General features: G+C 67.4%; 52 protein-coding genes (1 of these 52 running past the window's edge). 17 read left to right on the top strand and 35 right to left on the bottom strand.

What is annotated here, in order from left to right; genetic code table 11:
* The 5 genes from pks2 to mutA all read right to left on the bottom strand — a co-directional run.
* On the bottom strand, nucleotides 1-2,193 hold the beginning of the coding sequence (gene pks2 / locus HPC46_RS21010; RefSeq protein WP_179473477.1) for a sulfolipid-1 biosynthesis phthioceranic/hydroxyphthioceranic acid synthase. Its footprint begins 4,089 nt before the window's first position; 2,193 of the gene's 6,282 nt are visible here — the first part of the coding sequence; the start codon lies at nucleotides 2,191-2,193; its stop codon lies beyond the left edge, outside the window.
* Between the two features lie 981 nt (nucleotides 2,194-3,174).
* Nucleotides 3,175-4,431, bottom strand: coding sequence for an esterase/beta-lactamase LipL (gene lipL / locus HPC46_RS21005; protein ID WP_179473524.1), 1,257 nt, complete (start codon nucleotides 4,429-4,431; stop codon nucleotides 3,175-3,177).
* A gap of 85 nt (nucleotides 4,432-4,516) precedes the next feature.
* On the bottom strand, nucleotides 4,517-5,500 hold the full coding sequence (gene meaB / locus HPC46_RS21000; protein ID WP_179473475.1) for a methylmalonyl Co-A mutase-associated GTPase MeaB: 984 nt from the start codon (nucleotides 5,498-5,500) through the stop codon (nucleotides 4,517-4,519).
* Nucleotides 5,500-7,752 (bottom strand): methylmalonyl-CoA mutase, encoded by a 2,253-nt coding sequence (gene scpA, locus HPC46_RS20995; RefSeq protein ID WP_179473473.1) that lies wholly within the window; start codon nucleotides 7,750-7,752, stop codon nucleotides 5,500-5,502. Before scpA ends, meaB begins: the two co-directional genes overlap by 1 nt.
* Before the next feature lies 1 nt (nucleotide 7,753).
* Nucleotides 7,754-9,583, bottom strand: coding sequence for a methylmalonyl-CoA mutase small subunit (mutA, locus tag HPC46_RS20990; protein ID WP_179473471.1), 1,830 nt, complete (start codon nucleotides 9,581-9,583; stop codon nucleotides 7,754-7,756).
* A 122-nt stretch (nucleotides 9,584-9,705) separates the two neighbouring features.
* Here mutA and HPC46_RS20985 point away from each other — a divergent pair, with 122 nt between their 5' ends.
* Entirely contained in the window at nucleotides 9,706-10,428 is a 723-nt protein-coding gene (locus HPC46_RS20985) for a TVP38/TMEM64 family protein (protein WP_179473469.1), read from the top strand.
* Nucleotides 10,429-10,432: 4 nt separating this feature from the next.
* Here the strand turns inward: HPC46_RS20985 and HPC46_RS20980 are convergent, their stop codons facing one another.
* Nucleotides 10,433-11,641: an SPFH domain-containing protein gene (locus tag HPC46_RS20980; RefSeq protein WP_179473466.1), complete on the bottom strand. Its 1,209-nt coding sequence runs from the start codon at nucleotides 11,639-11,641 to the stop codon at nucleotides 10,433-10,435.
* Between the two features lie 12 nt (nucleotides 11,642-11,653).
* Complete coding sequence (locus tag HPC46_RS20975; RefSeq protein WP_005146367.1) at nucleotides 11,654-12,088, bottom strand: NfeD family protein; 435 nt, start codon at nucleotides 12,086-12,088, stop codon at nucleotides 11,654-11,656.
* 78 nt (nucleotides 12,089-12,166) lie between these two features.
* Here HPC46_RS20975 and HPC46_RS20970 point away from each other — a divergent pair, with 78 nt between their 5' ends.
* Entirely contained in the window at nucleotides 12,167-13,027 is an 861-nt protein-coding gene (locus tag HPC46_RS20970; protein ID WP_179473464.1) for an Rv1486c family protein, read from the top strand.
* On the opposite strand, the gene HPC46_RS20965 is transcribed toward HPC46_RS20970, so the two are convergent.
* The 9 genes from HPC46_RS20965 to HPC46_RS20925 form a co-directional block, all read right to left on the bottom strand.
* Nucleotides 12,996-14,054: a ferrochelatase gene (locus HPC46_RS20965; RefSeq protein WP_179473462.1), complete on the bottom strand. Its 1,059-nt coding sequence runs from the start codon at nucleotides 14,052-14,054 to the stop codon at nucleotides 12,996-12,998. The two genes, HPC46_RS20970 and HPC46_RS20965, sit on opposite strands and share 32 nt — an antisense overlap.
* A gap of 1 nt (nucleotide 14,055) precedes the next feature.
* Nucleotides 14,056-14,862, bottom strand: coding sequence for an NADH-dependent enoyl-ACP reductase InhA (inhA, locus tag HPC46_RS20960; RefSeq protein ID WP_179473460.1), 807 nt, complete (start codon nucleotides 14,860-14,862; stop codon nucleotides 14,056-14,058).
* Between the two features lie 16 nt (nucleotides 14,863-14,878).
* Nucleotides 14,879-15,643 carry a 3-oxoacyl-ACP reductase FabG1 gene (gene fabG1, locus HPC46_RS20955; RefSeq protein WP_179473458.1) on the bottom strand — a complete coding sequence of 255 codons (765 nt, stop codon included), beginning with the start codon at nucleotides 15,641-15,643 and terminating at the stop codon, nucleotides 14,879-14,881.
* A 53-nt stretch (nucleotides 15,644-15,696) separates the two neighbouring features.
* A complete protein-coding gene (locus HPC46_RS20950) occupies nucleotides 15,697-16,704 on the bottom strand; it encodes a VWA domain-containing protein (RefSeq protein ID WP_179473456.1) in 1,008 nt (335 codons plus the stop codon).
* On the bottom strand, nucleotides 16,701-17,645 hold the full coding sequence (locus HPC46_RS20945) for a DUF58 domain-containing protein (RefSeq protein WP_179473454.1): 945 nt from the start codon (nucleotides 17,643-17,645) through the stop codon (nucleotides 16,701-16,703). The genes HPC46_RS20950 and HPC46_RS20945 overlap by 4 nt, the downstream gene beginning before the upstream one ends.
* Nucleotides 17,642-18,736: a chaperone MoxR1 gene (moxR1, locus tag HPC46_RS20940; protein ID WP_179473452.1), complete on the bottom strand. Its 1,095-nt coding sequence runs from the start codon at nucleotides 18,734-18,736 to the stop codon at nucleotides 17,642-17,644. Before moxR1 ends, HPC46_RS20945 begins: the two co-directional genes overlap by 4 nt.
* Nucleotides 18,737-18,854: 118 nt before the next feature.
* Entirely contained in the window at nucleotides 18,855-19,544 is a 690-nt protein-coding gene (gene ripB, locus HPC46_RS20935; protein WP_005146356.1) for an NlpC/P60 family peptidoglycan endopeptidase RipB, read from the bottom strand.
* Nucleotides 19,545-19,557: 13 nt separating this feature from the next.
* Complete coding sequence (gene ripA / locus HPC46_RS20930; protein WP_179473450.1) at nucleotides 19,558-20,994, bottom strand: NlpC/P60 family peptidoglycan endopeptidase RipA; 1,437 nt, start codon at nucleotides 20,992-20,994, stop codon at nucleotides 19,558-19,560.
* 190 nt (nucleotides 20,995-21,184) lie between these two features.
* Nucleotides 21,185-21,748, bottom strand: a complete 564-nt coding sequence (locus HPC46_RS20925) for an Rv1476 family membrane protein (protein ID WP_179473447.1) — start codon at nucleotides 21,746-21,748, stop codon at nucleotides 21,185-21,187.
* Between the two features lie 189 nt (nucleotides 21,749-21,937).
* Between HPC46_RS20925 and HPC46_RS20920 the strand changes: the two genes are divergently transcribed.
* On the top strand, nucleotides 21,938-24,748 hold the full coding sequence (locus tag HPC46_RS20920; protein ID WP_407665540.1) for an aconitate hydratase: 2,811 nt from the start codon (nucleotides 21,938-21,940) through the stop codon (nucleotides 24,746-24,748).
* 7 nt (nucleotides 24,749-24,755) lie between these two features.
* Nucleotides 24,756-25,331, top strand: coding sequence for a TetR/AcrR family transcriptional regulator (locus HPC46_RS20915; protein WP_179473437.1), 576 nt, complete (start codon nucleotides 24,756-24,758; stop codon nucleotides 25,329-25,331).
* On the opposite strand, the gene HPC46_RS20910 is transcribed toward HPC46_RS20915, so the two are convergent.
* From HPC46_RS20910 to HPC46_RS20845, 14 genes are all read right to left on the bottom strand, one after another.
* Complete coding sequence (locus tag HPC46_RS20910) at nucleotides 25,328-25,516, bottom strand: helix-turn-helix domain-containing protein (RefSeq protein WP_005146351.1); 189 nt, start codon at nucleotides 25,514-25,516, stop codon at nucleotides 25,328-25,330. The genes HPC46_RS20915 and HPC46_RS20910 overlap by 4 nt on opposite strands.
* 96 nt (nucleotides 25,517-25,612) lie before the next feature.
* The gene (locus tag HPC46_RS20905; RefSeq protein ID WP_179473435.1) at nucleotides 25,613-27,241 is read right to left on the bottom strand and encodes an ABC-F family ATP-binding cassette domain-containing protein; all 1,629 of its coding nucleotides are present in this window, start codon (nucleotides 27,239-27,241) and stop codon (nucleotides 25,613-25,615) included.
* Between the two features lie 13 nt (nucleotides 27,242-27,254).
* A complete protein-coding gene (locus HPC46_RS20900; RefSeq protein WP_179473433.1) occupies nucleotides 27,255-28,076 on the bottom strand; it encodes an enoyl-CoA hydratase in 822 nt (273 codons plus the stop codon).
* A gap of 25 nt (nucleotides 28,077-28,101) precedes the next feature.
* Complete coding sequence (gene trxA / locus HPC46_RS20895) at nucleotides 28,102-28,461, bottom strand: thioredoxin (RefSeq protein ID WP_179473431.1); 360 nt, start codon at nucleotides 28,459-28,461, stop codon at nucleotides 28,102-28,104.
* A gap of 44 nt (nucleotides 28,462-28,505) precedes the next feature.
* Nucleotides 28,506-29,621: an oxidoreductase gene (locus HPC46_RS20890; protein WP_179473429.1), complete on the bottom strand. Its 1,116-nt coding sequence runs from the start codon at nucleotides 29,619-29,621 to the stop codon at nucleotides 28,506-28,508.
* Nucleotides 29,614-30,279, bottom strand: coding sequence for a hypothetical protein (locus HPC46_RS20885; RefSeq protein ID WP_179473427.1), 666 nt, complete (start codon nucleotides 30,277-30,279; stop codon nucleotides 29,614-29,616). The genes HPC46_RS20890 and HPC46_RS20885 overlap by 8 nt, the downstream gene beginning before the upstream one ends.
* Nucleotides 30,276-30,845: a hypothetical protein gene (locus HPC46_RS20880; RefSeq protein WP_179473425.1), complete on the bottom strand. Its 570-nt coding sequence runs from the start codon at nucleotides 30,843-30,845 to the stop codon at nucleotides 30,276-30,278. The genes HPC46_RS20885 and HPC46_RS20880 overlap by 4 nt, the downstream gene beginning before the upstream one ends.
* 38 nt (nucleotides 30,846-30,883) lie before the next feature.
* Entirely contained in the window at nucleotides 30,884-31,243 is a 360-nt protein-coding gene (locus tag HPC46_RS20875) for a metal-sulfur cluster assembly factor (RefSeq protein WP_179473423.1), read from the bottom strand.
* Nucleotides 31,240-31,704: a Fe-S cluster assembly sulfur transfer protein SufU gene (sufU, locus tag HPC46_RS20870; RefSeq protein WP_005146344.1), complete on the bottom strand. Its 465-nt coding sequence runs from the start codon at nucleotides 31,702-31,704 to the stop codon at nucleotides 31,240-31,242. Before sufU ends, HPC46_RS20875 begins: the two co-directional genes overlap by 4 nt.
* Before the next feature lie 34 nt (nucleotides 31,705-31,738).
* Complete coding sequence (locus HPC46_RS20865) at nucleotides 31,739-32,983, bottom strand: cysteine desulfurase (RefSeq protein WP_179473421.1); 1,245 nt, start codon at nucleotides 32,981-32,983, stop codon at nucleotides 31,739-31,741.
* Between the two features lies 1 nt (nucleotide 32,984).
* Nucleotides 32,985-33,752, bottom strand: a complete 768-nt coding sequence (sufC, locus tag HPC46_RS20860) for a Fe-S cluster assembly ATPase SufC (protein WP_179473419.1) — start codon at nucleotides 33,750-33,752, stop codon at nucleotides 32,985-32,987.
* Entirely contained in the window at nucleotides 33,749-34,939 is a 1,191-nt protein-coding gene (gene sufD, locus HPC46_RS20855; RefSeq protein ID WP_179473417.1) for a Fe-S cluster assembly protein SufD, read from the bottom strand. The genes sufC and sufD overlap by 4 nt, the downstream gene beginning before the upstream one ends.
* Nucleotides 34,939-36,381, bottom strand: a complete 1,443-nt coding sequence (gene sufB / locus HPC46_RS20850; RefSeq protein ID WP_179473415.1) for a Fe-S cluster assembly protein SufB — start codon at nucleotides 36,379-36,381, stop codon at nucleotides 34,939-34,941. Before sufB ends, sufD begins: the two co-directional genes overlap by 1 nt.
* A 64-nt stretch (nucleotides 36,382-36,445) precedes the next feature.
* On the bottom strand, nucleotides 36,446-37,177 hold the full coding sequence (locus HPC46_RS20845) for a helix-turn-helix transcriptional regulator (protein WP_407665541.1): 732 nt from the start codon (nucleotides 37,175-37,177) through the stop codon (nucleotides 36,446-36,448).
* Between the two features lie 13 nt (nucleotides 37,178-37,190).
* On the opposite strand from HPC46_RS20845, the gene mptB reads away from it, so the two are divergent.
* Genes mptB through HPC46_RS20830 form a run of 3 tightly spaced genes read left to right on the top strand, consistent with a single transcriptional unit; the run spans nucleotide 37,191 to nucleotide 40,599 of the window.
* Nucleotides 37,191-38,897 carry a polyprenol phosphomannose-dependent alpha 1,6 mannosyltransferase MptB gene (gene mptB, locus HPC46_RS20840; protein WP_179473411.1) on the top strand — a complete coding sequence of 569 codons (1,707 nt, stop codon included), beginning with the start codon at nucleotides 37,191-37,193 and terminating at the stop codon, nucleotides 38,895-38,897.
* A 20-nt stretch (nucleotides 38,898-38,917) separates the two neighbouring features.
* Nucleotides 38,918-39,826 (top strand): ABC transporter ATP-binding protein, encoded by a 909-nt coding sequence (locus tag HPC46_RS20835; RefSeq protein WP_179473522.1) that lies wholly within the window; start codon nucleotides 38,918-38,920, stop codon nucleotides 39,824-39,826.
* The gene (locus tag HPC46_RS20830) at nucleotides 39,823-40,599 is read left to right on the top strand and encodes an ABC transporter permease (protein WP_179473409.1); all 777 of its coding nucleotides are present in this window, start codon (nucleotides 39,823-39,825) and stop codon (nucleotides 40,597-40,599) included. The genes HPC46_RS20835 and HPC46_RS20830 overlap by 4 nt, the downstream gene beginning before the upstream one ends.
* Here the strand turns inward: HPC46_RS20830 and HPC46_RS20825 are convergent.
* Entirely contained in the window at nucleotides 40,592-41,209 is a 618-nt protein-coding gene (locus tag HPC46_RS20825; protein WP_233716540.1) for a hypothetical protein, read from the bottom strand. The genes HPC46_RS20830 and HPC46_RS20825 overlap by 8 nt on opposite strands.
* Nucleotides 41,210-41,264: 55 nt before the next feature.
* On the opposite strand from HPC46_RS20825, the gene HPC46_RS20820 reads away from it, so the two are divergent.
* Complete coding sequence (locus tag HPC46_RS20820) at nucleotides 41,265-41,852, top strand: TetR/AcrR family transcriptional regulator (RefSeq protein WP_179473407.1); 588 nt, start codon at nucleotides 41,265-41,267, stop codon at nucleotides 41,850-41,852.
* A 20-nt stretch (nucleotides 41,853-41,872) separates the two neighbouring features.
* Nucleotides 41,873-42,829, top strand: a complete 957-nt coding sequence (locus HPC46_RS20815) for a COX15/CtaA family protein (RefSeq protein WP_179473405.1) — start codon at nucleotides 41,873-41,875, stop codon at nucleotides 42,827-42,829.
* Here the strand turns inward: HPC46_RS20815 and HPC46_RS20810 are convergent.
* Nucleotides 42,779-43,729, bottom strand: coding sequence for an ATP-grasp domain-containing protein (locus HPC46_RS20810; protein ID WP_179473403.1), 951 nt, complete (start codon nucleotides 43,727-43,729; stop codon nucleotides 42,779-42,781). The genes HPC46_RS20815 and HPC46_RS20810 overlap by 51 nt on opposite strands.
* Before the next feature lie 18 nt (nucleotides 43,730-43,747).
* Here HPC46_RS20810 and HPC46_RS20805 point away from each other — a divergent pair, with 18 nt between their 5' ends.
* Entirely contained in the window at nucleotides 43,748-44,722 is a 975-nt protein-coding gene (locus HPC46_RS20805) for a quinone oxidoreductase family protein (RefSeq protein ID WP_179473401.1), read from the top strand.
* On the opposite strand, the gene HPC46_RS20800 is transcribed toward HPC46_RS20805, so the two are convergent.
* Nucleotides 44,719-45,642 (bottom strand): heme o synthase, encoded by a 924-nt coding sequence (locus HPC46_RS20800; protein ID WP_179473399.1) that lies wholly within the window; start codon nucleotides 45,640-45,642, stop codon nucleotides 44,719-44,721. The genes HPC46_RS20805 and HPC46_RS20800 overlap by 4 nt on opposite strands.
* A gap of 248 nt (nucleotides 45,643-45,890) precedes the next feature.
* Here HPC46_RS20800 and tkt point away from each other — a divergent pair, with 248 nt between their 5' ends.
* The 7 genes from tkt to HPC46_RS20765 are packed head-to-tail and all read left to right on the top strand — an operon-like array spanning nucleotide 45,891 to nucleotide 54,035.
* Nucleotides 45,891-47,984: a transketolase gene (gene tkt, locus HPC46_RS20795; RefSeq protein WP_179473397.1), complete on the top strand. Its 2,094-nt coding sequence runs from the start codon at nucleotides 45,891-45,893 to the stop codon at nucleotides 47,982-47,984.
* Between the two features lie 30 nt (nucleotides 47,985-48,014).
* Nucleotides 48,015-49,133 carry a transaldolase gene (tal, locus tag HPC46_RS20790; RefSeq protein WP_179473395.1) on the top strand — a complete coding sequence of 373 codons (1,119 nt, stop codon included), beginning with the start codon at nucleotides 48,015-48,017 and terminating at the stop codon, nucleotides 49,131-49,133.
* Nucleotides 49,130-50,695 (top strand): glucose-6-phosphate dehydrogenase, encoded by a 1,566-nt coding sequence (gene zwf, locus HPC46_RS20785; protein WP_179473393.1) that lies wholly within the window; start codon nucleotides 49,130-49,132, stop codon nucleotides 50,693-50,695. Before tal ends, zwf begins: the two co-directional genes overlap by 4 nt.
* Nucleotide 50,696: 1 nt before the next feature.
* A complete protein-coding gene (gene opcA / locus HPC46_RS20780; RefSeq protein WP_179473391.1) occupies nucleotides 50,697-51,608 on the top strand; it encodes a glucose-6-phosphate dehydrogenase assembly protein OpcA in 912 nt (303 codons plus the stop codon).
* On the top strand, nucleotides 51,605-52,321 hold the full coding sequence (pgl, locus tag HPC46_RS20775) for a 6-phosphogluconolactonase (protein WP_179473389.1): 717 nt from the start codon (nucleotides 51,605-51,607) through the stop codon (nucleotides 52,319-52,321). The genes opcA and pgl overlap by 4 nt, the downstream gene beginning before the upstream one ends.
* Before the next feature lie 4 nt (nucleotides 52,322-52,325).
* Nucleotides 52,326-52,712 (top strand): ATPase, encoded by a 387-nt coding sequence (locus HPC46_RS20770; protein WP_179473387.1) that lies wholly within the window; start codon nucleotides 52,326-52,328, stop codon nucleotides 52,710-52,712.
* A gap of 9 nt (nucleotides 52,713-52,721) precedes the next feature.
* The gene (locus HPC46_RS20765; RefSeq protein ID WP_179473385.1) at nucleotides 52,722-54,035 is read left to right on the top strand and encodes a cytochrome P450; all 1,314 of its coding nucleotides are present in this window, start codon (nucleotides 52,722-52,724) and stop codon (nucleotides 54,033-54,035) included.
* Nucleotides 54,036-54,193: 158 nt separating this feature from the next.
* Here the strand turns inward: HPC46_RS20765 and HPC46_RS20760 are convergent, their stop codons facing one another.
* Together HPC46_RS20760 and ppc are read right to left on the bottom strand one after the other, a co-directional pair.
* Nucleotides 54,194-54,661, bottom strand: a complete 468-nt coding sequence (locus HPC46_RS20760) for a DUF309 domain-containing protein (protein WP_179473383.1) — start codon at nucleotides 54,659-54,661, stop codon at nucleotides 54,194-54,196.
* A gap of 12 nt (nucleotides 54,662-54,673) precedes the next feature.
* Entirely contained in the window at nucleotides 54,674-57,466 is a 2,793-nt protein-coding gene (gene ppc, locus HPC46_RS20755; protein WP_179473381.1) for a phosphoenolpyruvate carboxylase, read from the bottom strand.
* Between the last annotated feature and the right edge of the window lie 205 nt (nucleotides 57,467-57,671).

Raw genomic sequence — 57,671 nt, 5'->3', positions numbered from 1 at the left:
ATCGACCTGCGGTGAGTGCGACGCCACGTCGACGTTCACCTCGCGGGCCATGATCTCGCGGGCCTCCCAGCCGGCGACGATCTTGCGGACGGTGTCGGTGGCGCCGCCGATCACGGTCGACTTGGGCGACGCGACGACGGCGACGACCACGTCCTCGATGCCCTGCTGCTCGAGCTCTTCGCGGACCTGCTGGGCGGGCATCTCGACCGACGCCATCGCTCCCCCGCCGGCCAGCCGCAGGCACAGCAGCGAGCGTCGGCAGATGACCTTGACACCGTCCTCCAGCGACAGCGCACCGGAAACGACGGCCGCGGCGACCTCACCGAGCGAGTGGCCGATCACTGCGCCGGGCGCGACCCCGTAGGACCGCATCGTGGCGGCCATCGCGACCTGGACGGCGAAGATGGTCGGCTGGACCCGGTGGATACCCTCGACGGTCTCCGCGGCGGTCATCGCCTCGGTGACCGAGAAGTCGGATTCGGCGGCGATCAGTGGCTCGATCTCGGCGACCGTGGCGGCGAACACCGGCTCGGTGGCCAGCAGCTCGGTGCCCATCGAAGCCCACTGCGATCCCTGCCCGGAGAAGATCCAGACCGGTCCGCGATCGTCGTGACCGACGGCGGGCTGGTACGGCTCGTCGCCCTCGGCGACCGCGCGCAGTTGCTCGATCAGCGAGGCGCGGTCCTCGGCGATGACCGCGGTACGCAACGGGCGGTGCCCACGCCGGCGGCTCAGGGTGTAGCCCAAATCCGACAGCGACAGGTCGTCACCGGCGCCCGCGACCCACTCGGCCAGGTTCGCCGCGGTGTTGCGGAGTTCTTCGACGGAGGTGGAGCACACCGGGAAGAGCAACAGCTCCTTGGCGGCGCGCTCGGCCTGGCCGGCGTCGACGACCACCGGGGCGTCGGGGGCCTGCTCCAGGATCGCGTGCACGTTGGTGCCCGACATGCCGTAGGACGAGACGCCCGCGCGGCGCGGGCCGTCCTGCTTGGGCCACGGGATGTTCTCGGTCGGGACGAACATCCCGGTCTTGACCTTGGCGTTCTTATCGGACAGCCGGTTGAAGTGCAGGTTCTGGGGAATGACTCCGTGGTGCACCGCGAGGACGGCCTTCATCAGGCCCAGGACACCCGCCGCCGACTCGGCGTGGCCGAAGTTGCTCTTGACCGAGGTGAGGGCGGTCGGGCCGGCGTGGCCGTAGACGGTCGAGACGCTGTTGAACTCGATCGTGTCGCCGACCGGAGTGCCGGTGCCGTGCGCCTCGACCATGCCGACGGTGTCGGGGTCGACGCCGGCGGCGGCAAGTGCGGACTGGAACACCGAAACCTGCGCGTCGCGGGACGGGGTCAGGATGTTCTCGGTGCGGCCGTCCTGGTTGGACGCGGTGCTCTTGATGACGGCCAGGACCCGGTCGCCGTCGCGCTGGGCGTCGTCGAGGCGCTTGAGAACGACGATCCCGCAGCCCTCGGCGCGGACGAAGCCGTCGGCGGCGACGTCGAAGGCGTGGCAGCGTCCGGTCGGCGACAGCATGCCCTGCCCCGAGGACGAGGCGTAGAGGCGTTTGTCGAGCATCAACATCACGCCGCCCGCCAGCGCCATGTCGCTTTCGCCGTCATGCAGGCTGCGGCAGGCCTGGTGCACCGCGACCATGCTCGACGAGCAGGCGGTGTCCATCGTGACCGCCGGGCCGGTCAAACCGAGGGCGTGCGAGATGCGACCCGACGCCATGCTGAACGGCGCCCCGGTGAAGGCGTAGGCCTGATCGAACGCGCCGGCGTCGCTGGTGACCATCGCATAGTCGTCATGCGACATGCCGATGAACACACCGGTCGATGTTCCGGACAGCGAGGACGGCGTGAAGCCGGCCTGTTCGGTGGCTTCCCAGCAGGTCTCCAACAGCACCCGGTGCTGCGGGTCCATCGCGGTGGCCTCGCGCTCGTTGATCCCGAAGAAATCGGGGTCGAACCCGGTGACGTCGTCGATGAAGGCACCCCATTTCGACACCGACCGGCCGGGTACGCCGGGCTCGGGGTCGTAGAGGTCGTCGGCGTCCCAGCGGTCGGCGGGAATCTCAGTGACCAGATCAGCGCCCTCGAGCAACGCCTCCCACAACTTGTGGGGCGAGTCGATACCACCGGGCAGTCGGCAAGCCATGCCGACGACGGCGATGGGGGTGACAGATGTCTGACGCACGTCCGCTCACACCTCACTTCTTGACCTGGGCAAGGCAACCCGTCCCGACCATGCAGAGGTAGCTACGAAGTCGAAGTTGCCAATGTGCTGGGTAGCTTAGCCGTTTTTCGTTAAGACCGCGAGAAATGTTTGATGTTTTCGATTAGGGATTGGGCAATGTGACCTTTGGCCCTAACGTCGTCCCCGGTCAACCGCGTGACCGATAGCTGCGGATCCGGTGGCGGTTCCCGCTGCGATCGTCGTTACACTCCTGAGATGTAGCGATAAAAACGTCTCTACCAGCGTCTTTATCAAGACAGGACCGCCGCGGGAGCCGTCCGGACGGCATCTGATGACCCGTTCGCGGCGACGAGGAGGAAGTTGCAGGGTGTTTACTATCGCAATTCCGACACAAATTGGTATCAATGCGGTCATAGCAAATAACGGTAATGAACCCACCCAATTACCTCGGCTCACTGTCAAAAATTGCACAGCCCCAGTCATTGAATAGTGTCAAATAGAGCCTCGCACGCACACCATTCACACCCGCATTACGATGCCATCCTGAGAGTTTCCGCTATCACACCTCAGCATCGGATAACCCTGTGAACAGCTACTATTGTCTCCTCCCACAGGAGATGGCTACTAACCTGAGAGTAGGCTGAGATTTCTGTATCCGAAGCGCGGTAAACGTGATCCAGACCACATTCCGGATGATACGGACATATCGATTACCGGTTCCCCCATATTTCTCACCGTGGGTCAGCAAACGCGACAGGATAAATGACCGGCTATTCGTCGATATTTGGCGAACTTTCCATCGGCGGTGAACTTCGGGATGGTTCAGACGACACCCGGTGACATTTATCACCCCTTTAGCGACGCCTTGTGAACCCGCTGTGAAAGTTTGCTGGAGGTCGTCGTCATCGCATATGGCGAGGTCAGCCGTGGCTGCCCGGGGCACCGCGAACAGGCAACACGCCCAGCGGCGGGGTGAGCCAGCTATCCCGCGACGACCCCGGCCGGCAGCGGCCCGAACGGGGCACCGAACTCGGTCACGGGCTCGAAACCGTGCTTGCGGGCCGCCGCGGCGCCCCGCCGGATCAATGCCGCGGTGGCGACGAATCCGGCTTGATCCGCAACCACGAAGGGGGTCAGCAACCGGTTATGGATGAAACTGAACGACAATCCCGCCTCCGGAATCGCCCAGCCCAGCGAACCACCCAGCCCCACATGCCCGAAGCCCGGCAACAGGCCCGGGATCGGCAACGAGTGATAGCCGAGGTGGAAGCCGAGCGGCATGACCAGGTTGCGGTCCCGGGTCAGATCGCGCCGACCAGTGAGCCCGGCGACCAGCTCCGCGGACAGGTAACGCCGGCCGTCGATTTCGCCACCATTGGCGATCGCGCCGTACATACGGGCCAGACCGCGTGCGGTGGCCACACCATTGGCCGACGGCAGCTCGCTGTCCAGCAGCGGCATGGCGCCCTGGACCGTCGACCGCATGCCGGGGAAGTACATGGAGCCGAAGATCGCGGACACCTCGAACGCCGCGATGCGGGGCGCGATGGTGTTGAAGATCGGATTCGGGATGTTGCGCTGGGGCCCGATGATGCTGGCGGCCCGCGTCGGCGCACCAGCCGGCGGCCGGCCCAGGTGGATCCCGTCGGTGTTCAGCGGCTCGGCGACCTCGGTACGGATCAGCTCTCGCATCCCCAGCCCGGTGACCGAACGGGCCAGGCCGGACAGCAGCCAGCCGTAGGTGAGCGCGTGATACGCGGGCTTACCGAAGTACCGGCCGACCGGTGCGGCCGCGAGCCGCTCCTCCATGACCAGGTGATCGAGCAGGTCGCGCGTGCGCACGCCGCGCAGATGCGCAAGACCCGCGCGGTGGTGCATCACGTCGCGGACGGTGATCGCCGCCTTGCCATTGGCGCCGAACTCCGGCCAATACTCGGCCACCGGCGCGTCGTAGTCGATCAGGCCGCGGTCCACGAGTCGGTGGATCACCGTGGAGGCCACACCCTTGGTCGCCGAGAACACCATGGCACCGGTGTCCGCGGACCAGCGCTGGCGTCCCCTGCGGTCCGACCAGCCGGCCCAGACGTCGACCACGGGCTTGCCATCGAGGTAGACCGCCAGCGCACCGCCGCCGAAGCGCGGATGCGGGAACATCGCCGCGAAGCTTCGCAGCGCGCAGGCGAAGTTCGGGTCGGCGGCACCCTGCAGCCCTTGGGGCAGAGTGTCGCGCTCGCGCATCGCCTGAGTCACAAATGGGAATTTAACGGGTCTAAGCACATCTGCAGCTAATTGTTGCCAAAACGTTAACTTGACACGCGGGCCGTCAGGTTGACTGTTCGGCCACCTGCAGGATTCGCTGAGCGGCCAGCGCGGGGGTCAGCTCACCGTCGCGAACCTGACGTTCGATCTCCGCGCGCTGGGCGCGGACGCCCGGGTGGCTCAGCACGCGGTCCAATACGGCGTCGCGCACCATCGACCACGTCCACTCGACTTGTTGTGTGCGACGGCGAGCCTCGAACTCGCCGGCCTTGGTCAACACGTCACGATGCCGTAGCACTGTGTCCCACAGCTCGGCCAGTCCGGTGCCCTCTATCGCACTCATCGTCAAAACTGGTGGACGCCAGAGAGTTTCACGCGGATAGATCAGTCTGATCGCCGCTGACAGCTCCCGTGCGCACGCCTTGGCTTCGGTGAGATGGGCACCATCGGCCTTGTTGACCACCACGATGTCGGCGAGCTCCAGCACCCCTTTCTTGATGCCCTGAAGCTGATCTCCGGTGCGGGCGAGGGTGAGGAAAACGAAGGTGTCCACCATGTTGGACACCGTGACTTCGGACTGCCCGACGCCGACGGTTTCCACCAGGATCACGTCGAACCCGGCGGCCTCGGCGAGCACGATCGTCTCCCTGGTCGCCTTTGCCACGCCGCCAAGGGTTCCCGACGTCGGCGACGGGCGGATGTAGGCGCACGGATGCACGGCAAGCTTCGCCATCCGGGTCTTGTCGCCCAGGATCGAGCCGCCGGTGCGGGTCGACGACGGGTCGACGGCCAGCACCGCGACCCGGTGGCCCTGCTCGATGAGGTACATGCCGAGCGCCTCGATCGTGGTCGACTTCCCCACCCCGGGCACCCCGGTGATACCGATATGCACGGCCTTCCCCGCGTCGGGCATCAACTCCAGCAGCAGGCGCTGGGCCTGATCGCGATGATCGGCGCGCGTCGACTCGACCAGGGTGATCGCGCGCGACAGAGCCGCACGATCACCGGCGCGGATCGCCTCGGCCAGAACCTCGACGTCGGCTGACATCAGGTGAGGTCGTAGCCGAGCCGCTCGGCGAGCTTGTGCAGCAGATCCACTGCGGCATCGGCGATCACCGTGCCGGGCGGGAAGATCGCGGTGGCCCCTGCGGCGTAGAGCTCGTCGAAGTCACCGGGCGGGATCACCCCACCGACCACGATCATGATGTCGGGACGCCCCACCGCGGCCAGTGCGTCACGCAGTGCCGGCACCAGCGTCAGGTGCCCGGCCGCCAAGGACGACACACCCACGACGTGGACGTCGTTGTCGGCGGCCTGTTGCGCAACCTCCTCCGGGGTGGAGAACAACGAACCCACGTCGACGTCGAAGCCGATGTCGGCGAAGGCCGTCGCGATGACCTTCTGGCCGCGGTCATGGCCGTCCTGACCCATCTTGGCCACCAGGATGCGCGGCCGGCGACCATCGGACTCGGCGAACTTCTCCACCAATTCGGTTGCGGCACTCACATTCTGGGCCTTTCCGACCTCATCCCGATAGACACCCGCGATGGTTCGGATCTCGGCCTGATGCCGGCCGTACACCTTCTCCAGCGCATCGGAGATCTCGCCGAGGGTGGCCATGGCGCGGGCGGCGTTGATGGCCAGCGCCAGCAGGTTGTTACCCAAGCCGTCTTCACCCGCCGAGCCGGAAGCATCTGCGGCCCTGGACAATTCCGCCAGCGCCGCCTGGGTGGCCGCCTCATCGCGGTCGGCGCGCAGCTGAGCGAGCTTGGCCAGCTGCTCGGCGCGCACACGGCTGTTCTCGACCTTGAGGACCTCGATCTCCTGGTCCTCGGTGACCTGGTACTTGTTCACCCCGATCAACGGCTGGGCACCGGAATCGATGCGCGCCTGGGTGCGCGCCGCCGCTTCCTCGATGCGCAGCTTCGGGATCCCTTCACCGATGGCCTGAGCCATGCCGCCGTGCTCGGCGACCTCGGCGATGTGCGCGCGGGCCTTCTGCGCCAGCTGATGGGTCAACCACTCCACGTAGTACGAGCCGCCCCACGGGTCGATCGGCCGCGTCGTGCCCGACTCCTGCTGCAACAGCAGCTGGGTGTTGCGCGCGATGCGCGCGGAGAAATCGGTGGGCAGTGCCAGCGCCTCGTCGAGTGCATTGGTGTGCAGCGACTGGGTGTGGCCCTGCGTGGCGGCCATCGCCTCGACGCAGGTCCGTGCGACGTTGTTGAACACGTCCTGGGCGGTCAGCGACCAACCCGAGGTCTGCGAATGGGTACGCAGCGACAGCGATTTTGGATTCTTGGCGCCGAACTCGGCGACCAGCTCACTCCACAGCAGACGGCCCGCACGCAGCTTGGCCACCTCCATGAAGAAGTTCATCCCGATGCCCCAGAAGAACGACAGGCGCGGCGCGAACGTGTCGACGTCGAGGCCGGCGTCGCGGCCGGCCTTGAGGTACTCCACACCGTCGGCCAGTGTGTAGGCGAGCTCGAGATCGGCTGTGGCCCCGGCTTCCTGAATGTGGTAGCCGGAGATCGAGATCGAGTTGAACTTCGGCATCTTGGCGCTGGTGTAGGCGAAGATGTCGGAGATGATCCGCATCGACGGCTTCGGCGGGTAGATGTAGGTGTTGCGGACCATGAACTCTTTGAGGATGTCGTTCTGGATGGTCCCGGCCAGCTTCTCCGGGGGCACCCCCTGCTCCTCGGCCGCGACGACGTAGAGCGCCAGAATCGGCAGCACTGCGCCATTCATGGTCATCGACACACTGACCGTGCCCAGGTCGATCCCGTCGAACAGCTGACGCATGTCCAAGATGGAATCGATTGCCACACCAGCCATTCCGACGTCACCGGCGACGCGCGGGTGGTCGGAGTCGTAGCCGCGGTGGGTGGCCAGGTCGAAGGCCACCGACAGGCCCTTCTGGCCGGCCGCCAGGTTGCGCCGGTAGAACGCGTTGGATTCGGCGGCGGTGGAGAACCCGGCGTACTGCCGGATGGTCCACGGTTGGTTGACGTACATGGTCGGGTACGGCCCGCGGATGAACGGCGGCTCACCCGGGAAGCTGTCCAGCGGATACCCCGCGGCGGCGATGGCGTCGCGGTCGGCGCCGACATAGACCGGCTTGACGGCGATCCCTTCGGGGGTCTGCCACTCGAGCTGCTCGGCGGTGTAGCCGTGCGCCGAGGCGGCGGCGGCGACGTGGTCGGCGACGGCGGCCTCGGTGGGTGCCGGCACCGACCGGTCGCCGTGCAGCGGGACGTCGGCGAAGCTGGGTACCGTGCTCGTGCTGGCAGTCATGTCAGGCCCCCAATCGGGTGAGCAGGGACGAAAGCGCTTCGACCGCATCGATTTTCGCGGTCAAGTAGCCGTCGGGTCTGGAAGCGGCGCCGTCGACGGCTTTCTCCGGGCCGGCGAGCAATATCTGATCGAGTCCGGCCGCGCGTGCCGCGGCCACCACATCGGAGGCATCGGTGCCGTAGCGGGCATCGGTGCCGCAGATCACCGCGACCGTCGCGTTCGCGTCGGCAACGGCCTTGGCCGTCCCGGCGGCGTCGACGGTGCCGGGGTTGACCGCTTCGATGCCGCCGGAGGCCAGCAGGTTGGCCGCGAACGTGGCCCGGATGTTGTTCTCGGCCAGCGGCCCCAGCGGCAGCAGCAGGACCGAGGGGCGTGAACCGGTGCGCTCGAGGTAGGCGTCGGACCGGTCGCGCAGCGCCTCGAAACCGGCTGCGTAGCGCCGCACGGTGTCCGACGAATCGAAGTGCGGAAGCGGCGCTTCGGACAGGTTCGGGAACTCGTTCACACCCGTGATCGCCGTGCGGCGGTGGGCGATGTCGTCGGCCCGGCGCGCCCGCACCGCTTCGATCTGCTCGGCGATGTGGTCGCGGGCCGCCACGAAGCCGCCCCGGGACTCGACGTCCTGAAAATGCGACCAGGCTTGCGTGGCAAGCTTTTCGGTGAGGTCCTCGACATACCAAGAGCCGCCGGCGGGATCGAGCACCCGGCCGATGTGCGACTCTTCGAGCAGCAACAACTGGGTGTTTCGCGCGATTCGCCGGGCGAAACCGGCACTGATGCCGGGGAATCCGCTCGGGATCGCCACGTCGAACGGCAGCACCGCCACCGTGTCCGCTCCCCCCACGCCGGCGCCGAATGCGGCCAGTGTAGTGCGCAGCATGTTCACCCACGGATCGCGCTGGGTCATCATCGGCAGTGACGTGACCGCGTGCACGATCGCCGCCCCGCTATCGGGCTGGCCGAGTACGTCGGCGACCCGGGCCCAGAGTTGGCGGGCCACCCGGAATTTGGCGATCGTCATGAACTGGTCGTCGTCGGCCACCAGGCGGAAGCTGATCTGGCGCAGCGCATCGGCGACGTCGATGCCCGCGTCCACCAGCGCCCGCACGTACTCGACGGCGGCACCCAGCGCACCGGCGAGTTCCCACGCCGCGTTGGCGCCGCGGTTGTGGAATGCCGGACCGTCGACGGTGATGGCGCGCACCCCTGCTGAGCCGGCCAGATTCCCGGCGACCCGGGTCACGTCCTCGACGGAGGGAGCGTCAAAGCCGCTCAGCGGCGCAGTGAACGGATCGGCGCCCAGATCGATCGACAGTCCCGCGCGCTGGGCATCGTCGGCACCCGCCACCAGGGCGAGCACCGCGTCCGCGGCGGGGACGAACTGCGCCCCCGCGTCGAGGACCACCGGCGCGAGCTCCAGATAGACGCCTTCCAACAGCCGGTCCAGATCGGCAGGGTCAACGCCGGTGTCGCCGACGCGCAGCACCAGCGCGCTCACCCCGTCGCCGAGGGCGGCGAGCACCGCGGCATTGCCATCGGCAACGGAGCCGCCGGCGCCGAAGATCTCGGCGACCTTCCAGCCGGCAACGACGTCGCGACGTGCGTCGGCACCACGGACAAACGGCCAGGTGCCGGGCAGCGGCGGTTCGGGCCGGGCATCGAGCGTGGTGTAGAGCGGCCGGATCGGAAAGCCCTCGTAGGTGGGCGAGTCCAGCAGCGACTCGGGTTGCGCGGGCAGATCCGCCGGATCTTTCCGGCTGCTCTTGGCCAGCACGCCGGCCACCGCGGTGCGCCAGCGGGCGCGGGCCTCCTCCACCTCTACTACCGACACCGGCAACTCCTGTTGTCGCAGCTCGTGGCAGCCCCTCCCCGGGAACGCCATCAGACCATCAGGCTAAATGATGGACTCACGCGTCACGCCGCCGAGTAGGCAGGCCCGTAATCTTGGTAAACGTGACGTCGAAGACCCGCAACACGCTGCGCAGCGTCAGCTCAGCGGTGGTCGCCACGGCACGCCAGGTATCCCGGACACGCATCGTCGGAACCGCTGTCGCCGGTGTGATTCTCGTCGCAATCGTGCTGCTGGTGCCGCTGCCGACGGCCGTGCAGCTGCGGGACTGGGCGACATCGCTCGGGGCGTGGTTCCCCCTGGCCTTCCTCGGCGCGCACATCCTCGTCACCGTTTTCCCGTTTCCGCGCACCGCCTTCACCCTGGCGGCGGGGCTGTTGTTCGGCCCCGGCCTGGGTGTGGTGATCGCCGTGGTCGCCAGCACCGTGAGCGCGCTCATCGCGTTGCTGTTGGTGCGGGCGCTGGGCTGGCAGCTCAGCAAGCTGGTGAGCCATCCCGCTCTTGCGTCGGTGGACGCGCGCTTGAGCGCCCGCGGCTGGCCCGCGGTGTTCTCGCTGCGGATGATCCCCGCCGTCCCGTTCTCGGTGCTCAACTACGCCGTGGGGGCCTCGGCGGTGCGGGTGCTGCCGTACCTGTGGGCGACGCTGGCCGGGCTGATTCCCGGCACCACCGCCGTGGTGTTCCTCGGAGATGCGCTGACCGGCAATATCAGCCCGCTACTGGTGCTGGTGTCGGCGTGTACCGCGGCAGTCGGCATCGCCGGGCTGGCCCACGAGGTGCGGACTCACCGCCGAGCCGGCGACGGCGTCGCGACCAAGAGCGGATAGGTCACTACTGCTCGTTGCCGTGCCGCGGAGCGTACTGCGGGTCGGCCGGTGGAGCCTGCTGCTCGGACAGCGGCGGATACGAGGGCACCGGGGCCGCGCCTACCGCGGGCACCGTATTGCGCGCCTCGGCCTCGGCCTTGGCCACCGCCTGCGCGATCGCGGGGTCGGTCTTGGTGTCGAACCAATCGGCGACCTCGTCGGAGTCGTCCTCGGCCCTGGGCAGGTCGGGCTCGACCGGGGACGGCGTGTAGCGGAACACCCCGTCCTCGCCGGGCGCGCCGAGCATCTTGGTGAATCCCTGCAGCGCCGAACCGAAGTCGCTGGGCACCAGCCACACCTTGTTGGCCTCGCCCTTGGCCATCTGAGGCAGCGTCTGCAGGTATTGGTAGGCCAGCATCTCCGGGGTCGGCCGGCCCGCCTTGATGGCGGCGAACGTCTTCTCGATGGCCTTGGCCTGGCCCTGCGCCTGCAGGTAGGACGCGGCCCGCTCGCCCTGAGCGCGCAGTATCCGGGACTGCCGGTCAGCCTCGGCGGCCAGGATCGCGGCCTGTTTGGCGCCCTCGGCGGCCAGGATCTGGGCCTGTTTCTGGCCTTCGGCCTGCTTGATCGAGGCCTCCCGGCTGCCCTCTGCGGTGAGGATCATGGCGCGCTTCTCGCGGTCGGCGCGCATCTGCTTCTCCATCGAATCCTGAATGGACGGCGGCGGGTCGATGCTGCGCAGCTCCACGCGGGCAACCCGCAGACCCCAGCGCCCGGTGGCCTCGTCGAGAACGCCGCGCAGCTGCCCGTTGATCTGGTCGCGGCTGGTCAGCGTCTGCTCGAGGGTCATGCCGCCGACGACGTTGCGCAGCGTGGTGGTGGTCAGCTGCTCCACACCGACGATGTAGTTGCTGATCTGGTAGACCGCCGCCTGCGGGTTGGTGACCTGGAAGTACACCACCGTGTCGATGTTGACGGTCAGGTTGTCCTCGGTGATCACCGGTTGCGGCGGGAACGACACCACCCGCTCGCGCAGGTCCACCCGCGCGCGGACCTTGTCCACGAACGGAACCAGCAGCGTGAGCTGACCCGACACGGTCTTGCTATAGCGTCCGAGCCGCTCGATCACGGCGGCCTCGGCCTGCGGGATCAGCGCGATGGACTTGGCGACGACGATGATGGCGAAGATCACCAGCACCGCGAGCAAGACCAGACCGGCTATGGCACCGTCCATGAAGGGTTCTCCTTACCCGTTCTTCCAGACGACCGCGGTGGCACCGTCGATGTGCATGACGGTGACGTGGTCGCCCGGCTCGTAGACATCGTTGTCGTTGTAGGGGCGGGCCGTCCAGACTTCACCGTCCAGTTTCACCTGGCCTTCATGCTGCGCCACCCGGTCGAGCACCAGCGCGCTCTTGCCTTCCAGCGCCTTGACCGGTTCTGGCAGCCCCTTGCCCGCGGTGAGTTTCCGGCGCAGCGCGGGGCGGACCAGCAGCAGAAGCAGCACCGAAACCACCAGGAACACCGCGCCGTCGGCCCACACCGGCCAGTCCAGGAGCCAGCTCGAACCACCGGCGGCCAGCGCGCCGCCGGCCAGCATCAGCAGGAACATGTCGCCCGTGAGGGCCTCGGCACCGGCAAGACCTAGGGCAAACACGAGCCAGATCAGTGCCGCGGGCATGAGGTCAGGATATCGCGGCCGGGCACGACAGGTTGGCAGAAAGCCGGTTCAAGGTCCACCCACTACACTGCGAGCATCATGTGGTGCCCGAGTGTTTCGCTATCCGTGTGGGCCAACGCCTGGCTCGCGGGCCAGGCTGCGCCCGACGACGTCCTCGACGCGTTATCAGCTTGGGCACCAACGCATTCGGTGACCGCCTACGATTCGGTCGCGGCCGGCCATACCGGACTGCCCTGGCCGGACGTCGACGACGCCGGTGCGGTGTCGTTGCTGCAGACGTTGCGGACCGTCGCAGGCCGCTCGATGGACGCCCGGCCCCCCGCGATCAGCGTCGTCCTTCCTGTTCCCGGCGACGTCCGGGGGTTGGCGGCCGGCACCCAGTTCCAGCGCGACGCACTGGCGTCCGGCGAGGCGATCATCGTGACCAGCCCAGCCGGCGACACCATCGGCCTGGTCCCCGATTTCGAGTACGACGACACCGATGACGAGTTGCCGGACGGCGACCGGATGCCCGAGCTGTGCGCGCTGTCCTGGACGGTGTACTCCTTGCCCGCCATCCCGGTGGTCGACCACCTCGACCTCGGCGAGGCGGAGTACAACCTGCGATCGGCCGTGCGGTCGGCCGCCGATGCCCTTGGCGCTCTGCAGCTCGGCGCCGCGGGGGGTGTCGACGACCCGCGCGGGCTCGTCGAGCAGGTGCTGGAATCCGGCAGACACCACCGCGCCCCCGATCATGCTCCGGCGCGCGCACTTCGCGTATTGGAGAACGCCGCACACGTCGACGCGATCATCTCGGTCAGCTCGGGACTGATGCCGATCGGCACCCAGAGCGCGTCGGAAGCTCAGATCGCCAACGACGCACTGCGGCCGCTGGCATCGATCGTGCGCTCGGCGCGCATCGCCGCGGTCACCGCGATCCTGCACTCGGCCTGGCACTGAGTTCCGGCTCACAGCCGGGTGTGCAGAACCGGCCGTCGACGCTGGCACCGTAGCCCGGAACCGGCTCGGCGCCAACCACTCTCACCGGCTCGCGACCGTCGCGTACCTCGTCGACGAGATCGAGTACCAGCTGAGCGAAGCGACGTTGCGCATTGGGAGTCGAAGCCCTGGCCAGCGCGATCCCGAGTTCACCGGCCTGCTGGGCAAGTTCGTTGTCCAGGTCCCACACCACCTCGATGTGGTCGGCGACGAATCCGACCGGGCACACCACAACCGCCTTGACGCCGGATGCGCCCAGCACCGAGAGATGATCGGCGACATCGGGTTCCAGCCACGGCACCTGTGGCGGTCCCGAGCGGGACTGCCACACCACGTCATAGTCGGCGTAACCGGCCGCGGTGGCCACCAGCCCGGCAGCGTAACGGACTTGGCGGGCATACAGATCCGGCCCGCACCGGTTCGCGGCGCGCAGCGGGATCGAATGGGCGGTGAACACCAATCGGGCATCGGCGCGCAGAGATTGCGGCAGTGTCGCGACAGCCTCGGCGATGGCATCGGTGAACATCTCCACCAGCAGCGGATGGTCGAAGAACTGCCGCAGCTTCACCAGATCCGGGGCCCCGGCGCCCACGGCGGCGCGGGCGCGGACGATGTCCTCCTGATACTGGGCGCAGCCCGAATAGCCGCCCCACGCCGAGGTGGTGAACACCGCCGCACGCCGCACGCCGTCGGACGTCATTGCCGCAACGGTGTCTTCGACGAAGGGATGCCAGTTGCGGTTGCCGAAGTACACCGGCAGTTCGTCGCCACGCTCGGCGAGTTCGGCGCGTATCTCGTCGATCAGGGCGCGGTTGATGCCGTTGATCGGAGATACCCCGCCGAAATGCAGGTAGTGCTCGGCGACGGCGGCCAGCCGCTCGGGCGGTATCCCCCGGCCCCGAGTGACGTTCTCCAGGAACGGCATCACCTGTTCGGGGCCCTCCGGGCCACCGAACGAGAGCAGCAACAGCGCGTCAAACGGGGGCACTCTAGAGCAGCTGGGTGCTGGCGCCGCCGTCGGCGAAGATGATGGTTCCGGTGGTGGCCGGCAGCCAGTCCGACAGCAGGGCGCACACCGTCTTGGCAACCGGCGTCGGATCCTTCATGTTCCAGCCCAGCGGCGCACGCTGATCCCAGCCCTCTTCGAGCAGCTTCATCTGTGCGCCGGCTTCTTCACCCAGCGCGCCGCCGACGATCGCACTCATCGCCAGGGTCCGGATCGGTCCTGCTGCAACGAGATTCGACCGCACACCGACCTTGCCGGCTTCGCGGGCGACGAATCGGTTGACCGATTCCAGCGCACTCTTGGCGACCGTCATCCAGTTGTAGGCCGGCATCGCCCGGGTGGGGTCGAAGTCCATGCCGACGATGCCGCCGCCGGGGTTCATCACCGGCAGCACGGCTTTGGCCAGCGAGGCGTAGGAGTACGCAGAGATGTGAATGCCCTTGGAAACGTCCTCGTAGGGCGCGTCGAAGAACGGGTTTATGCCCATGCCGGTCTGCGGCATGAAGCCGATGGAGTGCACCACGCCGTCGAGCTTGTTGCCCTCACCGATCTCGGCGGTGACGCGGTCGGCCAGCGTCGACAGGTGCTCTTCGTTCTGCACGTCGAGCTCGATCAGCGGCGCCGGGTTGGGCAGCCGGTCGGCGATCCGGCGGATCAGCTTCATCCGGTCGAAGCCGGTGAGCACCAGCTCGGCACCGGCTTCCTGGGCGACCTTGGCGATGTAGAACGCGATCGACGAGTCGGTGATGATCCCCGTGACGAGAATCCGCTTGCCTTGAAGAAGTGTCACAGTGAATGTCCCTTTCCTAGTGCCCCATACCCATGCCGCCGTCGACCGGGATCACCGCGCCGGCGATGTAGCCGGCATCCTCCGACGCCAGGAAACTGACCGCCCCCGCGACCTCCTCGGCCGTCCCGACCCGCTTGGCCGGGATGAATTCCAGTGCGCCCTCTTGGATCCGCTCGTCGAGCGCGCGGGTCATCTCGGTGTCGATATAGCCGGGCGCGACGACGTTGGCGGTGACGCCGGCCTTGGACATCTCCCGAGAGATCGAACGGGCCATCCCGATCAGGCCGGCCTTGGCGGCCGCGTAGTTGGACTGGTTGCCGATGCCCCACATGCCCGAGACCGAGCCGATGAAGATGATCCGGCCGAACCGCTTGCGCTGCATGCTGCGCGACGCCCGCTGTGCCACCCGGAACGCCCCGGTCAGGTTGGCGTTGATGACCGCCTCGAAACGCTCCTCCGTCATCCGGATCATGAACGCGTCCTGGGAGATGCCGGCGTTGGACACCAGCACCTCGACCGGACCCTGATGCTCCTCGACCTCGGTGAAGGCCCGGTCGACGGCTGCGCTGTCGGTGACATCACACACGACACCGAACAATCCCTCGGGTGCACCGGACCCGCGGTGAGTGACGGCGACCTTGTGACCGTCGGCGGCCAGTCGGCGCGCGATCGCCAGGCCGATACCCCGGTTTCCACCGGTGACCAGCACCGAACGGGAGACGAACTCGGGTTTTCCGGCCGCGGCGACGCCGGCCGATTCAGCGGTATCGGTATCGGTCATGTCGGTCAACTTACTGTCTGTCGTCGGTGGCACCGAAATCGACACGAGGGGCATCAACCCGGCAGGCGCCGGTTGACCAGCAGTGCGGCGAGCGCGGCGAGAGCGAGCACCAGCGCGCCCAGCCGCAGCCAGCCGGTGCTGGCCTCGCCCTTGATGGTCTCGTAGCCGATCTGGTCCTGCAGTGAGGTGAAGACCTCCTTGAGCTGCTGCAGACTCGATGCGGTGTAGGCATTGCCGCCGGAGAGATCCGCGATCTTCTTGAGCATCTCGTCGTCGACCGGAACCGGCTGGCGCTGGTCATTGATCTCGACGTAGCCGTACGGGGTGCCGAACGACACCGTGGAGATCGGCACGCCCTGATCCTTGGCGGTGCGGGCGGCGGTGAACGCGCCCTTCGGGTTGTCCGGGTTCGAGGGCACGGTTTCCTTGCCGTCGGACATCAGCACGATGCGGGCCGGCGGCGGGGTGTCACCGCCGCCGATGACGGCGCCCACGGTCGCGATGGCCTGCAGCGAGGTGAAGATGGCCTCGCCGGTGGCGGTGCGGTCCGCCAGTTGCAGCTTGTCGATCGCCTGCTTGGTGGCCTCGCGGTTGGTGGTCGGCGACACCAGGACGGTGGCGGTGCCCGCATAGGCGATCAGACCCAGGTTGATGCCGGGGGTCAGCTGGTCGGCGAACTGCTTGGCAGCCTCCTGTGCGGCCGCCAGCCGGCTGGGCTCGACGTCGGTGGCGCGCATCGACTGCGAGACGTCGATGGTCAGCATCACCACGGCGCGATTGCGCGGAATACGCACGTCGTGAGTCGGGCCGGCCATCGCGATGGTCAGAAGGATCAGCGAGGCGATCAACAGGATGGCCGAGAGGTGCCGCCAGCGCGTAGGCCGTTTGGGCGCAACGCTTTCCAGCAGCTCCATGTTGGCGAACCGCAGGACCCGCTTCTGCCGGGCGTACTGAACGATGACGTAGAGCCCGACCAGACCGGCGATGACGAGCAGGAAAAGGAAGAACCACGGGTGTTCGAAGCCGGACAGTGTCATCGGCCCGAGCAACGGCAATGTCATTGGCTACCCGCCAGTGCGCCGCGGCGACGGGACGCGACGAACCGCACGATGTCGGCGATCCAGTCACGGTCGGTCCGCAGGGTCATCAGCGGAGCGCCGCAGCGACGCAGGGTGCGCGCCACCTCGTCGCGGTGCACCGCCGCGGCGCGGGCGAAGTCGTCGCGGAGCTGCTCGTCGATGGTGAACTCCCGGGTGGCGCCGGACTCGGTGTCCTGCAGGATCACGTCGCCGACCGGCGGCAGTTCGACGTCGCGCGGGTCGAGCACCTCGATGCCCAGCACTTCGTGGCGGGCAGCGATCGCACGCAGCGGCCGCATCCAGTTGATCGGGCCGAGGAAGTCGCTGATCACCACCGCCATGCCGCGGCGCCGTTCGGGCCGGCGCAACGCGTCGATGGCGGCGGCCAGGTCACCGCGCACGCCTGCGGGCGCCTTCGGCATGGTGGCAATGGTCCGCAGCAGCGTCTGCTCATGCATCCGGCCGGACAGGGCCGGCACCCGGGTGATCGTGTCGCCGTTGGCGATGATCGCGCCGATCCGGTTGCCGCCGCCGCTGTTGAGATAGGTGATCGCCGCGGACGCGGCGACGGCCAGGTCGCGCTTCTCACACCCGGTGGTGCCGAAGTCCAGGCTCGCCGACATGTCGACCACCAGCCAGGTCTCCAGTTCGCGGTCGGCGATCATCTGCCGCACATGCGGGTGGGTGGTACGGGCGGTCACCGACCAGTCCATCCGGCGCACGTCGTCACCGGGCTGGTAGAGCCGCGACTCCCCCGGTTCGGAACCCGGGCCGGGGATCAGGCCGAGGTGGTCACCGTGCAGGACTCCGTCGAGCTTGCGCCGGACCGTCAGCTCGAGGGTGCGCAGCGCCGCCGAGAGCTTGGCGTCACCGATCTCACCGCGCTGAAAAGACGGCGGGTGGATGGTCTGCGAGTCACTCACCGACCGTTGGCACCCGCCCCGGCGGGAACCACCGGCGGCACCGAATGCCCTTGTTGGGGAACGGCATTGACCTGAGGCAGCGCGACGGTCTGCAGGATCCGGCTGATCACCGTCTCGGCCTTGATGTCATCGGCGAGCGCGTCGTAGGTCAGCACCAGGCGGTGGCGCAGCACGTCGGGGATTACGTCGATGACGTCCTGCGGGATCACGTAGTCGCGGCCGCGCACCAGCGCCAGGGCGCGGGCGGCGGCGATGATGCCCAGCGACGCACGCGGCGAGGCGCCGAACGCCACCCACGCCTTGACGTCGCCGAGCCCGAACTGCTCGGGCCGGCGGGTCGCGGTGACGACCCGGACCACGTAGTCGACCAACGCGTGGTGGACGAAGTTGTTGGCGGCCACGTTCTGCAGCCGAAGCAGGTCGCCGGTTTCGAGGATCTGTTTGGGCTCCGGCGGGGTGACACCCATCCGGTAGATGATCTCGCGCTCTTCCTCGGGCGAGGGGTAGTCGACGTTGATCTTGAACAGGAAGCGGTCGCGCTGGGCTTCCGGCAGCGGGTAGACGCCCTCGTTCTCGATCGGGTTCTGGGTTGCCATCACCAGGAACGGCTTGGGCAGCTCATAGGTCTTGCCGCCGATGGAGATCTTGCGCTCGGCCATGACTTCGAGCAATGCCGACTGCACCTTTGCCGGGGCGCGGTTGATCTCGTCGGCCAGCAGGAAGTTCACCACGACCGGTCCGAGCTCGATGTCGAACTCCTCGCGGCCCTGCCGGTAGATGCGGGTACCGATGATGTCGGTGGGCACCAGGTCGGGGGTGAACTGGATGCGAGCGAAGGTACCGCCGACCACCTTGGCGAAGGTCTCGACCGCGAGCGTCTTGGCGACGCCGGGGACACCTTCGAGTAGCACGTGCCCCTTGGCCAGCAGCCCGACCAGGATGCGCTCGACGAGCTGATCCTGACCCACGATGATGCGCTTGACCTCGAAGATCGCCCGCTCCAGGGTGTGGACCTCGCCGGCCAGACCGTTACCGCCAGCCGAAAAGGACTGGGCTGCGGGGCCTGCGGGCGACCCACCTGGTGACGTCATCGACTTCCTCCACGAGCTGTTGGTTTTGGCAGGCACGCCGTGCCCTGCCACAACTATTCCAGGCGTTCTGGGATCCGTCGACGTGCCCCGTTCGCTGGCGCGTCGAGATCCGGCGCCTTTAGGTCTCGATGATGCGCGTCAGATACGGCGTCATACCCGCGGTGCGCACCGGGCTGACGGTCACCTGACCAGCCGCCGACGACGCCTCGAGCATCTGGCCGTTGCCGAGATAGATCGTGACGTGCTGGGTCCCGCCGGGCCCATAGAAGATCAGATCGCCGCGCTTGGCCTGCGAGGGCGGGATGTGCCGGCCGGCGTTGTACTGGTCGCCCGAGTACTTGGGAATCTGCACACCGACCCCCGCGAAGGCGTAGCGGGTGAAGCCCGAGCAGTCGTAGCCGACCTTGCCGGCGTCTTCCTCCACGCCGGCGCTCGGCCCGTTGATCGCGCCGCCACCCCAGGAGTACGGCACGCCGCGTTGCGAGGCGCCGCGGGCGATGACGTATTCGATGGCCTGTGGTCCCCTGACCCGGCCACCGGGGATCGCCGATGGCGAACCGCCGAAGCCCAGTCCGGCCAGGAACCTGCGGCCCAGATCCATGGTTGCCTGCGCCGACTGCTGGGCAACCTGTAGCGAGGCGTTGGCTACAGCCACCGGGTCACCGGGGGCGCCCGCGCTCAGGATCTTGGGCAGCGTCGGATCCCACTCGCCCGGATCGGCATTCGCCGGGCCGGCAACGCCAAGCCCAAGTGTCAGTGCCGTCAGGATCGTCCCGACGAAGAGCCGTCGAGAAGTGTTGCGAGACATGGGTACAACTCCGTCAGTATTCGATGTAGCGGATGACGAACGGTGTCATGCCGCTGGTGCGCACCGGTGAGATCTTCACGGAAGAGCCGGTGTAGGGAGCCTCGAGCATCTGGCCCTGGCCCAGGTAGAGCGTCACGTGCTGGCTGCCGCCGGGGCCGTAGAAGATCACGTCACCGCGACGCATCTGCGACGAGGGGATCTTGCGGCCCATGTTGTACTGCGAACCCGAGTAGTGCGGCAGCTTGATGCCGACACCGGCGAACGCATAAAGGATCAGTCCGGAGCAGTCGAATCCGACTGTGCCGGCGCCACTGTCGATGCCGTTGCTGGGGCCGTTGGCGGTGCCGCCACCCCAGGAGTACGGCACGCCCATCTGGGACATGGCGCGTTTGATGACGTACTCGGAGGCCTGCGCGCCGTACACATAGGGGATCGCGCCGTTGGTGATTCCGGTGTCGTCGGGCTTCAGGATGCCGAGCTTCTGCAGGAAGCTCTTGCCCATCTGCTTGGTCGCGTTCAGCGAGGACGACGAGATCTGCAGCACCGCGTTGATGATCTGGATCGGATCGCCGGAGACGAAGGCACTGGGCACCATCGGCAAGGTGGTGTCCCATTCCGAGGCGCTGCCGTACGGCGGGACCGTGCCCGCCCCCGGCGCCTTGGGCGAGCCCGGGGCGGCCGGGTCCCAGCGATCCCCCGGGGTCGCCGGGCCGGTCGCCGCCGACTGCGGCACGGCGGCAGGCGAATTCGCCGGCGCCGACCGCTGAACTAGGGGTCGGGCGGCGTCGAGTTTCTCCTGAGCCGTCTTCCGCTCGGCCGCCAGCCGGTCGATCTCGGCCTGCTGGTCACCGAACGTCTTCTGCGCCTGGGTCAACGCCGAGACGGCGGCCTGCTGACTGGCTTCGGCGTCGGCGACGGCCTGGTCGGCCTTCTCCTTGGCCAGCCGCGCCGCGGACTCCTTGTTGACCTGCTCGGTGCGGGCCCGCTGCAGGTCGGTGATCACCTGTTGCGAGCTCAGCGTCAGCGCCTGGGTGGCCGACGCGGTGGAGATGATGTCCTCGGGCGTCGTCGCCATCAACAGCGACGACGACGGTCCGTTCATATAGGCGGCGACGGCAAGTTCGTCGAATCGCTTCTGCGCCTCGGCGATTGCGGCGGTGGAGTCCTTGACCGCCGCCGCGCTGACGTCGACCTGTTCTTGGGCGGCGGCCGCCGCATCGCGAGCGGACTGGACGTCGACGATCGCCTTGTTGACGCTTTCCTGCTCGGCCTGAACCTTGGCGCCGATGTCCTGCAGACGCTGGTTGGCGTCGGCAACGTCGGCGATCAGTCCGGCGATCGTGTTGGGGCCCGGCCCTGGCTCGGCCTGGGCCAGCCCCGGCATGGTCAGCGTCATGACGACGCTGAGTGCCAATGGGCGGACGAGAGAGCCGCGATGGGAACGTCTCATTCGACCCTGGTCTCCTCTGCTCCACGTGCAGTCACGCCAGTAACAGATGTCACATGAGTCACATCAATAACAATGGCGACAGTTGCACCGTACGTCACATTTGTCGCAGAGGAAACTTCCGGCAGGAATTACATGTTTGTCATTTACGGGATGTTGCCGAAAAGTAATCTTATCGATTTGCCAGATAAGGCTATTTGACCTGATCAGCAGCGGTATCGGTATTTTGCGAGCGGCGTCCCCGAAGTTGCAGAACTCGGGTCAAAACAGCCGCTGCAGCCACCCCGATCACGAGCGTGATCGTTAATCCCGTCCAGGGAAAGTCTGGCGTTTGTAACTGATCGACAAAAGCCTGCGTGCCGACGACCGGATTGGGGGCCGTCTTGGCCACGTCCTGGCCCGCCTCGAGGGTCACGCGGTCATAGGTGGTGCTGTAGGTACCGGCCCACCCCGGGCTCAGCACCAGCACCGTGGCACCGGGATTGGCGGCCCCGATCTCGGTGGCGATATCGCGAAGCGGGGTGTCGATCGGCGGGCTGGTCTCCATCACGACGACCTTGAGGTCGATGCCGCGCTCCTGAGCCGAGGCCACTATCTTCTGCAGACCCGCGACATCGGCGGCCGGAGCAGCGACGCCGTCGGAGGCCACGTCGGCCTTGACCGCCGCCAGGCACTGCTCGACCGGAGTCGACGGGGCCAGGCCCGCGGTGCTGCACACCTCCACCGGAATGAAGGTCGGCGGGTGCAGATTCGTCACGATCGCAAACCGTACCCCTTGGCTCTGCCCCGGGGTGGCACCACGCGCCGAGGAAGACAAGACTGGGACCCAGGACCGTTGGCCGCGAACGGAAACGATCCGACCGCTTAGCAGGACAAGCGTACTGTTAGTATTCGAGACGGATGCCGACACAGCCCGTCGGCATCGATGACTACGCCGGGAGTTGATGTGAGCGATTCACTTAATTCGTTTGGAGCGCGCGACACCCTCGAGGTCGGCGACAACAGCTACCAGATCTACCGCCTCGACGCGGTGCCCGGGACCGAGAAACTTCCCTACAGCCTCAAGGTGCTCGCCGAGAACCTGTTGCGCACCGAGGACGGCGCCAACATCACCAAAGACCACATCGAGGCGATCGCGAACTGGGACCCTTCGGCCGAGCCGAGCATCGAGATCCAGTTCACGCCCGCGCGCGTGCTGATGCAGGACTTCACCGGCGTGCCCTGCATCGTCGACCTGGCCACCATGCGTGAGGCCGTCGCGGCGCTGGGCGGCGACCCGGACAAGGTCAACCCGCTCTCGCCCGCCGAGATGGTCATCGACCACTCGGTGATCCTCGACGTGTTCGGCACCGCCGACGCGTTCGAGCGGAACGTCGAACTCGAGTACGAACGCAACGGCGAGCGCTACCAGTTCCTGCGCTGGGGCCAGGGCGCGTTCGACGACTTCAAGGTCGTCCCGCCCGGCACCGGCATCGTGCACCAGGTCAACATCGAGTACCTGGCCCGCGTCGTGATGGTGCGCAATGGCGTCGCGTACCCCGACACCTGCGTGGGCACCGACAGCCACACCACGATGGAGAACGGCCTTGGCGTGCTGGGCTGGGGCGTCGGCGGTATCGAGGCCGAGGCCGCCATGCTCGGCCAGCCGGTCTCGATGCTCATCCCCCGCGTCGTCGGCTTCAAACTGACCGGCGAGATCAAGCCCGGCGTGACCGCCACCGACGTGGTGCTGACCGTCACCGACATGCTGCGAAAGCACGGCGTGGTCGGCAAGTTCGTCGAGTTCTACGGCAAGGGTGTGGCCGAGGTGCCGCTGGCCAACCGCGCGACGCTCGGCAACATGAGCCCCGAATTCGGTTCCACCGCAGCGATTTTCCCGATCGACGACGAGACGATCAAATACCTGCGGCTGACCGGGCGCACCGACGAGCAGCTGGCCCTGGTGGAGGCCTACGCCAAGGCGCAGGGCATGTGGCACGACCCCGAGCGCGAGCCGAAGTTCTCCGAGTACCTCGAACTCGACCTGTCCACGGTGGTGCCGTCGATCTCCGGGCCCAAGCGGCCACAGGACCGGATCGAGCTCTCCGACGCCAAGAACGCGTTCCGCAAGGACATCCACAACTACGTCGAGGAGAACCACCCGGCTCCGGAGACCAAACTCGATGAGGCGGTGGAAGAGTCCTTCCCCGCCAGCGACCCGGTGTCGCTGTCCTTCGCCGACGACGGTGCGGTCGATGCGCGTCCGTCGGCGGCCAACGGATCCGAGGGCCGGCCGTCCAAGCCGGTCACGGTCAAGTCGGCGGATCGCGGCGAGTTCGTGCTCGACCACGGCGCGGTCGTGGTCGCGGGCATCACATCGTGCACGAACACCTCGAACCCGTCGGTCATGCTCGGTGCCGCACTGCTGGCCAAGAAGGCCGTCGAGAAGGGCCTGACCTCCAAGCCGTGGGTCAAGACCAACATGGCACCCGGCTCGCAGGTCGTCACCGACTACTACAACAAGGCCGGCCTGTGGCCGTACCTGGAGAAGCTCGGCTACTACCTCGGTGGCTACGGCTGCACCACATGCATCGGCAACACCGGCCCGCTGCCCGACGAGATCTCGGCCGCCATCAACGACAACGATCTGTCGGTGACCGCGGTGCTCTCCGGCAACCGCAACTTCGAAGGCCGCATCTCCCCCGACGTCAAGATGAACTACCTGGCATCGCCGCCGCTGGTGATCGCCTACGGCATCGCGGGCACGATGGACTTCGATTTCGCGTCTGACCCGCTCGGGCAGGACACCGACGGCAATGACGTGTTCCTCGCCGACATCTGGCCGACGACGGCGGAGATCGAGGAGACCATCGCGTCGTCGATCAACCGGGACATGTTCACCGCGAGCTACGCCGACGTGTTCAAGGGCGACGACCGCTGGCGCTCGCTGCCGACCCCCGAGGGCAACACCTTCGCGTGGGACGACGCGTCGACCTATGTGCGCAAGGCGCCGTACTTCGACGGTATGCCCGCCGAGCCCCAGCCCGTCAGCGATATCACCGGGGCCAGGGTCCTTGCGCTGCTTGGTGATTCGGTCACCACCGACCACATCAGCCCGGCCGGCGCCATCAAGAAGGGCACCCCCGCCGCACAGTATCTGGAGGCCAACGGCGTCGAGCCCAAGGACTTCAACTCGCTGGGGTCGCGCCGCGGCAACCATGAGGTGATGATCCGTGGCACGTTCGCGAACATTCGATTGCGCAACCAGTTGCTTGACGACGTGTCCGGCGGCTACACCCGTGATTTCACCCAGGACGGCGGGCCGCAGGCCTTCATCTACGACGCCTCGCAGAACTACCAGAAGGTGGGCATTCCGCTGGTGGTGTTGGGCGGCAAGGAATATGGGTCGGGCTCATCGCGCGACTGGGCGGCCAAGGGCACCAGCCTGCTGGGCGTGCGCGCGGTCATCACCGAGTCCTTCGAGCGCATCCATCGGTCCAACCTGATCGGCATGGGCGTGATCCCGCTGCAGTTCCCGGCCGGTGAGTCGGCGGCCAGCCTCAAGCTGGACGGCACCGAGGTCTTCGACATCACCGGGATCGAGGAGCTCAACAACGGCAAGACGCCGAAGACGGTCAGTGTCACAGCCACCAAAGAAGACGGGTCGACGGTTCAATTCGACGCCGTGGTGCGCATCGACACCCCCGGTGAGGCCGACTACTACCGCAACGGCGGCATCCTGCAGTACGTGCTCCGCCATATGCTCGCGGCCGGCTAGCTCCGACGTGCCCAGGGTCAGCGAGGATCATCTGGCGGCCCGCCGTCGCCAGATCCTCGACGGCGCACGGCGCTGCTTTGCCGAGTACGGCTACGACAAGGCAACCGTGCGCCGCCTGGAGCACACCATCGGTCTGTCGCGTGGTGCGATCTTCCACCACTTCCGTGACAAGGACACCCTGTTCTTCGCCCTCGCCCGCGAGGACGCCGAGCGGATGGCCGAGGTCGCCTCGAGCCAGGGCCTCGTCCAAGTGATGCGGGACATGCTGGCCGCGCCCGATCAATTCGATTGGCTGGCCACACGTTTGGAGATCGCCCGCAAGCTGCGCAACGACCCGGTCTTCCAGCAGGGTTGGGTGGAGCGCTCGGCCGAACTGTCGGCGGCGACCAGTGACCGGCTGCGACGGCAAAAACAGGCGGGCCGGCTGCGCGACGATGTGCCCAGCGACGTGCTGCAGTGCTACCTGGATCTGGTTCTCGACGGGTTGGTGGCGCGACTGGCCGCGGGCGAAGACCCCCAGCGCCTCTCGGCGGTGCTGGATCTGGTGGAGGTATCAGTGCGCGCGGAAGGGCCCGACAGCTAGCGCCGGGTCACATGGTTGGGCCCACCGCGGCTGCGCATCGTGGTGCCCGACTCGCGCAACAGCGCGTGGATCGAACCGTACGAACGGCCCGTCGACGCCACCAGGGTGCGAATACTCGCGCCGCCCTCGTAGGCGTTCCGCAGATTGTTCAACAACTGGTCATGAGCTTCGCTGGGCTTCCTCATGATCACCCTCCCCGGTCGATCGGCGCCGATAGCCCACAGAGTAGGAGCGCATCTGCGCTGTTTGGCCGGTTTGACCGAAATCGTTTATGCCAGTTGTCAGGCGAGCTCGATGAGGTCCCGATACTCGTCGGACCAGAAGTCCTCGGTGCCATCGGGAAGCAGCACGACGCGCTGCGGATCGAGCGCTTCGGCCGCGCCCGGGTCGTGGGTCACCAGCACCACCGCACCCTGGTAACTGCGCAGCGCGTCCAGAACCTGTTCGCGCGACGCGGGATCGAGGTTGTTGGTCGGCTCGTCGAGCAGCAGCACGTTGGCCGTCGATGCCACCAGCCCCGCCAGGGCCAGCCGGGTTTTCTCACCACCGGACAGGGTGCCGGCCGGCTGTTCGAGCTGGGGGCCGGTGAACATGAACGCGCCGAGCAGGCCGCGCAGATCCTGCTCGCCGGTGTCGGGTGCGGCGTGGCGGATGTTCTCCCACACCGTCGCGTTGTTGTCGAGAGTGTCGTGTTCCTGTGCGAAATAACCGATCTTGAGCCCGTGCCCGGGTTCCAGTCCGCCGGCGTCAGGAGTCTCGGTGCCTGCGATCAGCCGCAACAGGGTCGTCTTGCCCGCGCCGTTGAGGCCCAGAACCACGACCCGTGAACCGCGATCGATCGCCAGGTCGACCCCGGTGAACACTTCCAGCGAACCGTAGTTCTTGGTCAACCCCTTGACCACCAGCGGTGTCTTGCCGCACGGCGCCGGCGTCGGGAACTTGATCCGGGCTACCTTGTCGGCCACCCGCTCGGCATCCAATTCGGCCATCATCCGTTCAGCGCGGCGCAACATGTTCTGTGCGGCAACGGCTTTGGTGGCCTTGGCGCCCATCTTGGCGGCCTGCGCGCGCAAGGCACCGGCCTTCTTCTCGGCGTTGGCGCGCTCCCGGCGGCGGCGCTGCTCGTCGGTGGCGCGGGCGTCGAGGTACTTCTGCCAACCCATGTTGTAGACATCGGCCTCACCGCGCACGGCGTCGAGGAACCACACCCGGTTCACGACGTCGGCGAGCAGGTCGACGTCGTGGCTGATCACCACGAGTCCGCCGCTGTGGTTCTGCAGGAAGCCCCGTAGCCAGCCGATCGAGTCGGCGTCGAGGTGGTTGGTGGGTTCGTCGAGTAACAGGGTGGTGGCCGAACCCGCGCCGGTATCACTGGCGGCGAAGAGAATCCGGGACAGCTCGACGCGCCTGCGCTGTCCGCCGGACAGGGTGCGCAGCGGCTGGGTCAGCACCCGGTCCGGCAGACCGAGGCTCGCACAGATGCGGCCGGCTTCGCTTTCAGCCGCGTATCCGCCGAGGGCGGCGAAGCGCTCCTCGAGCTGGCCGTAGCGGCGAATCGCCTTGTCGCGGGCGGCGTCGTCGACGACCTCGGCCATCAGCGCCTGCTGCTTCTCCAGATCGGACAGCAGGGTGTCCAAGCCGCGGGCCGACAGCACCCGGTCGCGTGCCAGCACATCGAGATCCCCCTCACGGGGATCCTGCGGGAGATAGCCGACGTCACCGGAGCGCACGACGGTGCCCGCGTAGGGTTCACCCTCCCCCGCCAGGATCCGCATCGTCGTTGTCTTGCCGGCGCCGTTGCGTCCGACCAGACCGATGCGATCGCCGGGCTGCACCCGCAGCGCCGGACCCTCGGCGAGGAGAAGCGTGCGCGCGCCGGCGCGGACCTCGAGGTCCGTTGCGGTGATCACGCGCGCACTACTCCTACTTGTCGTCGGTGAAGACCGGGTCGCGGTTCTCGGCGCGCGCAGCAACCGCCTCTTCGAAGTTGGCGGTGAGCAGGCGCACGTAGAGCTGCCCGAGGCCCTCGGCCTGCATATGCCCTTCCAGGCTACCGGCGTCTAGTCCACTCCATAGCGTCCGCTTGGTCAATTCCGTGCCAGGCCGGGAGAACGCCGCGATGCGGCCGGCGATCTCGAAGCAGGCCGGCAACAACTCGTCCCCGGGCACCTGACGGGACACCAGCCCGATCCGCTCGGCCTCCTCGGCGTCGACGTCGCGACCGGTCAGCATGATCTCGAACGCCCGCGACGAGCCGATCGCACGCGGCAACAGGTAGCTCAGTCCCAGCTCACTGGCGGTCAGCCCGTTGTTGATCCCGGCGGCCCGGAAGTAGGCGCCGCTGGCGGCGACCCGGATGTCGGCGGCCAGCGCCAGGCAGAGCCCGCCGCCGATCGCCGCCCCGTTGACCGCGGCGATGATCGGCTGGTGCAGCTTGCGCATGGCGAGGATCACATCGTCGAGCACCGCCATCGACCGCAGCCCGAACGACGGCCGGGTCAGTCCGGCGACGTGCGGAACCGAACCGGCGGACTTGTGGTCGGCACCCGAGGAGAAGCCGCGCCCGGCACCGGTCAGCACGACCGCGCGTACGGAGTTGTCGTACTTGAGTTCGGTCAGGACTTCCCGCAACGGCAACATGACGTCGAACGCCATGGAGTTCATCCGCTCGGGCCGGTTCAGGGTCACCAGAGCGACGTTGGGCTGCGGTTTTTCGACGAGGACGAAACCAGAGTCACGAATCACCGTTGCACGGTAACCCGCTGCGGGATTACTCGGATTGAGACTGAGACGCGATGGCCGCGTCGACGTCGAACTCCTTGACCTGCGAGATGAGGTCCTCCAGCGCGGCGGGCGGAAGCGCACCGGCCTGGTTGAAGATCAGCTTGCCCTTCTTGAACGCCATCAGCGTAGGGATGGACCGGATCTCGGCGGCGGCCGCGAGCTCTTGCTCGGCCTCGGTGTCGACCTTGCCGTAGAAGACATCCGGGTGCTTCTCCGAGGAGGCCGTGAACGTGGGGGCGAACGCGCGACACGGCCCGCACCACGACGCCCAGAAGTCGACCAGCACGATGTCGTTGCCGGTGATGGTGTCGTTGAAGTTCTGTGCGGTCAGGTCTTGGGTAGCCACGTCAGTCCTAACGTCCGATTTTCGCTGTGTGTTCCCTGTCGGTCTCAATACAAACTGCCCAGCGCACTGGCCGCGTCGAAACCGCCGAACCCGTCGAGCTTGCCGTCGCGCACCCGGTTCACCCAGGCGGGATCGGCGAGCAGGGCGCGGCCGACGGCGACGATGTCGAACTCACCGGCGTCGAACTGGTCGAGCAGCCGGTCGATGGGCGACGGCGGGATCGGTCCGCTCCCGGCACCCGGGTTGAACTCGGTTTCCAGGCCGACCGATCCGACGGCGACGACGGGCAAGCCGGTCAGTTTCTTGGTCCAGCCCGCCAGGCTCAGTTGCGGGTCCTCGTCTGCGAAAGCGGGCAGATAGTGCCGCCGGGTCGACGGGTGCAGTACATCCACCCCGGCCTCGACCAGCGGGGCCAGCAGTTGTTCGAGCTCCTGTGGGCTGCCTGCCACCTGCGCGTCGTATCGGTTCATCTTCCACTGCGAGAACCGGAAGATGATCGGGAAAGCGGGGCCGACCGCCGCGCGTACCGCCGCGACCACCTCGGCCGGGAATCGGGTCCTCGCCGCCAGCGAGCCGCCATACCCGTCGGTGCGGTGATTGGTGTGCTCCCAGAGGAATTGGTCCAGCAGGTAACCGTGGGCACCGTGGATCTCGACGGCATCGAAGCCGGCGGCGCGGGCATTGGCGGCCGCCAGCGCGTAGGCCTTCGCGAGCACGGGCAGCTCGTCGGTGCGCAGCGCGCGCCCGATCGGGTTGCCCGCGAGGTCGATTCCCGACGGGCTGACCGGTTCCTGATCAGGGTGGTCACCGTCGTGCACGCCGCGCGCGGCACCCTGATGCCAGAGCTGCGCGGCGATGGTGCCGCCTTCGGCGTGCACGGCAGCGGTGACCGCGCGCCACCCGGCGAGAACCTCGGCGCCGTCGAGGTTCGGGATGCGATCCGGCCAGCCGGCGGCCGAGTGCGGGATGCGAATGCCCTCGGTGATGACCAGCCCGGTGCCACCCGCGGCGCGGCGGGCGTAATAAGCGGCGACGTCGGGTCCCGGAATCCCGCCCGGTGACGCGGCCCGGGTCATCGGTGCCATCGCGAACCGGTTGCGCACGGTCAGCGATCCGACCGTCAGCGGTGCGAACAGCTCTTGCAGCCGAACATCATCCATGACCGGTTGCAACACCGCCGTGCAGCACGTTGATTCCGTGCCGGAAGAACTCGGTGATGTCGCCGGCGAGGATGTCGAGATCGGCACTGAGATCCAGATCGTGCACGGCCCCGAACGGCGCGTTCCACAGCGGCCCGGTGCGCGGTGAGCGTGCGAAATCCCACGGCCCGACGTAGGCGTACGGCAATTCGTGGAAGTCATCGCCGGCCGAAACGCCATAGTTAACCTCGTCGGCACTGGCCGCGACGTCGAAGTGTTCCGGCCACAGCACCGGATGCCCTTCCGGGAGAACAGCATTGATGGCGAAGCCGCCGGCGTACAGACATCGATAGATGGCGTCGACGGCGCCGGCGTCCAGGTCGAGGACGGTGTCCGGGTCCAGGGCGGTCACCGACTCGTACGCCCCGACGGGCGGGCTCACGTCGAGACCGCTGGCACGCACGAGCCCGCGCACCGGACCCGTCAACGCAGCGCTGCCGCCCGGCCACGTCAGCGTGGTCCCGTGTACCGCGATCGCCAGCGTGGTCGCGCTGAAGCCGTCCGGGCGGACCGCCAGCCGGATGGTCCCCGTCGCCCGGTACTGCGGCCCGGCGATGAAGTTCTCGGCGACGGCGTGCAGCTGGCGGCGAGTCGCCACGACGGTGGCCGGTGAGGTCATTGCGACTTTCCTTCGACACTTTCGATGAGTGCCAAAGCCCGTTCTTTGGCGCGATCGGCATTGTCCAGTAAGCGGTCTCGCCGGCCCGGCCACCAGAACAGTTCGACCCCCAACAGCGCGAGGTACACCAGCGACGAGATCATGTCTCGGGTCGAGCCGAAGACCGAGTCCCACACCGCGGTCCCGATGCCGACGACGAGGACCAGCGGAATGACCCAGCGGAACGGGCGGCCCTTCTCCTCGGCCCGGTGCATGCCGTCGGCGAAGTCGACCACCGATTGCGCCAGCACGGGATCGCCGATCCGCCCACCCCAGTGGGTGACTCCGACGACCCGTTCGCGCTGTTCGCCGGTCAGCGCCGAGGCACCCGGCCAGTACCGGACCATCCGCCGGCCCAGCCAGATGCCGTAGACCACCGCGATGATGGCCGCCGCCAAAGCGCCGGCGAACCACAGCCCCGAGTCCAGCCATGCCAGTAAGCCGAGGAAGACTCCGGCGCCGAGGCCGACCGCCACCGCCCTCCAGAACGCGTTGCCGCGCCAGACGAAGGCCGGGACCGTGAGCATCAGCTCACGCTAAAAACGGTGGAGCGCATCCGCTCACATTAGACAGTGAAGCCCAGCGCCCGCAGTTGTTCGCGGCCGTCGTCCGTGATCTTGTCCGGCCCCCACGGCGGATTCCACACCCAGTTGATCTTGGCTTCCTTGACCAGCCCGGCGCCGACGAGTGCGGTCATCGTCTGGTCTTCGATCACGTCGGTCAGCGGGCACGCCGCCGACGTCAGCGTCATGTCGATCATCGCCACCATGCCGGTGTCGGCCTTCTCGACATTCAGGCCGTAGACCAGGCCGAGGTCGACGACGTTGATGCCGAGTTCGGGATCCACCACGTCGCGCATGGCTTCCTCGATATCGGCCAGGAATTCCTCCGAGACGGGTTCGCTCGTGCCCTGCGGATCGCTCATCGCTTCTCCTCCAAGTCCTTTCGCTGCGACGCCTGCGCCACAGCATCTTTGAAAGCCAGCCAGCCCAGCAGCGCGCATTTCACCCGCGCCGGATATTTCGCCACGCCGGCAAACGCGACACCGTCGCCCAGCACGTCTTCGTCACCTTCGACGGTCCCCCGCGACGACACCATCTCGCTGAACGCCGCGACCGTCTTCAGCGCGTCGCCGACCGTCAGCCCGATCACCTGATCGGTGAGCACCGAGGTGGCGGCCTGGCTGATCGAGCATCCCTGGCCGTCGTAGGAGATGTCGTCGACGTGCTCGCCGTCCTCGGACAGTGCCACCCGCAACGTCACCTCGTCGCCGCAGGTCGGGTTGACGTGGTGCACCTCGGCACCGAACGGCTCACGCAGCCCGCGGTGGTGCGGGTGCTTGTAGTGGTCCAGGATCACTTCCTGGTACATCTGCTCGAGCTTCATCCATTGCCCCCGGTCGCTGCGCTCCTGCCCGCCGTCACGAGAAGAACTCCACCGCCCGCTTGACGCCCGCGACCAGCCGGTCGACCTCGTCGACGGTGTTGTAGACCGCGAACGATGCTCGCACTGTTGCGGCCACCCCGAACCGGCGGTGTAGCGGCGCGGCGCAGTGGTGCCCGACCCGCACGGCCACCCCGTCGTCATCGAGCACCTGCCCGACGTCGTGGGCGTGCACACCGTCGACCACGAACGCGACCGGGGACCTGCGCACTGCCGGATCCGTCGGCCCGATGATGCGCACCTGCGGGATCGCAGCCAACCCGTCCAGCGTCGCAGCCACCAATTCGTTCTCGTGCGCCTCGACGGCCGTCATCCCCAGCGCGCTGAGATAGCGTGCGGCGGCGGCCAACCCGACCACCTGAGAGATCATCTGGGTGCCCGCCTCGAACCGCTGCGGTGCCGCCATGTAGGTGGCGCTATCCATCGTCACCGTCTCGATCATCGACCCGCCGGTCAGGAACGGGGGCAGCGCGGCCAGCAGCTCGCGGCGACCGTAGAGCGCACCGATCCCGGTGGGGCCCAGCATCTTGTGCCCGGAGAACGCAGCGAAGTCCACGCCGAGAGCATGGAAGTCGACCGGCTGGTGCGGGACCGACTGGCACGCGTCCAGCACGGTCAGCGCACCCACTGCCTTGGCTCGCCCGACCATCTCAGCCACCGACGGGGCGGTTCCGGTGACATTCGAATGATGAGTGAAGGCAACGACTTTCACTCGCCCGTCCAGTTGCAGGGAATCGAGATCGACGTGTCCGTCGTCGGTGAGCCCGTACCAGCGCAGGGTCGCCCCGGTGCGCCGGGCCAGTTCCTGCCAGGGAATGAGATTGGCGTGGTGTTCCAGCTCGGTGGTGACGATGACGTCGCCGGGACCGACCGCGTTCTCGAACCGCTTGTCCCCCAGCACATACGAGACGAGGTTGAGTGACTCGGTGGCGTTCTTCGTGAACACCAGCTCGTCGGCGTCGACCCCGACGAACGCGGCGATATCGGCGCGCCCCTGTTCGAAGGCGTCGGTCGACTCCTCCATCAGCTGGTGCGCACCGCGATGTACCGCGCCGTAATGGTGGAGCAGAAACTCGCGTTCGGCGTCGAGAACCTGCAGCGGCTTCTGCGATGTCGCCCCGGAATCCAGGTAGGCCAGTTGCTGTCCGCCCCGCATCACCCGATTGAGGATCGGGAAATCGGCGCGGACGCCCACGACGTCCAAGTCCACCGAGGCGGTCATGTCAGGCTCCTGCCGCCGCCTGGGTGAAGCGCACGTAGCCGTTCTCCTCGAGCTCGTCGGCCAGCTCGGGACCACCGGATTCGACGATCCGGCCGTCGACGAAGACGTGCACGAACCCGGGGTGGATGTAGCGCAGGATGCGGGTGTAGTGCGTGATGAGCAGGACTCCGGCATGCTCGGCCTCGGCAAACTGGTTCACGCCCTCGGAAACCACGCGCAGCGCGTCGACGTCCAGACCCGAATCGGTCTCGTCGAGGATGGCGATCTTCGGCTTCAGCAGGCCCAGTTGCAGGATCTCGTGGCGCTTCTTCTCGCCACCCGAAAAGCCTTCGTTGACACTGCGTTCGGCGAACTGCGGGTCGATCTCCAGGTCGGCCATCGCGGCCTTGACCTCTTTGACCCAGTGCCGCAGCTTGGGCGCCTCGCCGCGAACTGCGGTCGCCGCCGTGCGCAGGAAATTCGACATCGAGACGCCGGGTACCTCGACCGGGTACTGCATCGCGAGGAACAGCCCGGCCCGGGCACGCTCGTCGACGGTCATCGCCAGCACGTCCGCACCGTCGAGGGTGATCGACCCCGAGGTGACGTTGTACTTGGGGTGCCCGGCGATCGAGTAGGACAGCGTGGACTTGCCGGACCCGTTGGGGCCCATGACCGCGTGGGTCTCCCCCGAATTCACGGTCAGGTTCACGCCCTTGAGGATCTCCTTCTCGGTGCCGTCCTCATTGGCGACGCTGACGTGAAGGTCCTTGATTTCCAATTTGCTCATGGCTGTGTGGTTCTCGATTCCGTGATTGCTAGTTCTCGTTCGATGGCTTCGGTGAGGCGGTCGCGGACGGCGGGGACGGCGATCTTGGCGATGATCTCGCCGAAGAAGCCGCGCACCATCAGCCGGCGGGCCTGCTCTTCCGGGATGCCGCGGGCCTGCAGATAGAACAGCTGCTCGTCGTCGAAACGCCCGGTGGCACTGGCATGTCCGGCACCGACGATCTCGCCGGTCTCGATCTCCAGGTTGGGCACGGAATCGGCGCGGGCGCCGTCGGTCAGCACGAGGTTGCGGTTGGCCTCGTAGGTGTCGGTGCCGGTGGCCGCCGCACGGATCAGCACGTCGCCGACCCAGACGGTGTGAGCATCGGGCTTGGCCGACGTCGGATCGCCCTGCAGCGCACCCTTGTACAGCACATCCGACTTGCAGTTCGGGTGAGCATGGTCGACCAACAGCCGAGATTCGAAGTGCTGGCCGTCGTCGGCGAAGTAGGTGCCGAGCAGCTGCGCCTCGCCACCGGGGCCGGCATACCGCACGGTCGCGGTGGTGCGCACGACATCGCCGCCGAGCGTCACGTTGACGTGCCCGAGCACGGCGTCGCGACCCACCAGCGCATGATGCGCGCTGACGTGCACCATGTCGTCGGCCCAGTCGGCAATCCAGATCACGCCGAGTCCCGCGCCGTCACCGACGATGATCTCGACGTTGTCGGCGTAGGTTCCGCTGCCGCGGAGGTCGACGACGACGATCGCACGGACATGCTCCTGCACCCGGATCTGCAGGTGCCCGTAGGCCACTGCGCCCTCACCGGGGCCCTCGACAGTGATCTCGATGGGCTCAGCCACCTCGGTGTCACGCGCTACCGTGACCACGGTGGCGGAATTGAACGACGAGAATGCCTGTGCGGCAACCCGATCGGACGGAACACCACCCTGGCCGAGGCGCTCGTCACCGCGACGGACGGTCTCCACCGTCACGCCGGGCTGTTCGCTGACACTGATCTGCGCCGTGCCGGTGGCCGGTGCCGACCCGTCGTGCAGGCCGCGCAGGCGCTTGAGCGGAGTGAACCGCCAGACCTCGTCGCGGCCGCCCGGCACCTCGAAGGCGTCGACGTCGAACGAGCTGAATTGTTCGCCCTTGTTGATGGCAGTGAGGCGCGAACCCTCCACCGCCTTGGTCAAGTTCGACATCAGCCGACCGCACCTTCCATCTGCAGCTCGATCAGCCGGTTGAGCTCCAGGGCGTATTCCATCGGCAGTTCCTTGGCGATCGGCTCGACGAAGCCGCGCACCACCATCGCCATCGCCTCGTCCTCGGTCATGCCGCGGCTCATCAGATAGAACAGCTGATCGGCACTGACCTTGGACACGGTGGCCTCATGACCCATCGTGACATCGTCCTCGCGGATGTCGACGTAGGGGTAGGTGTCGCTGCGGCTGATCGTATCGACAAGCAGCGCATCGCATTTCACGCTCGAACGCGATCCGTGCGCACCCTTGTTGACCTGAACCAGGCCGCGGTAGGACGCCCGCCCACCGCCGCGGGCCACCGACTTCGACACGATGTTGCTCGACGTGTTCGGGGCCAGGTGCAGCATCTTGGCTCCGGTGTCCTGGTGCTGCCCCTCGCCGGCGAACGCCACCGAGAGCACCTCACCCTTGGCGTGCTCACCGGTCATCCAGACCGCCGGGTACTTCATCGTCACCTTCGAGCCGATGTTGCCGTCGACCCATTCCATGGTGGCGCCGGCCTCGGCCCGCGCGCGCTTGGTCACCAGGTTGTAGACATTGTTCGACCAGTTCTGGATGGTCGTGTATCGGCAACGGCCACCGGGCTTCACGATGATCTCCACCACCGCCGAGTGCAGTGAGTCGCTCTTGTAGATCGGCGCGGTACAGCCCTCGACGTAGTGCACGTAGGCGTCCTCGTCGACGATGATCAGCGTGCGCTCGAATTGGCCCATGTTCTCGGTGTTGATCCGGAAGTAGGCCTGCAGCGGGATGTCGACGTGGACACCCTTGGGCACGTAGATGAACGAACCGCCCGACCACACCGCGGTGTTCAGCGCGGAGAACTTGTTGTCACCGGCCGGGATCACCGTGCCGAAGTACTGCTTGAACAGCTCCGGGTGTTCCCGCAGACCGGAGTCGGTGTCCAGGAAGATGACGCCCTGCGCTTCCAGGTCCTCGCGGATGGAGTGGTAGACCACCTCGGACTCGTACTGCGCAGCCACACCCGAGACCAGGCGCTGCTTCTCGGCCTCCGGGATACCCAGCCGGTCGTAGGTGTTCTTGATATCGGCGGGCAGGTCGTCCCATGTCGCGGCCTGCTTCTCGCTCGAGCGCACGAAGTACTTGATGTTGTCGAAAAAGATGCCTTCGAGATTCGACCCCCAGTTCGGCATCGGCTTCTTCTCGAATGTGCGCAGCGCCCGCAGGCGCATGTCGAGCATCCACTGCGGTTCGCTCTTCTTGGCCGAGATGTCGCGCACCACCGCCTCGGACAGGCCCCGCTGGGCACTGGCACCCGCAACGTCGGAGTCCGACCAGCCGTAGCCGTAATTGCCCAGGGAGGCAATGGTCTGCTCCTGGGTCAGCGGCTGTGCCGGCGTGGCTTCCGGGGTGAGTGTCATGGCGACGCTCCTCAATCGATCGTGGCGGCTTCGGTACAGGCTGAGCACCGAAGTGGTTCTTCCTCTAGCGGTGTGCCGGGGTGAGCGGCACGTGGGTGGTGCAGGCGCAGTCGCCGTTGGCGATCGTCGCCAGGCGCTGAACGTGGGTGCCGAGGACCTCCGACATCGCCTGCTGCTCGGCCTCGCAGAGCTCCGGAAACTCCTCGGCGACATGCGAAACCGGGCAGTGGTGCTGGCAGATCTCGATGCCCTGCAGCGGGCCGCGCACCCGCGTCGTCGTCGCCGCATAACCGGCCCTTGTGAACGCATCGGCCACCCGCTCAGCAGTCGATTCAACGTCGTCGGGACCGGCCTTTACTCCCGCCAGGATCGCGTCGATGCGGCGCCGGGCGAACGTCTCGACCGCTTCCTCGCCGCCGATCTCACGAAGCTGGCGGATCGCGGCCGACGCCAGGTCGTCGTAGGTGTGCTCGAGCTTGGCGCGCCCCGCCGAGGTGAGCCGGTAGCGTTTGGCGGGCCTGCCGCGGCCGGCCTGCTGCCACGCCGCGGCGGCGTTGGCTTCGGCATCCCCCGCCTCGATGAGAGCGTCGAGGTGCCGGCGCACGCCCACAGCGGAGATTTCCAGCCGGCGACCGATCTCGGCGGCGGTGATAGACCCCGACTCGACCAGGAGCTGCACAATGGCACCCCGGGTCTGACCGTCGTGGGGGATTTTCACAACACCAGTGTTACGCAATTCCCCGAACAGGTCTAGCAAGGGCACCCTTAGCAGCCAGGAGGTCGAAAGCCCCGGCAGTTAGAGTGCTGTGGTGGCAGCCCGCCAACATTCGTTGAGTTCGTCAATCGCCCGCTTGCACGGCGATGAACGCACGGTCGGCTCGCCGCTGAATGCCGCCGAACTCCGCGCGATGTACCGCACCAGAATGTTCGGTGCGACCGGAACAGTGCTGATGGCGATAGGTGCACTGGGTGCGGGTGCACGTCCGGTCGTGCAGGACCCCACCTTCGGGGTGCGGCTGTTGAACCTGCCGTCGCGCATCCAGACCGTGTCACTGACCATGACGACGACCGGCGCCGTGATGATGGCGCTGGCCTGGCTGATGCTGGGCCGGTTCACCTTGGGCAGGCGCCGGATGTCGCGGAGTCAACTTGATCACACTCTGCTGTTGTGGGTGGTGCCGCTGCTGATCGCACCGCCGATGTACAGCCGGGATGTCTACTCCTATCTGGCGCAGAGCCAGATCGCCCGTAACGGCCTGAACCCGTACCAGGTCGGCCCGGCCCCCGGCCTCGGGCTGGATCACGTGTTCACGATGTCGGTGCCGACGCTGTGGCGCGATACCCCGGCGCCCTACGGGCCGTTATTTCTCTGGGTCGGCCGCGGAATCTCGGCACTGACCGGCGAGAACATCGTCGCTGCCGTCCTCAGTCACCGGGTGGTCGTGCTGCTGGGCGTCGGCATGATCGTGTGGGCCGTCCCGCGGCTGGCCCGGCGCTGTGGCGTCGCCGAAGTCACCGCCCTGTGGCTGGGTGCCGCCAATCCCCTGCTGCTGATGCACCTGGTCGCCGGCATCCACAACGAGGCGCTGATGCTGGGCCTGATGCTGACCGGCACGGAGTTCGCCCTGCGCGGGGTGGACTCCGCCGGGTCGCTGATTCCGCGCCCACTGCACTGGCTGCGCGGGCGAGCCCAGTGGGCGGCCTGGATGCCGCTGACCATGCTGATCACGGGTGCGGTGCTGATCACGTTGTCCTCGCAGGTGAAGCTGCCGGGCCTGCTGGCGCTGGGTTTCGTCGGCATGGCACTGGCCTACCGCTGGGGCGCGACGTTCACGGCGTTCATACAGGCCACTGTGTTGATGACGGCCCTGTCGCTGGTGGTGATGGCGATCATCGGCTGGGCCAGCGGGCTGGGCTTCGGCTGGGTCTTCACCCTCGGCACCGCCAACGTGGTGCGCAGCTGGATGTCGCCGCCGACCCTGCTGGCGCTGGGTACCGGCCAGGTCGGCATTTTGCTCGGGCTGGGCGATCACACCACGGCCGTGCTGTCGCTGACCCGCGCGATCGGCGTGCTGATCATCATGATCACGGTCACCTGGCTGCTTCTCGCGGTGTTCCGGGGCCGGCTGCACCCGGTCGGCGGGCTCGGCGTCGCGCTGGGCGCGACCGTCCTGCTGTTCCCCGTCGTCCAGCCGTGGTACCTGCTGTGGGCGATCATCCCGCTGGCCGCCTGGGCCACCCGGCCGGGCTTCCGCATCGCCACGATCGCGACCAGCCTCGTCGTCGGCATCTTCGGGCCCACCGCCAACGGTGACCGCTTCGCGCTGTTCCAGATCCTCGACGCGACCCTGGCCAGCCTGGTCATCGTGCTGCTGCTGATCGCTGTGACGTTCAATCACCTGCCGTGGCGCACGGTGCCCGGCACCAGCGAGACATTCAGCGGCCAGGAGCCCGACCCACTAGAAGAGCCACCGGCGCCACGTCCGGCGCCCGGCGCTTACGCTGAGTCCCCGTGAGTTCCGGCCACGAAATCCCCGTGCGACTGCGCGGGGTGTCCAAGCGCTACGGCACGACGACGGCCGTGTCGAGCCTCGACCTCGAGGTGCACGCCGCCGAGGTACTGGCGCTGCTCGGCCCCAACGGGGCGGGCAAGACGACGACGGTCGAGATGTGCGAGGGGTTCGTCCGGCCGGACGAGGGCACGATCGAGGTCCTCGGCCTGGACCCGGTGGCCGACAACGCCCGGGTGCGCGAGCGGATCGGCGTCATGTTGCAGGGCGGCGGCGGATATCCGGCCGCCCGCGCCGGCGAGATGCTCAAGCTGGTCGCCTCGTATGCCGCCAATCCGCTGGATCCGGCCTGGCTGCTGGACACCCTCGGGCTCACCGACGCCGCCCGCACCACCTATCGCCGGCTCTCCGGCGGCCAGCAGCAGCGCCTCGCGCTGGCGTGCGCTCTGGTCGGTCGTCCCGAATTGGTCTTCCTCGACGAGCCGACCGCGGGGATGGACGCACACGCGCGCCTGGTGGTGTGGGAACTCATCGAGGCGCTGCGCCGCGACGGCGTGACCGTGGTGCTGACCACACATCAGCTCAACGAGGCCGAGGAGCTCGCCGACCGCATCGTGATCATCGACCACGGCTCGGCCGTCGCCGCCGGGACGCCCGCGGAGTTGATGCAGAACGGCGCGGAAGGCCAGCTGCGGTTCACCGCGCCGCGCCGGCTGGACCTGTCGCTGCTGATCGCCGCGTTACCGGAAGGCTATGTGGCAAAAGAGCATTCGCCTGGCGAGTATCTGGTCGAGGGCACCGTCGATCCGCAGGTTTTGGCGACGGTGACGGCCTGGTGTGCGCGGCTCAACGTGCTGGCCACCGACGTTCGGGTGGAGCAGCGCAGCCTCGAGGACGTGTTCCTGGAGCTGACCGGTAAGGAGTTGCGGTCATGAGCACTGAGCTCTTCCCGCCCGGCACGTTCACCCCCGATCCGCGGCCCAGCACAGTGCAGCGGATGCTGGCCGCCCAGTATGGCCTCGAGCTGAAACTGTTGCTGCGCAACGGCGAACAGCTGCTGCTGACGATGTTCATCCCGATCACCCTGCTGATCGGGCTCACCCTCTTGCCGCTGGGCTCGTTCGGTCCGCAGCGCGTTGCGGTGTTCGTCCCGGCGATCATGGCGCTGGCGGTGATCTCCACCGCGTTCACCGGCCAGGCCATCGCTGTGGCGTTCGACCGCCGCTACGGAGCACTGAAACGCCTTGGCGCCACCGCACTTCCAGTATGGGGCATCATCGCAGGCAAATCGCTTGCCGTGGTGACGGTGGTGTTCCTGCAGGCGCTGCTGCTCGGGAGCATCGGCCTGGCCTTGGGCTGGCGACCGCATCCGGCCGGATTGCTGTTGGGTGCGGCCGTGATCGCTTTGGGGACTGCGGGATTCGCGGCAATGGGCCTACTGCTGGGCGGAACGCTGCGCGCCGAGATCGTGCTGGCCGTGGCCAACCTGCTGTGGTTCATCTTCGCCGGCCTCGGCGCGCTGACCCTGGAGACCGACGCGATCCCGCGCGGCGTCGCCTGGGTGGCCCGGCTGACCCCGTCGGGGGCGCTGACCGAGACGCTGACTCAGGCGATGTCGCTGTCGGTGGACTGGTTCGGCGTCGCGGTGCTGGCGGTGTGGGGTGCGGTGTCGGCGCTCGGCGCGCTGCGCTGGTTCCGTTTCACCTGAGTTGGGGCAACAGGTGCTCGAGCTGGCCGACTTCCTCGATGTTGTGCCGGACCCACGCCTTCAGCATGTCGTCTCCGAAGCGGCGGCCCAGCACCCGGTTCACCGGCGCCAGTAGCGGACTGCGCGCACCCACGTCCATCACGCTGACGTAGTGCGCGCCTTCCGGGCCCGGCGACCAGGTGTGCTCGAGTTGGAAGATCACCGCGCCGGCGAGGCGCTGCACCAGGCGGATGCCGGTGTCGTCGAGCTTCTCGACCCGGTCGACGACGTCGACGTGATACTCCGGGCGCCCGCCGAACCGCTCGACGATACGGAAGCGGGCACCCTCCGCGGCTCCGCCGCCCGGTGCCGGCCGGGCCAGTTCCCAGCGGATGTGATCGAGTGGATGCCACGCCAGGTAGCGGTCGATGACGACGCCGCCGTAGCTCATCGTCCCGCCCAGCTGCGTGAACCAGTCCAGCAGCATCGCCGGGGTGACGCCGGCCAGTGGGCGGTGCACGATCGTGACCCGGCGCCGGTGATGAGGCGCGTGGGCGTATCGAACCGTCGCGGTGTCGACGGTCCGCAGCGGATAGACGACCGGGCGTGCGGCGGGTGTCAACGTGGCCATGTCAGGAATGTATGCTTTCCAAATTAGATACGCAAGCGTTTCTTATGGAGGTGCGATGGGACGCCGGCGCGGCACCGAGCTCGAGGCGGCGATCCACGCCGCGGTGTGGGAACTGCTGATCACCGGCGGCGCGAACGCGGTGACAATGGAGTCCGTAGCGGCCGCCGCGGGCACCAGCAAGCCGGTGCTCTACCGGCGCTGGCCGGACCGCTCCGCGCTGTTGCGGGCCACCTTGCTGCAGACGGCGACGACGGCCATCCCGCACGACGACACCGGCAGCTACCGCACCGACATGCTCGCCATCCTGCGTGGCTGGGCGGCGCTGTTCACCGGCCGGGGTGCGGCCGCGATGCGTGCGATCGTCGCCGCGATGGCGCACGACGACGAGCTGACCGGTGCATTCCGGGACGGGGTCATCGGCTGGCGCAAGGACGAGATGGCGGCACTGCTGGCCCGCGGAATCGCCCGCGGTGACGTCCGCGCCGACGTTCCGGTGGACATCGCCCGCGAGTTGGGCCAGAGCGTGTTGTGGCATCGGCTGCTGATCACCGGGGACCCCATCGACGACGACCTCGTCGCGCGTCTCGTCGACGAGGTTCTGGTTCCCTTCGTCGCGCCAGGCCCTACTACAGGGCGTAGTTAGTCGTCCTCTACGATCGGGCCGTGCCCGTCGGACGGATTTTCCTGCGGCTGGTGGACCTGCTTCCACTGCCAAGCTTGCGCGCCCAGCGCATCATCGCCGCGGCGGTCATCGGAACCCAGGGCGGCATCGCCGTCACCGGCGCGATCGTCCGGGTGACGGCATCCGGGCTGGGGTGCCCGACCTGGCCGCAATGCTTCCCCGGCAGTTTCGTTCCCGTCCCGCACGCCGAAGTGCCCGGCATCCACCAGGCCGTCGAGTTCGGCAACCGGATGATCACCTTCCTGGTCGTCATCACCGCGATCCTGGCCGTGCTGGCCGTGACGCGCGCCCGGCGCCGCCGCGAGGTGCTCGTCTACGCCTGGCTGATGCCGGCCTCGACGGTGCTGCAGGCGGTGCTCGGCGGCATCACCGTGCTGACCGGGCTGGCGTGGTGGACCGTCGCGATTCACCTGCTGGTGTCGATGGCGATGGTGTGGCTGGCCACCCTGCTCTACGTCAAGATCGGCGAGCCCGACGACGGCCTGCCGACCGTCCTGGTGCCCAAACCGCTGCGGCACCTGACCCTGCTCGGCGCGGTCACGCTGACCGCGATACTGATCACCGGCACGCTGGTCACCGGTGCGGGTCCGCATGCCGGCGACAAGAGTCCGCAGCGCACGGTGCCGCGGCTCGAGGTCGAGATCCTCACGCTCGTCCACATGCACTCGACGCTGCTGATCGCCTACCTCGCGCTGTTGGTCGGGCTGGCGGCGGGGCTGCAGGCGGTGTACGCCCCGCGGTTCATCATGCGGCGGCTGGCGGTGCTGGTCGGCCTGGTGGTGGCCCAGGGGCTGATCGGTGCAGTGCAGTTCTTCACCGGGGTGCCTGCCGCACTGGTGGCGTTGCATGTCGCGGGTGCGGCGGCGTCCACCGCGGCCACCGCCGCGCTATGGGCGTCGATGCGACAGCGGACCGAGCCCAAGACGCTCGAGAGCTGACTCGACCTCCAGCGCGAACGTCCGCTGCTGCAGGTCGCGGGTCGTCTCGTCGAGCTGCCGCCAACCCAGGCCCGGCTCGACCAGCTCCAGCTCCAGCAGCACCGGATCGTCCGCGCCGCCAATGAGATCCACTCTGGCATAGAGCAATTCGGACGTATCAATGCCCAGGCGGCCGCACGCAGCCGCCAGCGCGGCCACGCCGACATCCCACATCGTGAAGTCCGGGTCGGCCGGAGTCAGCTGCTCCGCGACATAGGTGCCCGAGTCGTCCAGCAGCGCCTCCTGGCCTTCCGGCGGCAGCATCGGCCCCTTGGTGAAGGCATGTGACTGCCGGCCGCCGAGGAACACCAGGGCGGTCTCCCCCGCTTCGACGCGGGCGTCGTAGGGCTGCACCAGGGCGGTCCGCCCGGAGTCCTGCAGCGCCGCGACGTGGGCGCGGGCGGCGGCATGGTCCACAAACCGTCCGGTGTCGATCGAGCCTGCGCCGATCGCGGGCTTGACGACGAGCTCGCCCTTGGGCAGTTTCACCTTCTCGCCGGGTGAGAAGAAGTACGACGGCAGGCTGGGCACACCCGCGTCGGCGAGGTCCTGCAGGTAGTGCTTGTCGCTGTTCCACGCGACCACCTTCGGGTCGTTCAGCAGGTTGCGCACCCGGGTGGTCCAGGCCAGGAATTCGTCGCGCCGTTCGGCGTAATCCCATGCCGCGCGCAGTATCACCAGGTCGGCGGCTTCCGTCTGCGGGTCGTCCCAGGACAGCCACCGGGCGTGCAGCCCGCGGCGGCGCAGCGCCCCGACCAGGCCGTCGTCGTCGCCGTCACCTTCGACCAGCTGTGGGCACCCGGCCAGCACGATGCTCGGATGGAAGACGTCGGGACGTGCCAGCTTCGGAGGTGGGGTCACAGCGGGGATGATAGTGACATGCACGCAATCGAAGTCGCCGAGACGGGCGGCCCCGAGGTCCTGAACTACGTCGAGAAGCCGAAGCCCGAACCCGGCCCCGCCGAGGTGTTGATCGAGGCGGACGCGATCGGCGTCAACTACATCGACACCTACTTCCGCTCGGGCCTCTATCCGCGGGAGGTGCCCTTCGTGCTGGGCACCGAGGTGTGCGGGATGGTCGTCGCCGTCGGCAACGACGTCGCCGCGATCAAGCCCGGCGACCGGGTGGTGACCGCGCAAGCGGCCGGCGCCTATGCCGACTTCTGCACGGCGCCAGCCGATTTCGTCGCGTACGTGCCCGAGAACGTCGCCTCGGATGCGGTCGCCTCGGCACTGCTCAAGGGCATGACGGCTCACTACCTGATCAAGTCGGTGTATCCGGTGGCTGCCCGGGACTTTCTGCTGGTACACGCCGGGGCGGGCGGTGTCGGTCTGATCCTGACCCAGTGGGCGACGAGCCTGGGCGCTCGGGTGATCACCACGGCGTCCGGGCCGGAGAAGGCGGAGCTGTCACGGCAGGCGGGTGCGATCGAGGTGCTCGACTACCCGGATGATCCAGCCGAATTCGCCACCACGATCCGCGAGCTCACCAACGGTCACGGGGTGGCCGCGGTGTACGACGGTGTCGGTAAGACCACGTTCGACGCCAGCCTGGCCAGCCTGGCGATTCGCGGCACGCTGGCCCTGTTCGGCGCCTCCAGCGGGCCCGTCCCGCCGGTCGACCCGCAACGACTCAACGCCGCGGGATCGGTGTTCCTGACCCGGCCCAACCTCGCGCACTTCACCCGCACCCCGGATGAATTCGCTTGGCGGGCGGGTGAACTCCTCGATGCGATCTCAGACGGTTCGATCACGATCACCGTCGGTGGGCACTATCCGCTGGCCGAGGCCGCCCAGGCGCACCGCGATCTACAGGGCCGCAAGACGACCGGCTCGATCGTGCTGCTGCCCTAGAACAAGGGCAGTGCGAGCACCGAATCGACGGCCAGCGCGACGAACACCACCGCCAGGTAGTTGTTCGAGTGCAGGAACAGCCGCAGCGGCTTGACGGGGTTGCCGCGGCGGACGCCGGCGTGCAGGCGATGCGCCATCACCAGGAACCAGGCTCCGGCCAGCGCCGCCACCGCGGCGTACAGCCAGCCGGCGGCCGGGACCAGCGCCAGAGTGGCCAGCACAGTCAGCCAGGTGTAGATCAGGATCTGCTTGGTGACCTGGAGCTCGGTGGCGACCACGGGCAGCATCGGCACACCGGCGGCCGCGTAGTCGTCCTTGTACTTCATGGCCAGCGCCCAGGTGTGCGGCGGCGTCCAGAAGAAGATGATCGCGAACATCACCAGCGCCTGCCAGCCGATCGTGTCGGTGACCGCCGACCAGCCGATCATCACCGGCATGCACCCGGCCGCCCCGCCCCACACCACGTTCTGCGAGGTGCGGCGCTTGAGCAGCAGCGTGTAGACGAGCACGTAGAAGGCGATGGTGGCACCGGCCAGGTGCGCCGACAGCATGTTCGTCGTCCACCACAGCCAGAAGAACGAGCCCACCGACAGCGCCAGCCCGAACACCAGGGCGTGGCTGCGCGGCACGGTGGCCCGGGCCAGCGGCCGGCGGGCCGTGCGCTTCATCACCTTGTCGATGTCGGCGTCAGCCACACAGTTCAGCGTGTTGGCACCCGCGGCGGCCAGCAGTCCGCCGAACAGGGTGTTGAAGATCAGCGGGAGGTCGACGGTGCCGCGACCGGCCAGCAGCATGGCCGGGATGGTGGTGACGAGCAGTAACTCGATGACGCGCGGCTTGGTCAGTGCCAGGTAGCCCAGTGCCCTGTCGCGGAATCGGATCGGCACCCCGTCAACGAGGTGCACTTCGCGAACTCTCACGCAACCGACTCCTGACAAAACGGCAATGCCGACGATCTACTACAGAGGATGGTAGACGGCGCCGATCGACAAACAGAACTGAAGGGTCGATTCACGGCGATTACATCGTGATGACACAGTTCCAGGTGTAGAGCTTCACCCGCGGGTAACGCTGGTAGCAGCACTATGCAGCAAGGGACCAACCGGCACTAGGGTGAAGAGGACCACCCCAACTTGCCTGCCCCTTTGACGACGCCAGGAGCGAGTTAGTGACAACTGTCGAAGAGATCGCCGCGCTGACCCAGCCGCACCACCCCGAGGACTGGACGGAGGTCGATTCGCGGGCCGTCGACACCGCGCGAGTCCTGGCCGCCGACGCGGTGCAGAAGGTCGGCAACGGGCACCCCGGTACCGCGATGAGCCTGGCGCCCCTGGCCTACACGCTGTTCCAGCGGGTGATGCGGCACGACCCGAGCGACACCCATTGGCTCGGCCGCGACCGGTTCGTCCTGTCCTGCGGGCACAGCAGCCTGACCCTGTACCTGCAGCTGTACCTGGGCGGGTTCGGCTTGGAGCTCTCCGACATCGAGTCGCTGCGCACCTGGGGCTCGAAGACCCCGGGCCACCCGGAGTTCCGGCACACCAAGGGTGTGGAGATCACCACCGGCCCGCTGGGTCAGGGCCTGGCCTCCGCCGTCGGCATGGCGATGGCGGCGCGCTACGAGCGCGGCCTGTTCGACCCCGATGCCCCCGCGGGCACCAGCCCGTTCGACCACTACATCTACGTCATCGCCTCCGACGGCGACATGGAGGAGGGCGTCACCAGCGAGGCGTCGTCGATCGCAGGCACTCAGCAGCTGGGCAACCTGATCGTGTTCTGGGACAACAACGAGATCTCGATCGAGCACAACACCAACATCGCGTTCACCGAGGACACCCCCGCCCGCTACGAGGCCTACGGCTGGCACGTGCAGGTCGTCGAGGGCGGCGAGAACGTCGTCGGGATCCAGAAGGCGATCGAGGAAGCCAAGAAGGTCACCGACAAGCCGTCGTTCATCGCGGTGCGCACGATCATCGGCTACCCGGCGCCGACGAAGATGAACACCGGCGGCGTGCACGGCTCGGCGCTGGGTGACGACGAGGTGGCCGCCACCAAGAAGGTCCTCGGCTTCGATCCCGACAAGAAGTTCGACGTCAGCGACGAGGTCATCGAGCACACCCGCAAGCTCGTCGACCGCGGCCGCGAGGCGCACGAGAAGTGGCAGGGCGAGTTCGACGCCTGGGCGCAGCGCGAACCCGAGCGCAAGGCGCTGCTGGACCGGCTGCTCGCCCAGGAGCTGCCGGATGGCTGGGACGCCGATATCACCTACTGGGAGCCCGGTTCCAAGCCGCTGGCCACCCGGGCCGCGTTCGGCAAGGTGCTCAACGACGTCGCCCCCAAACTGCCCGAGCTGTGGGGCGGCTCGGCCGACCTGGCCGGCAGCAACAACACCACCATCAACGGTGTGAAATCCTTTGGTCCGCCGTCGATCTCGACAGAGGACTACACCGCCGACTGGTACGGCCGGGTGCTGCACTTCGGTATCCGCGAGCACGCGATGGGCTCGATCCTGTCCGGCATCGTGCTGCACGGTCCGACCCGCGCCTTCGGCGGCACCTTCCTGCAGTTCTCGGACTACATGCGCCCGGCGGTGCGACTGGCGTCGCTGATGGACATCGACCCCATCTACATCTGGACCCACGACTCGATCGGCCTCGGCGAGGACGGGCCGACACATCAGCCCATCGAGCATCTGGCCGCGCTGCGCGCGATCCCCAGGCTGTCAGTCGTGCGTCCGGGCGATCCGAACGAGACCGCCTACGCCTGGCGCAGCATCATTGCGCGCGGAAACACCAGCGGCCCGGTCGGTTTCATCCTGACCCGGCAGGGCATCCCGGTGCTGGAGGGCACCAGCTCCGAAGGCGTTGCCAGGGGCGGCTACGTGCTCGGCGGCGGCAACCCGGCTGACGACGCCGACGTCATCATCATCGGTACCGGCTCCGAACTGCAGCTGGCCGTCGAAGCCCAGAAGCTGTTGGCGGACAAGGACATCAGGGCCTACGTGGTCTCGATGCCGTGTGTCGAATGGTTCGAGTCGCAGCCGCAGGAATACCGCGACAGCGTGCTGCCGCCGGACGTGTCGGCCCGCGTTGCCGTGGAGGCCGGGGTGGCGCAGAGTTGGTACAAGATCGTCGGCGACACCGGCGAGATCGTCTCGATCGAGCACTACGGCGAGTCCGCCGACGACAAGACCCTGTTCCGCGAATTCGGGTTCACCGCCGAAAACGTTGCGGCCGCCGCGGAACGGGCAATCGACAACTGATCACCCATAATCAAACGAGAGGCAACCGTCATGGCGCAGAATCCCAACCTCGCGGCGCTGTCCGCCGCCGGCGTGTCCGTCTGGCTCGATGACCTGTCCCGGACCCGGCTGAAGACCGGCAACCTGCAGGAGCTGATCGACACCCGCAGCGTGGTCGGCGTGACCACCAACCCGTCGATCTTCCAGGCCGCGCTCTCCCACGGAGACGCTTACGACGCACAGGTTTCCGAGCTCGCCGAGCGCGGCGCCGACGTCGACGCCACCATCCGCACCGTCACCACCGACGACGTCCGGGCGGCCTGCGACGTGCTCCGTCCGCAGTGGGAGTCCTCCGACGGTATCGACGGACGCGTCTCGATCGAGGTCGACCCGCGGCTGGCCCACGAGACCGACAAGACCGTCCTGCAGGCCATCGAACTGTGGAAGATCGTCGACCGGCCGAACCTGCTGATCAAGATCCCCGCCACCAAGGCCGGCCTGCCCGCGATCACCGCGGTTCTGGCCGAAGGTATTTCGGTCAACGTGACGCTGATCTTCTCGGTGGAGCGCCACCGCGCGGTGATGGACGCCTACCTCGCCGGGCTGGAGGCAGCCCAGCAAGCCGGTCATGATCTGTCCAAGATCCACTCGGTCGCTTCGTTTTTCGTGTCCCGGGTGGACACCGAGATCGACAAGCGACTCGAGGCGATCGGGTCCGGCGAGGCGCTCGCGCTGCGCGGGCAGGCCGGCGTCGCCAACGCCCGGCTGGCCTACGCCGCCTACGAAGAGGTGTTCGTCGGCGGTGAGCGTTTCGACGCGCTGGCCGGCGCAGGCGCGCGAGTGCAGCGGCCGCTGTGGGCGTCCACCGGCGTCAAGAACCCGGACTACTCCGACACCCTCTACGTCACCGAGCTGGTCGCCCCGAACACGGTGAACACCATGCCGGAAAAGACGATTGACGCGGTGGCCGATCACGGCGTGGTCACCGGCGACACGATCACCGGCACGGCAGCCGCCGCCCAGGAGGTGTTCGACAAGCTCGAGGCCGTCGGCATCGATCTGACCGACGTGTTCCTGGTCCTGGAGGACGAGGGCGTGGACAAGTTCGAGAAGTCGTGGCAGGAACTCCTCGACGCCACCCAGGAACAGCTCGACGCCGCAGCCAAATGACCGACCGTCCCGTTCCCGGGGTGCTGGCGCCCGCCCCCGACACGTGGCACAACCCGTTGCGCGACAAGCGGGACAAGCGGATGCCGAGGATCGCCGGGCCGTGCGGCGTGGTGATCTTCGGCGTGACGGGCGACCTCGCCCGGAAAAAGCTGATGCCGGCGATTTACGACCTGGCCAATCGCGGTCTGTTGCCGCCGTCGTTCTCCCTCGTCGGTTTCGCCCGACGGGATTGGAAGGACGAGGATTTCGGCGCCATCGTCCACGACGCGGTGTGCCAGCACGCTCGTACGCCGTTTCGCCAGGAGGTGTGGGACCGGCTGGCCGAGGGGTTCCGCTTCGTCCAAGGCTCATTCGACGACGAGGCCTCGTTCCACCGGCTGGCCGAGACGCTCGAGAAGCTTGATGTGGAACGGGGCACCGGCGGCAATCACGCCTTCTACCTGTCGATTCCGCCCAACGCCTTCCCGGTGGTGTGCGAGCAGCTGAAGAAGTCCGGACTGGCCCGTCAGCACGAAGGTCGCTGGAGCCGGGTGGTCATCGAGAAGCCGTTCGGCCACGATCTGCCGAGCGCCATCGACCTCAACAAGGTGGTCAACAGCGTCTTCCCGGAGGAGTCGGTCTTTCGCATCGACCACTACCTCGGCAAGGAGACCGTGCAGAACATCCTCGCGCTGCGCTTCGCCAATGAGCTGTTCGAGCCGATCTGGAATAATCACTACGTCGACAGCGTGCAGATCACGATGGCCGAGGACATCGGGCTCGGTGGGCGCGGCGGCTACTACGACGGCATCGGCGCGGCGCGTGATGTGATCCAGAACCACCTGATCCAGCTGCTGGCGCTGACCGCGATGGAGGAACCGGTCAGCTTCCATCCGCACGAGGTCACGGCCGAGAAGATCAAGGTGCTGTCGGCGACGTCGCTGGCGAAGCCGCTGGATCTGACGTCGTCGCGCGGGCAGTACACCTCGGGCTGGCAGGGCGGCGAGAAGGTCGTCGGACTGCTCGACGAGGAGGGGTTCTCCAAGGACTCCACCACCGAGACGTTCGCCGCGATCACGCTGGAGGTCGATACCCGCCGGTGGGCCGGTGTGCCGTTCTACCTACGGACCGGAAAGCGGTTGGGCCGCAGGGTCACCGAGGTGGCGCTGGTGTTCAAGCGGGCGCCGCATCTGCCGTTCGACGCGACGATGACCGAGGAGCTGGGTAAGAACGCCCTGGTGATCCGGGTCCAGCCCGACGAGGGCATCACGCTGCGGTTCGGGTCGAAGGTGCCGGGCAGCGCGATGGAAGTCCGCGACGTGAACATGGACTTCTCCTACGGCTCGGCCTTCGCCGAGGACTCGCCCGAAGCCTACGAGCGCCTCATCCTCGACGTGCTGCTCGGCGAACCTTCGCTGTTCCCGGTCAATGCCGAGGTCGAATTGTCTTGGGAGATCCTGGATCCGGTGCTGGATTACTGGGCAGCGCATGGCAAGCCCGATCCCTACGAGTCGGGCACGTGGGGGCCTGACTCGGCGTTCGAGATGCTGGCGCGTTCCGGCCGTGAATGGAGGCGTCCCTAGAATGATTGTCGACCTGCCTGACACCACCACCAACGCGCTCAACAAGAGGATCACCTCGCTGCGCGAGGAGGGCGGGGCGATCACCCTGGGCCGGGTGCTGACGCTGGTGATCGCACCTGACACCGAGGATCTGGTCGAGGACTCCATCGAGGCCGCGGTGGCGGCGAGCCGGGAACATCCCTGTCGCATCATCGTCGTGGTGCCCCAAGACCGGCTCGCCACCGACGCTCGCCTTGACGGCCAGCTTCGGGTGGGCGGCGACGCCGGGGCCGGCGAGGTGGTGGTCCTGCGAATCTCCGGGCCACTGTCCAACCATGCCAACAGTGTGGTGTTGCCGTTCCTGTTGCCCGACACCCCGGTGGTGGCGTGGTGGCCGGGTACCGCTCCGGCGATTCCCGCCGAGGATCCCTTGGGCCGCTTGGCTATTCGACGGATCACCGATGCGACGGCGGCGGAAGACCCACTGGCGTCGATCAAGAGCCGGCTTCAGGGATACACCGGCGGTGACACCGACCTCGCCTGGAGCCGGATCACCTATTGGCGCGCGCTGTTGGCCTCGGCGGTGGATCAGGCCCCGTACGAACCGATCACATCGGTGTTGGTGTCTGGGCTGAAAACCGAACCGGCCCTGGATATCTTGGCGGGCTGGCTGGCCAGCCGCATCGATGGCACCGTGAAGCGGGCCGTCGGCGATCTCAAGGTCGAACTGGTACGGCCGTCGGAGACCGTGACGTTGAGTCGTCCGCAGGAGGGCATCACCGCCACCCTGACCCGCACTGACAAGCCCGAGGCGCTGCTTCCGCTGCCGCGCCGGGAGACCAAGGAGTGCCTGGCCGAGGATCTCCGCCGCCTCGATGCCGACGAGATCTATCACGAGGCGCTGGCGGGTATCGACAAGGTGCAGTACGTATGACCAGGATCATCGAGACCTACCCCGATACCGAAGCACTGGTGAGCGCGGTCGGCGACCGGCTCGTCGAGGCGATCACGTCCGCGATCGCGGCGCGAGGGCAGGCATTCATCGTATTGACCGGCGGCGGAACGGGTATCGGACTGCTCAAGCACGTCGGTGCACACGGTGCGGCGATCGACTGGTCCAAGGTGCACATCTTCTGGGGGGACGATCGGTTCGTGCCCGCCGACGACGCGGAGCGCAACGACAAGCAGGCCCGCGAGGCGCTGCTCGATCACATCGACATCCCGGCGGCCAACGTGCACCCGATGGCCGCCAGCGACGGTGAGTTCGGCGACGATATCGACGCGGCAGCACGGGCCTACGAGGAGGTGCTGCCGCCGGCGTTCGACGTGCACCTGCTCGGGATGGGCGGCGAGGGCCACATCAACTCACTGTTCCCGCACACCCCGGCCGTCGCGGAGACCACGCGGCTGGTGGTCGCCGTCGAGGACTCCCCCAAGCCGCCTCCCCGGAGGATCACGCTGACGCTGCCCGCTGTGACCCGCTCACGCGAAGTGTGGCTGGTCGTGTCCGGTGCGGCCAAAGCCGACGCCGTCGCCGAGGCGATCGGCGGCGCAAGCGCGGACGACGTTCCCGCCGCGGGCGCGGTGGGCCGCCAGGCCACGGTTTGGCTTCTGGACACCGAGGCAGCGAGCAAGCTGCAAGACTGAGCTGATGGTTGACACCCCGCCACCACCCCGCACTGGTCGCGACCGGATCAAGACCTTGGCGCAGGCCGCGCTCAACGCCGATGTCACCGTGGATCAGCTCGACACCATCCTGACTCAGATGAGTGGGGCCCTCACCGACCTCAACAAGACGATGAGCGGGATGAACGGCACCCTCGAGTACTTCGAGGAGACCCTGGGTGTGTTCAACTCCACGCTGACCCGCATCGACGAACTCGCACCGCGGCTCAACGCTGTCGTCGAGCGGATGGAAGGGATCGTCGACCGCATCGAACGCATCGTCGGCGTCGGCGAAGCGGTGATAGCACCGCTGGCCGCCACCGAATCCGCGGTTCGCGGGGCGATCAACGCAGTGCGACGCGCGGGCCGATAGCGGCTGGCGATGGACCTGCAGATCAAGGCCCGGACCCATTGGCTGTTGGGATACGGACTTGCGCGCGGGGTGCTCAAGCGGCTCGCCCGTCGCGGTGATCCGTTTGCCCGGCTTCTCGTCGACAGCAGCCGGCCGGAGGACGCCTACCGCCTCGCCGAGCAGATCCGCGGGCGGGGCCGGATATCCGCGGGATTCAGTAACACGTGGGTGACCGCCGACGCGCAGATTGTCCGAGATGTGTTGCGCGACGACAGGTTCCGAACCATCAAGCCCGCCGACCGGTCTCCGTTTCGTATCATTCGGTGGCTGGTCGCACGAACCGACCCCGACATGATGAACCCGGTGGAGCCACCGTCGCTTCTGGTGGTGGATCCGCCCGAACATGCGCGGCTGCGCCGTCTGGTCTCGCGAGCTTTCACGCCGCGCGCGATCGACGGATTGCACCAGCGCATCGTGGACATCACCAATACCGCGCTCGACGACCTCGACGGGCAGACGCAATGCGATCTGATCACCGCGTATGCCGCCCGAATCCCGATCGAAGTCATCGCCGAGATGCTGGCAGTTCCCCGGGAGGAGATACCGCTGCTCCATGCGTTCGCCGACCCGGCCGCCAAACTGCTGACCACCACAGTGCCCGCATGGGACGACTTCCGGACCGCCGCCACCGCATTGCGCGAATTCGAAATCTATATCGCCGCCCACATCGAGCGGCTCCGGCGTAGCGGTGCCGACAACAGCATTCTGTCCGCCGTGCTCCAAGACGATGACCTGACCGTCGACGAGGTCAGGATGTTCACCGGCTTGATTCTCGGTGCCGGATTCATCACCACCACCCATGCATTCGGCAATGCGGTGGTCGCGCTGCTCGCCCACCCCGACCAGCTCGCCCGTCTGCGGGCCCAGCCCGAAGGCTGGCCCAACGCCGTCGAAGAGACGCTGCGCTATGACTCGGTGGCTCAGATCGGGGTGCGGGTGGCGACCGAGGCCGTGCAGATCGACGGCAGCACCGTCGCAGAAGGTGAGGCGCTGTTCGTCCTGATCGCTGGAGCCAACCGTGATCCGGCCCTCTTCGAGCGGCCGGACGAGTTCGACAGCGCCCGGCCCAACACCCGCGAACACCTGAGCTTCAGCTCAGGAATCCACGTCTGTTTGGGCGCGTCGCTCGCGCGCCTGGAATTGAACATCGGCCTGGAAGCGCTGTTTCGGCGATTTCCCGCGCTGGCCCTGGCCGGCACACCAACGCTCAACGGAAGCACTTTGCTCCGCGGGTTCAAGCACCTGCCGGTCGCCCTCGGAGCAGCGGCGGCGGGAGCCGGCTGACCCTCACCACCAGCCGTCGTCGGGATCGGCGACCGACCAGTCGGCCAGCACCGGTGGGGCGACCAGCGGCAACGGGCCGATCAGTTCAGCGGTGTTCTCCAGCGAGCATTCTGGTTGCGTCATAACGGTTTCGACGTCGGCGGGTGCTCGGTGGTTCCCTATCGGGTGAGCCGGAATTTCAATCTCGCCGGGTCGACCACCGTGCCCGCGCCGACATCGTCCGCGAGCGTCACCGCCGCCTCGATCAGGCCCGCGGTGTCGACGCCGTAGGGCACGGTGGTGACGTCGGCGAGCAAGGCCGATGCGCGCCGCAGCAGCGCAGCCCCGCCCTTGTAGTTGCCGCGTTGTACGTGCGTGATACCGACCGCGAACTGGGCCAGCCCCTGCCACAGTGCCCGCTCCTCGTGCGGGCCGTTCTTCCACGCCGCCTCGAAGACCTCGTGGGCGTTGAAGGCCAGACCGCGGTTCAGCAGATCCTGTGCATAGTCCAGGGTTTCAGCCGGCGGCAGCTCGAGGTCGTCGGGAATGCGGGGCACGCCCTCGGCGCCGGGCGGCAACGGCCGCCCGAGCGTGTCGCGGGCCCTGGCATTGCGGGGCCGGCCAGTGTCGTCACGGTCACGATTCACCGTTGTCCCCGGCTAGCCGCTATTGCGTAACGCTGAGGCCAGCCCGCTCATCGTCAGCAGGATGCCGCGCTGCACCAACTCGTCGTCGTCCCCGGATCGGTAGCGTCGCAACAGCTCCACTTGAAGGTGGTTGAGCGGTTCCAGGTACGGGAAACGGTTGAACACCGAGCGGGCCAGCGCCGGGTTATCGGCCAGCAGATCCTCCTGTCCGGTGATCAGCTTGTGCATGCGGATCGTGCGGTCGTGTTCGGCGACGATCTTGCCGAACACCCGCTGTCGCAGTTCCTCGTCACCGACCAGCTCGGAATACCGTGCGGCCAGACCCATATCGGACTTGGCCAGCACCTGCGCCATGTTCGACAGGACCGTCGCGAAGAACGGCCACTTCACATAGAGGTCCTGTAGCACCTCGAGGCGCCCGTCACCGTCGGCGATCCACTCCTCGAACGCGGTGCCGGTTCCGTACCAGCCCGGCAGCATGACACGCGACTGGCTCCAGGCCAACACCCAAGGGATGGCCCGCAGATCCGCAATCGACGTTGTCGGTTTACGCGACGTCGGACGGCTGCCGATATTGAGTGAGCCGATTTCGCTCACCGGCGTCGACGCCTTGAAGTATTCGACGAAACCCGGTGTGTCGTGGACCAATTCGGCGTACGCGCGCTGGGCACGCGCGGCGAGGTCGTCCAGCACCTGATAGGCGCTTTGGGCGAGCCCTCCTAACCCTTCGATATCGAGCAGCGTCGACTCCAGCGTGGCGGCCAGCAGTGTCTCCAGGTTCCGATGCGCAATGCGGGGTTCGGCGTATTTGGCCGCGATGATCTCGCCCTGCTCGGTCAGGCGCAGCGATCCATTCACCGCTCCCGGCGGCTGCGCCAGAATCGCGTCGTAGCTCGGACCACCACCGCGCCCGACGGTTCCGCCGCGGCCATGGAACAGCCGCAACCGGATACCGGTCTTGCGGGCCGACTCCACCAGATCCAGTTCGGCCCGGTACAGCGCCCAGTTCGCGGCGAGATACCCACCGTCCTTGTTGGAGTCCGAGTAGCCGAGCATCACCTCCTGGCTCTCCCCGCGGGCGTGCACCATCGCGCGGTACAGCGGAAGGTCGAGCACCGATTCCAGGATGGCCGACCCGCGCTGCAAGTCGTCTATCGTCTCGAAGAGCGGCACAATCCCGACCGGCGCATACGGATGGTCACCCGAAACATCAAGCAGCCCAGCTTCTTTCAGAAGTATCGCGGCCTCCAGCATGTCCGATACCGACTGACACATCGAGATGATGTAGTTCGGCACCGCCGCCGGGCCGAACACCGCGACCGCGCGGGCGGCGGCGAACACGATGTCGAGTTCCTTGCGGGCCAACTCCGAAAGCTCGGAGTCGTCGCGAACCAGCGGGCGTCGGGTGGCCAGCTCCGCCGCCAGCACCTCGACGCGTTCCGGTTCAGAAAGCGACCCATAGTCGGGATGCACCCCGGCCCAGGACAACAGCTCGGCAACGACCTCCTCGTGCACCTCGGAGTTCTGCCGCATGTCCAGGCCGGACAGGTGAAACCCGAAGACATCCACCGCCTCTCGCAGCCTGGCCAGCCGATCGTCGGCCAGCAACGCGCTACCGTTGGCCCGCAGCGAGGCGTCGATGACGTCGAGGTCGGCCCGCACCTCCGCAGGCGTGTGGTACGGGTCCATCCCGAGATCCAGCGTGTGCGGCGGCGTGCGGTCCAGAATGGCCTGACCGGTGGCGGTCAGCCTGGCATGCACGACGCGCAGCGCCCGTCGGTAGGGCTCGTCCAGCCGGGCCGGCTCGTTGCAGGCACCGGCGAGCGCGTCCAGATCTTCGGTGGTTCTCACCAGCCGCGCCGACATCGACAGTTCCTGCTCGAGACACGTCAGTTCGGCGAAGTAGTGCCCCAGCGCGGTGTAGGCGGCGCTGCCGGTGGCCAGCCGCACCACATCGGCGGTGACGTTGGGGTTCCCGTCGCGGTCCCCGCCGATCCACGAGCCAGGGCGCAGGATCGGCTCGGCCAGCAGCTCGGTATCGGGCCAGCGGGTCCGCAGCGCGTCACGCACCTCGGCGTTCACCTTCGGGATCACCTCGAAGAACGCCGCCGGGTAATACCGCAGGCCGACTTCGATCTCGTCCTGAATCTTCAACCGGGACAGCCGGATCAGCGCGGTCTGCCACAGTGTCAGGATCTGCCTGCGCAACTCGGTCTCGACCGGCCGGCCGTCCTCGGTTTCGTCCTGCCCGTGCAGCCGAACCCGCATCAGCTGGGTGATTCGGTGCTGGGTATCGAACACGGTGCGGCGACGAGTCTCGGTCGGATGTGCGGTGATCACCGGCGACACCAGCGCCCCGCGGAGCGCGTCGGCCACGGTGCCGGCGTTCAGGCGCGCGGCGTCCAGTTTCTCGTAGGTGGCAGCGAGAGTGCTGTTCTGCGGCGGCTCCCCCGCCGCGACGTGGATGGCCCGGCGACGCTCGCGATGGATGTCCTCGGCGACATTGGCCAGCAGTGCGAAATGGCTGAAGGCGCGGATCACCGGAATCGCCCGGTGGATGTCGATGCCGTCGAAAAGCTGGGCGAGTTCGGACCGGTCGATCTCGGATCTGCGGACCCGGAACGATTCGACGCGGGCACGTTCGACGAGGTCGAACACCTCCTCGCCGTTCTGTTCGCGTACGGTGTCGCCGAGGATCGTCCCGAGCAGCCGGATATCCTCGCGCATCGGCTCGGTGGCCTCCCGTCCCACCTTCGTCCGGGTGACCGCGCCGATCGGTTCCAGGGATTCGGGGACTTCAGCCATCCCTCAAGTATCGGGGTGCCGGCTATCCGGCGCAGGGCGTGAGTTTGTCCACAGTCCCGACTTCATCCACAGGCTGGGCCTGTTGCCTCATGTCAAGATGCGCGCGTAGGAGGTTTGACTGCCTCGCGTATGAGTGCGCGTGTGTTGACGCTGTCTCCCGGTTTGCTGGTGGTCAAGATGAGGAGCTGGTTGGTCAATGCGTGAA

Source organism: Mycolicibacterium vinylchloridicum (genome assembly GCF_013404075.1).
Taxonomy (GTDB): domain Bacteria; phylum Actinomycetota; class Actinomycetes; order Mycobacteriales; family Mycobacteriaceae; genus Mycobacterium; species Mycobacterium vinylchloridicum.
The sequence above is the reverse complement of the archived record's forward strand: the minus strand, read 5'-3'. Positions and strand labels throughout refer to the sequence as shown.

Excerpts from the sequence above, each read along its gene's own strand:
- lipL (WP_179473524.1), bottom strand. The coding sequence starts at position 4,431 with ATGCGCGAGCGCGACACTCTGCCCCAAGGGCTGCAGGGTGCCGCCGAC.
- meaB (WP_179473475.1), bottom strand. The coding sequence starts at position 5,500 with ATGTCAGCCGACGTCGAGGTTCTGGCCGAGGCGATCCGCGCCGGTGAT.
- scpA (WP_179473473.1), bottom strand. The coding sequence starts at position 7,752 with ATGACTGCCAGCACGAGCACGGTACCCAGCTTCGCCGACGTCCCGCTG.
- HPC46_RS20980 (WP_179473466.1), bottom strand. The coding sequence starts at position 11,641 with ATGGACGGTGCCATAGCCGGTCTGGTCTTGCTCGCGGTGCTGGTGATC.
- HPC46_RS20975 (WP_005146367.1), bottom strand. The coding sequence starts at position 12,088 with ATGCCCGCGGCACTGATCTGGCTCGTGTTTGCCCTAGGTCTTGCCGGT.
- HPC46_RS20970 (WP_179473464.1), top strand. The coding sequence starts at position 12,167 with ATGTGGTGCCCGAGTGTTTCGCTATCCGTGTGGGCCAACGCCTGGCTC.
- fabG1 (WP_179473458.1), bottom strand. The coding sequence starts at position 15,643 with ATGACCGATACCGATACCGCTGAATCGGCCGGCGTCGCCGCGGCCGGA.
- HPC46_RS20950 (WP_179473456.1), bottom strand. The coding sequence starts at position 16,704 with ATGACATTGCCGTTGCTCGGGCCGATGACACTGTCCGGCTTCGAACAC.
- moxR1 (WP_179473452.1), bottom strand. The coding sequence starts at position 18,736 with ATGACGTCACCAGGTGGGTCGCCCGCAGGCCCCGCAGCCCAGTCCTTT.
- ripB (WP_005146356.1), bottom strand. The coding sequence starts at position 19,544 with ATGTCTCGCAACACTTCTCGACGGCTCTTCGTCGGGACGATCCTGACG.
- ripA (WP_179473450.1), bottom strand. The coding sequence starts at position 20,994 with ATGAGACGTTCCCATCGCGGCTCTCTCGTCCGCCCATTGGCACTCAGC.
- HPC46_RS20910 (WP_005146351.1), bottom strand. The coding sequence starts at position 25,516 with ATGAGGAAGCCCAGCGAAGCTCATGACCAGTTGTTGAACAATCTGCGG.
- HPC46_RS20890 (WP_179473429.1), bottom strand. The coding sequence starts at position 29,621 with ATGGATGATGTTCGGCTGCAAGAGCTGTTCGCACCGCTGACGGTCGGA.
- HPC46_RS20885 (WP_179473427.1), bottom strand. The coding sequence starts at position 30,279 with ATGACCTCACCGGCCACCGTCGTGGCGACTCGCCGCCAGCTGCACGCC.
- HPC46_RS20880 (WP_179473425.1), bottom strand. The coding sequence starts at position 30,845 with ATGCTCACGGTCCCGGCCTTCGTCTGGCGCGGCAACGCGTTCTGGAGG.
- HPC46_RS20875 (WP_179473423.1), bottom strand. The coding sequence starts at position 31,243 with ATGAGCGATCCGCAGGGCACGAGCGAACCCGTCTCGGAGGAATTCCTG.
- sufU (WP_005146344.1), bottom strand. The coding sequence starts at position 31,704 with ATGAAGCTCGAGCAGATGTACCAGGAAGTGATCCTGGACCACTACAAG.
- HPC46_RS20865 (WP_179473421.1), bottom strand. The coding sequence starts at position 32,983 with ATGACCGCCTCGGTGGACTTGGACGTCGTGGGCGTCCGCGCCGATTTC.
- sufC (WP_179473419.1), bottom strand. The coding sequence starts at position 33,752 with ATGAGCAAATTGGAAATCAAGGACCTTCACGTCAGCGTCGCCAATGAG.
- sufD (WP_179473417.1), bottom strand. The coding sequence starts at position 34,939 with ATGTCGAACTTGACCAAGGCGGTGGAGGGTTCGCGCCTCACTGCCATC.
- sufB (WP_179473415.1), bottom strand. The coding sequence starts at position 36,381 with ATGACACTCACCCCGGAAGCCACGCCGGCACAGCCGCTGACCCAGGAG.
- HPC46_RS20830 (WP_179473409.1), top strand. The coding sequence starts at position 39,823 with ATGAGCACTGAGCTCTTCCCGCCCGGCACGTTCACCCCCGATCCGCGG.
- HPC46_RS20825 (WP_233716540.1), bottom strand. The coding sequence starts at position 41,209 with ATGGCCACGTTGACACCCGCCGCACGCCCGGTCGTCTATCCGCTGCGG.
- HPC46_RS20820 (WP_179473407.1), top strand. The coding sequence starts at position 41,265 with ATGGGACGCCGGCGCGGCACCGAGCTCGAGGCGGCGATCCACGCCGCG.
- HPC46_RS20805 (WP_179473401.1), top strand. The coding sequence starts at position 43,748 with ATGCACGCAATCGAAGTCGCCGAGACGGGCGGCCCCGAGGTCCTGAAC.
- tal (WP_179473395.1), top strand. The coding sequence starts at position 48,015 with ATGGCGCAGAATCCCAACCTCGCGGCGCTGTCCGCCGCCGGCGTGTCC.
- zwf (WP_179473393.1), top strand. The coding sequence starts at position 49,130 with ATGACCGACCGTCCCGTTCCCGGGGTGCTGGCGCCCGCCCCCGACACG.
- opcA (WP_179473391.1), top strand. The coding sequence starts at position 50,697 with ATGATTGTCGACCTGCCTGACACCACCACCAACGCGCTCAACAAGAGG.
- pgl (WP_179473389.1), top strand. The coding sequence starts at position 51,605 with ATGACCAGGATCATCGAGACCTACCCCGATACCGAAGCACTGGTGAGC.
- HPC46_RS20770 (WP_179473387.1), top strand. The coding sequence starts at position 52,326 with ATGGTTGACACCCCGCCACCACCCCGCACTGGTCGCGACCGGATCAAG.
- HPC46_RS20765 (WP_179473385.1), top strand. The coding sequence starts at position 52,722 with ATGGACCTGCAGATCAAGGCCCGGACCCATTGGCTGTTGGGATACGGA.
- ppc (WP_179473381.1), bottom strand. The coding sequence starts at position 57,466 with ATGGCTGAAGTCCCCGAATCCCTGGAACCGATCGGCGCGGTCACCCGG.